The sequence below is a fragment of the Streptomyces hoynatensis genome (genome assembly GCF_003626535.1).
Lineage (GTDB): Bacteria > Actinomycetota > Actinomycetes > Streptomycetales > Streptomycetaceae > Streptomyces > Streptomyces hoynatensis.
Genome location: NZ_RBAL01000007.1, coordinates 1 through 56,886, shown reverse-complemented (window position 1 = coordinate 56,886; position 56,886 = coordinate 1). Strand labels below are relative to the sequence as shown.

The following is a 56,886-nucleotide window of genomic DNA, read 5'->3' as shown; positions in this document are numbered from 1 at the left end:
ACCGCCATCGGCACCTCGTCCGGGGCCCGGTAGGCCTGCCAGACCGGGTTGTCCCAGCGAGCGAAGGCCCAGGGCAGGGCGGGCTCCACGACCTCGGACTCGGCCGACAGCTGGGCGACGTCCCGGTCGAAGGCGGCGCGCGCCTGCTCGACCAGCGCCGCGTGCTTCTGCCGGGCCTCGGCGCGGGCCGCGTCGGCGGCGGGGCCGATGCGGGTCTGCGGATCGGACAGCACGCGGTCGAGCTCCCGCTCCTGGCGGGAGTCGGCGAAGTCGACGGCGCTGCGGTAGGCCGCCGTCGTCCTGGCCAGGTCCTCGAACATGCCCCAGACCTGGTTGTACAGCCGCTCCTCCATGGTCCAGCCGGTGGCGTCGCCCGCGACCGGCCGCCCGGACCCTGCCTCGCCGGGCGGCGGGGGAGCCGAACCTTCGGCCCCGGGCGGCGGGGGAGCCGACGGGGCGGGCGGCGGGGTGGCCCCGCCCGCGGGCATCGCCGAGGCGCCCGGCCCGGGCCGCCGCGGGTGCTGGTAGTTGATCCGCCCGCCGGATTGGCCCGGCACGGCGGAGCCCGTCACGGAGGTGGCCGGGCCGGGCCGCGCGGGGGCGGCCTCGCCGGCCGCGGCCCTGGCGCGTTCCCCCTCCGGCGTCACGGGTGCCGGGGCGACGGCGCGGGCCATCCCGGCGGCCACCGCCTCGTTGATCGTCGCCGCCAACTGCCCGGCCTGGGGCAGCCCCTGGTCGCTCAGCATGGCGGCGAGCCCGCCGGCGTAACCCTGCCCGACGGCACGCACCTTCCAGGCGCCCTGCCTGCGGTACAGCTCGAGCGCCACGACGGCGGACTCGGTGTCGAGGTCGGTGATCGTGTAGCTGACGACCTCGGTGCCGTCCAGGCCGGTGACGGCGACGAAGGGGGCGGCGACCGAGCCGAATCCGGACGGCCCGCCGGCGCCCGTGGGCAGCGCGAGCAGCACGTTCACCCGGTGCACGGCCTCGGGCATGGCGTCGAGGTCGACGGCCAGGCGGTGGTTGGCCGCGGCCTGGCGGGAGACCTCGAGCCCGGGGAGCTGCGGAGAGGCGGGGTGCGCTATCCACTCGGCGCTGCGCATGTGCCCCTGCTCGTCGTTGAGCGTCGCCCCCGCCACGATCGGCTGCCCCGCCGAGACCCGGATTTCCAGGCGGGTTTCGGGCAGTGGGTGGTTCTGCCCGCGAATCAGCTCGGCCGTCATTCTCGTGCCTCTCGTGCCTCTCGTGTTCCTCTTGCTGTTCGCCGTGCGGCGTACCCGTTCGCCGTGCGGCGTACCGTTCGCCCTGCGGCCCTCGGCGGCTGCCCGGTGTGGCCGCGCTCCCTGTCCGTCGCCGGGAGGAGGGGGCCTTGCCCGAAGCCGGGGAGCGGGCCGCCTCAGAGGTGGGGGACGAGTGCGGGGAGCAGGTCCTGGAAGGTGCGGCCGTTGGCAGGAGCGCCGAGCGCCGTCATCTGCCAGCCGTTGCCCTGCCGGTGCACCTTGGCCATGATCTGCGCCGTGTAGGGCCCGCCGCCGGTCAGCGTGTAGCGGGCGAGCTCCTGGCCGTTGGTCTCGTCGACCAGCCGGCAGAAGGCGTTCTGCACCTCGGCGAAGGTCTGCCCGGTGAAGGAGTTGACCGTGAAGAGGATCTGGTCGACGTGCACCGGCACGCGCTGGAGGTCGACGAGGATCGCCTCGTCGTCGCCGCCCTGCCCGACGCCGCCGACCAGGTTGTCCCCGGTGTGCCGGACCGAGCCGTCGTTGCTCACGAGGTGCTGGAAGAAGACCACGTCGACCGCCTGCTTGTCGGCGAACAGCACGGCGGAGGCGTCCAGGTCGATCTCCCGGGTCCTGGAGCCGAACAGCCCCCTGCGGGCCGCCGCCTGCCAGCCCAGGCCCATCCGCACCGCGGTGAGCGTCCCGCCGTCGGACTTCTGCAGGCTGATGGCCTGCCCCTTGGACATGTTGATGCTCACGAGCGGTCCCCTCTCCGATGTCCCACTGTCTCGCCGTGGTCTGGTCGCTGAACCGCAGACTACGCAGTGCCACCGACAATCCGGCTGCCGCGCCGGTGGTTTGTGTCGTTCCTGAGACACTTCCCACCCCGGCCCCACCCCGCCCCCGCCGTGGCCCTCGCGCCTCCCGCTCTGCCTGCCCGGGCCGCGCCGGGCCTGCGGGAATGCGGGGGCGCATGTGGGGGGACGTGCGCCGGCGCGCCGAGCGGAGGAGCCGGCCCACGCGGCCCCGCCGGCGAGGCCGCGGGCCGGGCCGCCGCCGCAGTCGAGCGCCACGCCGCGATCCGGGCGCCGCTCTCTGCCCTCCCGGTCCCGGGCGCGCTGCGTGACCGGCGCCCCGCCCCGCCCGTTCGCGCGGCGCCCCGGAAGGCGCGGGAGTGAACCGGGAGGCGCCGGAGGAAACCGGCCCGGGGGAACAGACACGGAAAGCAGGGAAGTTCGCGTCGGCGAAAAGGCGGCAGAATACCGTGCCCGGCCGTCCTTCCGGCCGGGCACGGCGAGGGATGAAAGACATGCGTGCACAGTGGAGCGAAGGGGGGCCGCCCGCGGCCGGGAAAGATGGCACGATCCCGGCCGCGGGCGGCCCGAACTCCCGGTGTTCTCAGGCCGTCTGGTTCGAAATGCCGGAGATCAGTCCGACGACATTGCTGTACTTCACGGTGACGGGCGTGGTGCTGCCGTCGCCCCATTCCAGGCCGAGGGTGTAGTAGATGGTGCCCGCGGCGCCGTCCGTGTCGAGAATGGTGACGTCTTCGGGTGCGTTCTGCGCGAACAGCACGCCGTCCGCGCCGTTCTCCGCCTCCCAGGCGGCGACCTCGTCGCGCGCGGTTTCGGTGAGGTTGTCGGTGAGCAACTGCTCGGCCAGCGTCTGGTCGTTCGCCCGCACGGCCTCGCTGTAGTCCTGGTAGAAGCCCAGGACGAAGGAGTTGGGCGCGGCCTGCCGCGCGGCGGCGACCTGCTCGGCCCCGGCCCCGGACGGGGCGGCCACCGCGGGGGCCGCGGCCAGCAGCGGCAGGGCGACCGCCGCGCCGCCGACGACCAGAGCTGCCTTCTTGAAAATACGGCTCTCGAACACGTGAACCTCTCCCTGGAATGCGGTTCTCCGGTATGGCGAATGTGCGCGCCATACTCAAAATATTCACATGTGCTCGGCCTCGTCCCGGGACGGGGCGCGGAACGCGCCGATTCCGCGGGAACCGGCGCGTTCCGCCCCCTTGAGGAGCACGTCGAACACGCTATCAATTTCCCGGCGCACCAGGCGAAAAGGCCCTCCCTTTCGTCCCGCCGCCGAGGTCGACCGCGTGATCGCACCCCTATAGACGGGCGATGCGGCGAAACGGTTCCGGGTCCGAAAAATGGCATGCTCACCACATTCGAAAACGCATCCGAGGCGAATGCGCCCCCACGATCGGCTTCCCCGCGGCTGCGGCGAATCCCCCGCACGAAACCGAGGACGCACCCCCACGCGCGCCGAAGAACGCCCCCGCACGAGCCGAAGAACGCGCCCCCGCGAACCCGGGAACGCGCCCCCGCCCGGAGGCGGTACGCCCCCGCAGTCCCCGGGGGCGCTCAGCTCACGGGTTGATCAGCGGCTCGAAGGCGGCGCGCACATCCGCGTCCGAGGAGGTGACGTACACATCCGAGGGCGGAATGGTGAGGTCCAGGTCGAGGTAGGTCTCGTACTCCAGCACGTCCGGGCAGCTTGCCCCACCGATCTGGATGCTGCCCTGGGACACCGGCTCCCCCGTCCGCACCTCGTAGACGCGCGCCGGTATCTCCCGCTTGTGGAAGGTCACGTCCTGATACCCGTAGACGCCCAGGTCGGACTCGTACGGGCAGGTCTCGACCGCGTCCCCCATGGTCTCCTCGCCCAGGCAGATCACCAGTACGGCCTCGGCCGCGTCGTCCGCCAGCCACGAGGAGGGAAGGGCGCCCGCCCGCTCCTCGTTGCCGAACAGCAACGCCGGATGCGGCCCGTGCCCCCGGTACGGCGCCGCGCCGTGGTAAGGCGCCGGGTCGTCGCAGTAGGCGGGTTGCTCGTCGGTGTAGTCCGTCCGCAGCAGTTCGCGCACGCGGTCCAGCTCGATCGCCAGCCCTGCCTGCTCGACGCCCTCCTCGGCCCGGCCGGCGAGCTCGTGCCCGGGGTACTCGTCCAGCAGCTGCCGGTACCGGTCCCGTGCCTCCGCCCAGTCGTCCTCCGCCATCAGATCGTCGCCGCAGCCGAGGAGCGCCGCGGGCGCGAGGCGGGGCACCGCCTCGGCCGCGCGGTCCAGCACGTTCCCGCCGGCGGGGCGCTGCCCCAGCCAATCGGTGATCGTCTTCGTCCGGCAGTCGTCCTCGACGGGCAGCTCGTCCAGGAACCCCTCCATGACCCCCTCGACTTCGTCCTCCTGCTCCGGGAACTCCCCCAGAACGGTGGTCAGCTGGTCGAAACCGGTGGCCAGGGCCTCGGTGTCGCCGGTCAGCGCGGTGTCGAGCTCCTCCGCGGCCTGGGCGAGGAAGAGGTCCGCACGCAGGTCGCGCGCGCCCTCCCACAGCGCCCCGGGCCGGGTCTCGTAGGTCTCCAGCGTCCGCGCGGCACGCAGCCGATCGGTCTCGGCCTGCCGCCGGGCCTCCAGCAGGAGTTCACAGGCCGCGACGCCGTCGTCGGCCCGCTCGGCCAGCGGCGCGTCGGCCACCCGGTGGCCGAACCACAGCCCGTCCAGCAGCGACAACGCCCGCGAACAGTCGCCCGCCCGATGGGCTTCGGCGGCATCCCCCTCGATCTGCGAGGCATCGATCCGCAGGGCCGCGAAGGCCACCAGCACCGGAGCCGCGACGCCGAGGGCGAAGAGCCGCTGCCGCCCCACGCGCCCCCCGCGTGCCGTCGGCGCGCCCGCCTCCGGCAGGGGGTCACCGGAAGCGTCGGGCGCCCCGGCGGGCGCCGCCTCGCGCCGGGTACGCCGCAGCCGCCCGCCCGCCAGGTACCAGCCGTGGAGGACGGCCGCCACCCACCACAGCAGAACGAGGCACTCGCACCACACGGCGGGCGCGACCGAGGTCAGCAGCGCGACGAGCAGAACCGTGACGCCGAGGCCGCCGAGGGCGAGCCTGCGCCGCCCGAGCATCAGGTACCCGGCGCCCAGCAGAGAGGCGTTGGCGAGGGCGACGGCGAGGGGATCGCGCGCCGGACGCCCGGCGCGGGCCTCCCCGGGCGGCCAGGGCGGAGGCGGGGGAGGCGGGGGAGGTGACGGAGGCGGGGGAGGCGTTCCGTATGCCGAATCCACTGTGCTTCCCCTCTCGGGCCGACCGCCGGACCTCCCCATCGTGGGGGCAACGGGCCGGGAGGGGTCCCGAACGCCTCGGCGCCCCGGAACCGATCCGAAGAAACGCCCGCCACCCCGCACGCCCGCCAACGCCCCCGGGACGCCCGGCAGTTCCCCTGCACGGACCCGATCGGGAGCGCACCCTAGGCCCGCACGCCCCGGCTCGCACACCGACCCGCGCCTCCCGCAAGCGCGCCCCGGCCCGCGCGCCCCCGGCACGCCCCGCTCCGGCCCCCTGCCGCGCCCCCGCCCCCGCCCCTCACCGCACGGAGAACACCGGCCCCCGAGGCGTGAAGGGCAGCCGGGCGCCCCGCGGGATGAGGTAGGCGTGCTCGCGGCGGACGCGCAGCGCGTCGCAGGCGCCGTCCGTGATGATCAGCAGCGGCGCGTCGGCCGGGAAGTCCTCGGCGCGGTGCAGCAGATCGACGGCGGGTTGCAGGACCGTGCCGCCCCCACCGTGCACCCGCGCGCGGGTGGCGATCTCCGTGACCGGCACGTACCCGGCGTCGTGCGGGGCGGCGTCGCAGAAGACCAGGCGGGCGGCCGGGACGTCCCGGGAGGCGGCATAGGAGGCGATCGCGCCGAGCGCCTTGCCGAGCAGGACGCGGCCCATGGAAGCCGAGGTGTCCAGGACCACGCCGAAGGTGCAGCGCGGGACCTCCTCGGGCGGGAAGTAACGCCCCGCGCGCGGGATGCCGGGCGTGGCGGCCTGGCGCCGCGGGGGCCGGGCGTAGCTGCGCACCGGCTCGGGCCGCGGCACGTACGCGTCGAACCACCGGGCCAGCCGCGCGTCCCACGGCAGCGGCGGGTGGGACAGCGCGCGGATCTCCTCGACCAGGCCGGCCGGGAGCAGCCCGCGCTCCCCCTGCCGCCGGTGCAGTTCCAGGCCATGGGTCAGGCCGCGCCGGTAGAAGTCGTCGAGGTCGGCAAACGCGGCGGGCCGGGGGCCAGGGGAGTGGTCGAGGAGGTCGGCCCGGCCCTTGCCTGCGAGGGTGGCCAGGCGCCGCATCCGCCGCAGGTCGGTGACGATGCGGTCGTAGACCTCCTCGGCCGACAGGCCCGCCAGCCGCGGGTCGTGCAGCGCGCCCGCGGGCATCTGCCCCACGCGCATCTGAAGCAGCCAGCCGTTGACGACGTAGTCGCAGGCCACGTTGAACAGGTACGGGTCGCGCCCGCCGCACCGGTCGCCGTGCCGGAGCGCGGCGTGCAGCATCTCGTGGGCGAGGACGAAGCGCCACTCCTCGTCGGTGTGCCGGCTCAGCGGGTTGAGGTAGATCTCACCGGCCTCGGCGCTGACGGCGGCGACGGAAATGCCGTGCGCGCGGGCGAGTTCCGCGTCCGCGACCAGCTTCATGCCGGCCGCGATGCCGCCCAGCAGCGGATAGGAGGACACGAACCAGGACAGGGCGCGCTCCCAGGGGCGCGGCGGCCCCTCCTGCCGCCGCCCGCCCGCCTCGTCCACGGCCTCGGAGACGGTGCGGGTCAGGGCGTGGGCGAACGCCAGCTGCCAGTCGGCCGGCCGGCTCCACGGCTCCCACTGCACCAGCAGCTGGTCGGGTTCGATGCCGGCCGATCCGAGACGTTCGTACCCCGCCGGGAGACCGGCGCGCCGCCACTGCGCCGCCAGCCGCTCCTCGTCGCCGCCCGGGTAGGAGACGGGCAGCTCCTCGGGGGGCTGCCCGACGGGGAAGGTCAGCAGGAAGCGGTTGACGACCGCGCAGCGCGCCGCCAGGTCGAAGCGGTCGGGCTGCGCGCGGGCCTCCTTGGCGGCCGGAACGTGCCCGAAACCGAGGTGGATCAGGGCGTGCCCCAGCGCCCACGCCCACTCGGCCGGCGTGGCCAGGCGCGTGGGGTGGGCGTGCAGGACGCCACAGGAGTCGACCCGCACCAGGCCGTCGCGGGGCGCAAGGGGACAGTCCGGCTCCCGGCAGAACCTGGCCTCCAGCGCGGCCAACGCGGGGGTGCCGCGCGCCAGCTTCACGCCCGCGGCGAACGCCTCGGCCGCCGGGTCGCGGCGCTTGCCGCCCCTGCGCCCGCCGCCGGCCCGGCTCACCGGCGCGCCTCGACCAGCCGGGGCATGTCGCGGGCCGCCTCCACCAGGAACCACGCCGGCAGCACCGGGTTGCCCTCGGTGTCGTCGGCGATGACGGTCTGGGCGACCTCGACGGAGATCTCGGCGAGCTGCACCAGCAGCGCCTTCGCGCGGTGCGCGGTCTGCCGCACGGCGGGCGAGGCGTGCTCCCGGGAGGCGGGCAGCTCCTTGACCAGGCGGCCGCGGAAGGCGTCGGCCAGGTAGTACAGCAGGTCGCGGTCCTCGACCCGGTGCGGCCAGCGGGCCTCGCCCTTGAGGATCGCGTCGAGACCGAACCGGCTCCGCACGATCTTGACGTACCCGCAGAACGCGACGGCGTGCGCCGGGGTGAGGGTGCCGTGCGCGAGGGTCTTCAGGGTGTCCTCGTCCAGGTCGGGGCCGAAGGAGTGGAGGGCGTCGGAGAGCATGTGCCAGGAGCGCGGCGTGGAGAACGGCTCCTCCGTCTTGGGCGGCGCGGCCCACAGGTGGTCGGGGCGGTCGGTGAGGTAGTCGGTGATCCACGCGTGGATGCCCTGCTCGCCCGCCCAGGTCAGCCAGTCCGCGGCGGAGGCGCGCAGGTGGACGTGCACCAGCCGGTTGACCAGCGCGGAGGAGATGGGCCTGGCCAGGGCGTTGTCGGTGGCGCGGTTGCCCGCGCCGATGACGATCGAGCCGCGCGGCAGCTCGTAGCCTCCGATGCGGCGGTCGAGGATGAGCGAGTAGAACGCCTTCTGCACGTCCGGCGTGGCCGCGTTCAGCTCGTCGAGGAACAGGCAGTACGGCTCGGGCCTGGCGATCGCCTCGGGCGGGCAGAACACGGAACGGCCCTCGCGAATCTGCGGCACCCCGATGAGGTCCTCGGGGGCGAGCTGGGTGCCGAGCAGGCTCACGCACTCCAGGCCGAGCGACTCGGCGAACGACCGCACCAGCGAGGACTTCCCGATCCCGGGCGCGCCCCAGACGAAGACGGGCCGCACGGTGGCGAGCCCGAGCAGCAACTCGGGCATGCGGCTGGGGGTGACGGAAATCGCTGCCTGCACCGCCCCAGTGTGCGGGCGCCCAACTCCCCGGCGCAGCCGCTTTTCCCGCGGGCGGTTGCCGCGGATGCGCCGGGAACCCGCGGCCTCGGCACACGTGCACCCCCTTTCCGAAGGGCGCTTTCCCCCGCCTGATCCGCCTTCCGGCGATCGCAGGTGCGCGGATCGATCGGGCGTCGCCCCTACGATGTGCCGATGCGCCGGAGCGACCTGAAGCCGTACTGGAACACCAACGTGGCCCGGCACCCGGACATCCTCCGCGCCGTCCCCGAGGGCTGCGGCGACGCGCTGGACGTGGGGTGCGGGGACGGCCTGCTGGCGCGGAAGCTGGCGGAGGGAGGTGCCAAGCGCGTCATGGGGATCGACGCGGCGCCCGGGATGGTCTCGCGCGCCCGCGAGCTGGCGGCCGGCCGGCCCGGTCTTTCCTTCGTCGAGGGCGACTTCCTCACCGCCGAACTTCCGGCCGGGGGCTTCGACTTCATCTGCTCGGTGGCCGCCGTCCACCACATGGACTTCGAGGCGGCCGTGACGCGCATGCGCGAGCTGCTGCGCCCGGGCGGAAGACTGGTGATCGTCGCCCTGGCCCGGAACGCGGGCTTCGGGGAATGGGTGTTCTGGGCCCTGGCAACCCCGCTGGTGTGGCTCGTCAAGGCGGTCCGGCGAGCCCGGCCCCCGGCGGGAATGCCCGGCGCCGCCCCCACCATGAGCCACGCCCAGGCACGGGAGGCCGCACAGCGACTCCTACCGGGCGTGCGCTACCGCCGTCACCTCCTCCGCCGATACTCACTGACCTGGGAAAACCCCGGCCACTGAGGGACCCGGCGCACCCCCGGCCCACCACGAGCGCACCCCCGGCCCACCGCGAGCGCACCCCTGGCCCGCCGGGAGCGGGCCCCGGCGCCGCCTGGCAGCACCGACCTGGGACCCACTGCGGTACGCCACCGCGCACCCGCACGCGAAAGCCCCCGCTGATCACCATCAGCGGGGGCTCTCCCTTGCCGTTCTACCTGGCCTAGCGAACGGGCTTCAGCGTGGGGTGTTCACGAGTGGGTCTGACCAGTGCGTTCTCGACCCCTCCGAGATCGTTCCCCAGCTCGACCAAGATCTTTCCCCACGCACCGTGGTCAAGCTGCGTGAGTCACGCTTGTCGAATGGCCGCGGCCTGCCGAGGGTGACGTGCCTTCGGCCCTGAGGCCGTTCGGACGGCATCGGTAAGCTCGTTGGACCGGCATCGGGGAGTGGAGGGGCACAACCGTTGGCTTATCAGATCCGTCCTCCGGCAGCGCACGTCGTCGATCGTGAGGACGAGCTGCGGCGGGCGTTGGCCGCCGTTGCCGAGTGGCGCGGCAAGGCCCGGCTCCTGACCATCGCGGTGAGCGGTCTCAGCGGCGTGGGCAAGACTGAGCTGGCGTTCATGATCGCCCGCCTGTTCAAAGACACGCTGGGGCAGGTGCTACGCGATCTCGGGGCAGCTCACCCCCACTGAACACTTGCGAGGTGGTGACCGCGTCACCACGCAGCGCGGCGAAGTGGTGAACCTACGCGTCCACGACCGGAAGGTGAGCAACATGCCGGAAGGTGAGCAACATGTTCGCGATGACCGGGAATCGAAAGAGGCTGATCTTCGAAGTCGGCGGAGAGTATTCCTCGGGGAGTTCCAGACGTCGCGTGCCCTTCGGGTCGCGCGATAACGGCCGTCAGCACCACACCCAGTGCGGACCACCCCGCGTCTCGGCGCACCGCGGTTGACCGGGTATGCGGAGCAGCGCTGGTAGTGGTGAGGGGCGCGTGACCGCCACCGATCGATGGCTTTTGCGCCAACGAGCAGTGGTTTTCGGCGACGGCCCCGCCGTTGTCGGAGCCGCCTACTAACCTCATGTAACCGTGCGGTCGTGCGACCCGCCGAGACCGTAGAAGGCCGAGGGAAAGCACAGTGACGACCATGCTCAACAACTCGACCGCGTGCCGGATCTCCGTTGTGGACGAGGACCCGCTGCGCGCGCGCAAGGACGCACGCGAACTTCTCGCCGAGATCGCCGACGCTGACCCGGGCGCGGCACTTGACATCCCCAACCACCGCACGCCTGGCGGCACGGACAAGGGAGGGCTGTCCGTCGAGGCCATCGGGGTAGTGATCAGCGCGGCATCGCTGGCTGTGGCAGGGGTGCAGCTCTGGCTGTCCCGGGTGCCGCAGCGGACGATCGTCGCGGAGCGGCCGGATGGTGCGACCCTTCGGATCACTGGGAAGGAGGCTCGTGAGGACGACACGCGGATCGAGCGGTTCCTCGCGGGCGGCACAACTGCCGGCGATGACGAAGACAGCGATGACGCTGGCGATGGCGCGGACGGCGGATCAGCGGCGGGCTGAGAGCGTATGACCAACAACGACCGGTACGCCATGCTCATCGGCGTCTCCACGTATGACAGCGGGGCCTACCACGATCTGCCGCCGGTCCGTGCCGACCTGCACTACATGCGAGCGGTGCTGGAGAACACCGAGATCGGCATGTACAACGACTGCGCGACGATCTCCGAGCCGACCCGCGCGGAGATGCTGCACGCCATCGAGACGTTCCTGGAGGAGCGACAGCCGAGCGAGACGGCCCTGCTGTACTTCAGCGGGCACGGCCAGTTCTGTGAGGACGACAACCAGCTGTACTTCCTCACTCGCGACACCGACCCCAACGACCTGCCGGGCACGGCGGTGCCGGCGGAGTTCCTTGAGCGGATGCTGACGGCCTGCCGCGCCTCCTCAAAGATCGTGCTGCTGGACTGCTGCTCCAGCGGCTCCGTCGTCCAGGGTTGGACAGCCAAAGGCGTCGCGGGCGAGGCTGACCAGCCATCCACGGGCAGCACGCTGTTGCGACCGACCGGCGTGTACTTCATCACCGCCTCCGACGCGTTGCAGTCCGCCTCCGCGATGGCGCCGCCCGGATCCACGCTCGGCACCTCGCGGTTCACCGGCGAGATCGTGGAGGGGCTGCGCAACGGGCACATCAAGGGGGGCGGGTGGATCTCCCCGGACGATCTGTTCGAGTACCTGACGGCGCAGATGGTGCGCAAGGGCGTCCCCGAGGAGCAGCGGCCCACCAAGTCCACGTTCCGGGCCACGCAGATCCTGTACTTCGCACGGTCGGTGGCACGTCCCGTACACCTGCCGGCGCTGCCGAACAGCGACGCGCGGGAGGCGGCGCGATTCACCCCCGTCCTACGGAAGGCGCGGGAGCTGGCGGCGCTGGACGCGCGAAACGGCGTGAACTGGGAGCGACTGCTGCGCTACTACGCGCACTGCCTCACGGCCGAAGCGGCGGCCGGCATGCTGCCCGACCGTGACCGTGACAGGGGGAAGGGCTACTTCCTGCTGGGCGGCGGGGAGGAGACCATCCAGTCGGGACGGGGCTCAACCTTTCCGGCCCCCGGCCAACTCCCCAGACCACAGCCCAGGTCCGGCAGGGCGGATGCCGACGGCGCGAGGCAACAGGTGTACTGGTACGGCTATCCGGCAGTCACGCTCCCCGTGTCCGAGGGAGGTGGCCAGGGACGGCGTGCGGCCGTGCGGATCGCACCCCTGCTGATCCAGCAGATGGAGCTCGCGCCCGACGAGGACGGCCAGGACGTGCTCCGGCCGACCGGGGTGCCGGTCCCGCACGCCGGCGTCGTCTCGGAATTGCTCGACGAGAAGGACGCGGCCGACATCCTCGCTGGCTGGCAGCCGACCTGGCAGGAGGGCAACGACGCCCAGATGCTTCAGGCCGTACGGCAGTTGCTGCGGGAGCTGGGGCTGTCGGAGCTTGAGCCGCTTGACCCATCCGCGCTCAGCGATCGGACCGTGACGCAGACGCTGCGGACCGGGGCCCACAACGCCGCCGTGCTGTTGACGCCGTCGGGTGCCGAAGTCAACTTCACGCAGGCCCTGGTGGACAACCTGATGCAGATGTCGACGCGGACCGGGCAGATCCCCGGCACCGCGATGGACGCGTTGCTGAGCGGCGGCGAAGCGGAGGCGGACCCCAGGGCCGTCGTGGTGGCGTCGGGTCCGTGCAACGAGAGTCAGGAACTGGTCGTCTCCTCGGCGATGTCGCGGACGGTGACGGTGGCCACGGGGCCGCCCGGGACGGGCAAGAGCGAGGTTGTCACGGCCGTGGTCACCACCTGCGTTGCCGCAGGACAGTCCGTGCTGGTCGCCTCGACGAACAACGAGGCGGTGAACGTCGTCGCCGAGCGCTGCGACGCCGTGGCGCCGGGACTGCTGATGCGGACGGGCAACATCGGCGCGCAGGAGCGGGAGGCGGCCAAGCTGGAGCGACTGCTCGCCGAGCCCGTGGAACAACCGCGGCGGAACTCCGCCACGGTGGGCGGGTCGCTGCGCAACACACGGGCACTGGCCGCCCGGCAGCGGGCCGAGGCGGAGGGCCGGGTCGGCGAGGAAGTCCGGCTGCTGGAGCTGCTTCAGGAACGTGAGGAACGGGCGGGTGCGCTTGAGCTGCCGTTGACGCTGCTGGAAGGCGCCTGGATGACCGGGAACGGAACGGCCCCGCTGCGCCGCTGGGAGGGCAGGGCCCGGAACGCGGCCAGGGCCCCCTCCTGGCGGTTGGGCCGCTGGCGCCGGGCGCGGGCGCTGGCCGCGCTGATCCGGTCCGTCCGCGCCTCGGAGAGCGACGGCTCGTCGTGGCCCGGGTGGGCGGACGAGCGGCCCGTGCCTCCCGAGGTGCTGGAGACCCTGGCGGACGCCGTGGCCGTGGAGCGCCAGCTGCGCGAGCTCGTCCATGGGCACAGCGGTTGGGACGAGGAAGAGCTCAAGCAGTCGCGGCTGGAGATGGCTGGTTCCCTGTCGGAGCTGTCCACGGAACTGTCCCGGGCGATCTCGGCAGAAACACTCACGCGGGCGCGCGGGCTGATGGGGCAGCGGCTCCAGGCACTGCGGGGACGTTCGGGGAAGCGGAAGAGCCAGCGGAACCTGATGACGCACATCAGGGGATGGGCGATCAGCACCCACTCCGTGGGGCAGCTGGAGCTCGTCCCGAAACTGTTCGACCTGGTCGTCATCGACGAGGCCAGCCAGTGCTCCATACCGTCGGTGCTGCCACTGCTGTTCCGGGCCCGGCGGGCTCTGATTATCGGTGACCCTATGCAGCTCGGCCACATCGCCACCATCGCGGCGCAGCAGGAGCGGCAGGCTCGGCTCCGGGCCGGGCTGAGCGCGGCACAACTGGAGGACCACCGGCTCACCTACCACGTCCATTCCGCGTACCACGCGGCCGCGCAGCACGGCGACACCGCGCTGCTGCTCGACGAGCACTACCGGTGCCACCCGGAGATCGCCGAAGTCGTCAACGGCTACTGCTATGCAGGGCAGTTGCGGGTGCTCACCGACGTGCGGCAGCAGGTCCCCGCGCTCGACCCGGTGGGCGCGGCCGATCCGGCGCCTGTGCTGTGCTGGGTCGACGTGCCGGGAGGCGAGTCGGCTCGGGGCAGTGGCGAGCAGTCCTGGCGCAACGACGCTGAGGCCGCTGCCACGCGGCGCGTGGTGGACCAACTGCTCGCTCGGCTGCCACAGGACGCGAAGGTGGGTGTGGTGACCCCGTTCCGGGCGCAGAAGGTGGCCCTGGCGCGGATGTGGCCTGACGACGAGCGGGTACGGGTCGGGACGGTGCACGCCTTCCAGGGCGGCCAGCGCGACGTGATGGTGTTGAGCCCGGTGGCCACGCTCAATACCCCACCCAGGACGACACACTGGGTGGCGAACCAGGTGAATTTGTGGAACGTGGCGATCACCCGGGCCAAGTCACAACTGATCACCGTGGGCAGCCACGCGTTCTGGCAGGGACAGAGCGGTCTTCCCGCGATCCTCGCGGGACGCTCGGTCCTGCTGGGGGCAGGGGCCGGGCGTGCCTTCGGCCAGGAGGCGGAAAGCGGCTTGACGGGTGGGGCGGCGGGATCGTGGGATGCCAAGAGTGCGACGGGTGCGTTCCGTGAGGAGCTTGCCGACCGGCTCCAGCAGTACCTCGGCAGGCGCGGGATCACCGATCTCGAGCGAGCGGCCGTCGTCGGCGGCCATCCGGTGGATCTGGTGTTCACCGTGGACGGGGAGAACACGGCGGTGCTGATCGACCTGGGCCCGCCACCCGGCCAGGACCCGGCCCGGCACCTGCGGCTGGCGCACGCCCGCGAGAACCTGCTGATCGGGCTGCCATCCGGCGGCCACGGGGCGAAGGCGTGCGAGGTGAGCCGGACGCTGCGGGTACCGGCCTGGCGGATCATGGCGGGCGAGGCCAGGCTGGAGGCGCTGTTCGACTGAGCCGGAGAGGGCCCTGAAGCGGGGTGCACGGTCGGGTCAGCGCTGGAGCAGAGAGCGGACGACGAACGTCATGTGCTGGATGTTCCCGGCCCGCAGCCAGTCGGCGATCTGGCCCGTGCCGTGCTTGGAGGTGAGAGGGCCCTCGGCGCAGTCCCGCAGCCACGTCTCCCCGGCGCTGGCCACCGCTCCCCGGAACTCGGGCAGTTCGCGGATCCGGCGCGCCGCCGCGCGGATGCCCGCGGCGCGGTCGGGCCCCCTGTTCCACACCTTGCACAGCACGAACCAGCTGTCGATGGTGTAGCGCAGGACTCCCCAGGGCGGGCCCCCGTCGGCCGGCTGCTGGGCGAGCGCGGTGACGGGCTGCACGCCGTAGTCGCCGTAGGCGAGCAACGGCACGTAGTCACGGCCGCTCGCTCGCGTCTCGTGCCACATCCGCCAGTCGGCGCGGGGTTCTTCGTGGAGCACCCCCAGCTCCAGCATGTCGTCCGTGACGTGGGGGAAGCCTCCGCCGAGCACGGCGGCGATCCGCCAGTTCGCCAGGGGCCATAGGGCGTCGAGGGCACGCACGGCCTCCTTGGCGGCGTCGGGTCGGCCGGGGAGGACACGGCCCAGATCGAGCAGCAGATCGACGGGCATGTCGGGGTCAGCCTGGGCGAGAAGGCGGTCGACTGCCTCGGCCGTATCACCGCTCCACTCACCCGGCACGCGCACGCGAACGCCCACCCCGCAACCGCGGCGGCGGGCCGTCTCCAGGGCGGCGGACCGCTGGGCCAGGCTCCGCTCGGGCCCGGTCACCGGGCGGAGCAGGCCGGAGAGCCCCGTGCACTCGGACAGGATCTCCGACAGCGCCGATATCTGCGCCTCCTCGGCGAACGGGGCGTCGACCCATCCGGGATGGCGGCGGTGCGCTCCTCGCACCCGATCCAGTTCCTTCTTCCAGGGGATGCTTTTCAGCCCTGCCGAGGGCACACCGGGGCACGGCGGCAGGTTCCACAGCGGAGCCATCGCGGCCTGGAGTTCCGGCCGGACACCCAGGTAGGCCAGCCGCGCGTGCTGCCGGACGGGAAGGACGGGGACGTAGAGCGGTACGGACATCGCGGCCCCCTCGGACAACCCGCGTGCTTCCCTCCTTTGTCAGGATCTTCGTCTGAGGGCACACCGGGAAAGGACGCCCTTTCGGCCGGAATGGCTGAAATATGCGCACGCGTGGTACAGCTGTAGCGCACGTTGCACTGTGCGTGATGTTCGGTGGCGGTGTGCTGCCTATGCCTCCCCGCACGTCGCCTGGGCTATCGCCTCGCCCTGGACTGCAAAATTGAAGAACGGGGACGCCAGGGAAGCTGGGAAGGAGCTTTGCTGGTCGACGGCTCCCTCATGTGTCCTCTGACGCCTGTCCCTCTGGTCGACGCCACCCAGGGCGCGGAAGACAAGGCCATCCGGGTTCGCAGCCCTGAACTCCGCGAGGCCATCGCCGGACGCGGACCGTTCCACCTCAAGCTCAAGCAAGGCGCCGACCACCGTGGCACTATCCGCCTTCAGTGCCCTGGACACGGCGACTCCCGGTCGGTCAACTGCCCCCGCCGTAATCGGCTCGTTCCCAGGCAGGCAGGGACACCCGGAGCGCCGCGTACGGTCATTGACCTCGGCAACACCAGGAAACGCGCCAGCGACCCCGCCGCCCGGCCCACCGTCATCCTCCCGGAGGAGGAGTGGACCGACCCGCCGCCGAAGAAGGAGCTGCCTGAGGTCTGCGGCGAGCACGCCATCAGGGTCCCCGCCGACGCGGACGGGAACCTGCACGTCGCCAAGTACCGGCAGGACGTCCATTACCTGAGCCCAGTCTGGGACGCCACCCACAAGCCGATCCGCTCCCACAATGAGGGGATCAACGGCCGGTTCAAGAGCGGTGAGCTGGACATCGGCAACCCCAAGATCCGCCTCGCTCGCGGCCAGGTAGCGCATACGCTCCTGGTCGCCATCATGATCACGATCGGCAACCTGGCCATCCTGGAGACCTGGCTCTACGAGCGCACCGGCGTCCACCTCACCGAGGCGGACTACGAAGCCGTCTCCGCTCCGGGGCCGCTCGATCTGCTGCCGGCGGCGGCAGTAGGCGGCGAACGATCGCCGTCGGCCGGAGAACGTTGAACCGACCGCACCACAACTGAGTGCTCCATCCAGCCCCGCCGCCGCGGGGCCCATCGGCGTGCCCGCGGACCGTGCCAGTGCCCAGCCCGCCGGCGAGCGACTCCGGCACAGCACCACAGACCACCCCGACAGGCATCGAACAAGGTCCACAAACGCCGAGATCCCGGCCGATCGGATTGATCGGCCGGGATCTCGTCAACCGCTCCCGAGCTAACTCAAGAACGGCCCAGCGTGGACCTGAGGGGATTTGAACCCCTGACCCCCTCGTTGCGAACGAGATGCGCTACCAGGCTGCGCTACAGGCCCTTGCCACGCGGAAACTCTAGCATCCTCGTGCGGGTGGGCCGAAATCCGTTCCGGCCGCTCCGGGGCTCATTCGCCGGCGGCGCGGCGGCGGTCCTCGTCGGCGTACTGGTCGAAGAGGGGGGTGCGCTGCGGGCCGGGGGCCGGGGCCTTGGGGGTCTTCGGGGTGCCGGTGCCGGCCGTGGTGGAGCGGGCCGCGCTCCAGGTGTCGGGGGCGTCGAGGTCCACGCCGCGGGTGGTGCGGGGGGCCACCGGGGCGTTCACGTAGGTGGGCAGCGGCACCGGGGCCGGCTCCCAGCTCTGCGGCTCGTCCTCGGGGGCGGGGATGCGGCGGCGCTGCTGGTCGACCCACTCGGCGTGGTCGGTCTGCTCGACGACCGCCGTGGACGGCTTCTCGGGGGCCGCGGCGGCGCCGGGGCGGGTGCGCTGGCGCAGGCGGCGGGCGGCCTCCTCGGCGCGGCGGCGGTCCACCGCCACCTCGTACCTGCGGCGCTCCTGGCGGCGTACGTGCACGACGTAGGCGGCGAGCAGCACGGCCGGGATGGCGGGCAGCCAGAGGTAGCCCCCGGAGGTGAGGGCGAAGATCCCGCCGAGGGTGAAGGCGAGCAGGAGGACGATCGTGGTTCTGCGGCGGCGGGCGAGCACCTTCGCGCGGGCCGTCGCGGCGGCCGTGGGCGCCGCCGCGGAGGGCGCGGGGGAGACCTGGCCGGCGGCCGGGGCGGCCGCGGGGGCCGGGGTGGGGGCGGCCGGGGGGGTGGGATCGACCCGCTTGACCATGCTGACGGGCTCGGCGAAGGACCGGACGTCGGCCGACGGGTCCGGCAGGTCCTGCGTTTCCTCGCCGCTGTCCTCGGCCGCCTCCGCCGACGCGCGCCTGCCCCGCGTCAGCAGCCGGATCGCGGTGCTGAAGCGCTCCGTTGGGCGGGCCTCGTTCAGCTCGTCCTGCTTACGGAGCCACATCGGCACGAGATAGGCGGCCCAGGCCCCGACGATCATTGCGAAGATGAGGCCACTGCTGCTCACGGTCACACCGTAGAGGGGTTTCCGCGCGTCCATCTGCCAAATTGGGCGGTGTGTCGCACGATCAGGCCGTCATCTCGGCTTTTTCTTCGGATAGTTCTTCGGATCGTTATCAACGGGGCTGCGGATGGGGTCCCGAATTCGAACGTCCGTGCCAATAGTTGAGGAGGCCGCCGGGGACCTCCTCCGCGGTCAGGGCGTAGACGAGGTGGTCGCGCCAGGCGCCGTCGATATGCAGATAACGCGGGCGCAGGCCCTCTTCGCGGAATCCGAGTTTCTCCGCCACCCGCCGGCTCGGCGCGTTCTCCGGGCGAATGCAGATCTCCAGACGGTGCAGCCCGAGCACGCGGAATGAGTGGTCCGTGGCCAGGGCGACCGCGGTCGGGATCACCCCGCGGCCCGCGGCGGCGCGGTCGATCCAGTAGCCGATGTGGCCGGCGCACATCGAGCCCCAGGTGATGCCGGCGACCGTCAGCTGACCGACCAGCCGCCCGTCGTAGGTGACGACGAAGGGGAGCATGCGCCCGGCGTGCGCCTCCGCGCGCAGGTGGCGCACCATCTGCCGGAACGTCGGCCGCCGCGGCGGGAGATGGCCGGGCGGCGCGGGCGGGATGGTGGCCTCCCAGGGGCGCAGCCAGTCCCGGTTGCGCTGGTTGATCTCGCGCCAGGCGCGCTGGTCTCGCTGCCGGATGGGGCGGAGGCCGACGCGTCCGTCCGCCAGTTCCACCGGCCAGGTGCGGGAGTTCACGGCCGGTGGTCGCCGCCGCGCAGCTGGTCCACGGCGTGCCGCAGCAGGGGGCGCAGCACGGTGAGGCCGTCGCGGACTCCGCCGGCGGAGCCGGGGAGGTTGACGATGAGGGTGCGGCCGGCCACTCCGGCGACCCCGCGGGAGAGGGCCGCGGTGGGGACCTTGGCGAGCCCGGTGGCCCGGATCGCCTCCGCGATGCCCGGCACCTCGTAGTCGAGGACGCCGCGGGTCATCTCCGGGGTCAGGTCGGTGGGCGAGATGCCGGTGCCGCCGCTGGTGAGCACCACGTCGAATCCGGCGGCGACGGCCTCGCGCAGGGCGGCGGCCACCGGCTCGCCGTCCGGCACGACCCGCGGGCCCTCCGTGTCGAAGCCGAGCTCCGTGAGTGCCTCGGCGAGCAGGGGGCCGGCCGTGTCGGCGTAGACCCCGGCGGAGGCCCGGTTGGACGCCGTGAGGGCGAGGGCGCGGTAGGACATCAGCCGCGGCTCCAGTCCCCGGACTTGCCGCCGGTCTTGGACTCGACCCGCACGTCGGAGATCACCGCGCCCTTGTCCACGGCCTTGACCATGTCGACGATCGTCAGCGCGGCGACGCTCACCGCGGTCAGCGCCTCCATCTCGACGCCGGTGCGGTCCGAGGTCCGCACGGTGGCCGCGATCTCGACCGCGTCCTCGGCGACCTCCAGGTCGACCGTGACGCCGGCCAGGGCCAGCGGGTGGCAGAGGGGAATCAGCTCCGGGGTGCGCTTGGCGCCCATGATTCCGGCGATCCGCGCGGTCGCGAGCGCGTCGCCCTTGGGCACGCCGGCGCCGCGCAGCAGGGCCACCACCTCGGGGGTCACCAGCACCCGGCCGGTCGCCCTGGCCGTGCGCGCGGTGACCTCCTTGCCCGAGACGTCCACCATCCTGGCGGCCCCAGAGCCGTCGAGATGGGTGAGATGAGGGGTGCTCATGAGGAGCAACGGTACCGCTCACTCAGCCGAGCAGCAGCACCGTCAGCTCGTCTCCCGGCGCGGCCTCCGTCACGTTCTCCGGGATCTCGATCAGCGCGTCGGCCTGCGCGAGGGCGGCGATCAGGTGGGAGCCCGAGCCGCCGACGGGGCGGACGCTGCCCGGCGCGGCGCCCGGCGCGGGGGGCAGGTAGGTGCCGCGCAGGAACTGGCGCCGCCCGGCGGGGGAGCGGACCGGTGCCTCGGCCGCGAGGCGGGCCGTGACGCGGGGGCGGTGCAGCGTGCCGGGGGCGTGCCCGGCCATGGCGCGCAGCGCGGGCCTGACGAACAGCTCGAAGGAGACGAAGCTGCTGACCGGGTTGCCCGGTAGGGCGAACAGCGGCACGCGCCCGCCGCCGATCAGGCCGAAGCCCTGCGGCTTGCCCGGCTGCATGGCCAGCCTGCGGAACTCGACGCCGCTCTCCAGGTCGAGGGCCTCCTTGACCACGTCGTAGGCGCCGACGCTGACGCCGCCGCTGGTGATGACGAGGTCGGCGCGGGCCAGCTGGTCCTCCAGCGCGGCCCGCAGGGTGGCCGCGTCGTCGGCGACGGCCGTGGCGCGGTAGGCGACGGCCCCGGCCGCCTGGGCGGCGGCGGTGAGCATGTAGCTGTTGGAGTCGTGGATCTGCCCCGGCGCGAGCCGCTGCCCCGGGGCGGCGAGCTCGCTGCCGGTGGACAGCACGACGGCGCGTGGCCGCGGCGTGACGGTGGCGGTGGCCCGCCCGACGGCGGCGAGGAGGCCGAGCTGGGGCGGGCCGAGGACGGTGCCCTCCCGCAGCGCGAGGGTGCCGGCGGCGGCGTCGCTGCCGCGGCTGCGGATGTGGGCTCCCGCGGTGGCCGGGCGGTGGACGCGGACCTCGGCGCCGTGCGGGGTGGAGGCCGGGGCCATGGCGTCGGCCGGGCCCCCGCCGAGGCCGCCGTCGGTCCACTCCACGGGCACGACGGCCTGGGCGCCGGGTGGGACGGGCGCGCCGGTCATGATCCTCGCGGCCTGTCCCGGGCCGACGGTGGGCAGCACGCCGGCCCCGGCGGCGACGTCGCCGATCACGGTGAGGGTGGCGGGGAACTCCTCGCTCGCCCCCTCGACGTCCGCGGTGCGCACGGCGTAGCCGTCCATGGAGCTGTTGTCGAAGGGCGGGAGCGGGGCCGGCACCGTGACGTCCTCGGCGAGGACGCAGCCCGAGGCGTCGAGGAGCGGGAGCTCCAGGGGGGCGAGGGGGCGCACCGCCCGCAGGACGTCGGCCAGGTGCTCCTCGACGGACCACATGTCAGCCAATGGTCGGCATCTCCTCGGCGACGTAGGTGCGCAGCCATTTCTGGAAGTCGGGCCCGAGGTCTGGGCGTTCGCAGGCGAGCCGGACGATGGCGCGCAGGTAGTCGCCGCGGTCGCCGGTGTCGTAGCGGCGGCCCTTGAAGACGACGCCGTAGACGGGTCCGCCGAGGGCGGAGTCGGTGCTCATGGTCTGGAGCGCGTCGGTCAGCTGGAGCTCGCCGCCGCGGCCGGGCGGGGTCTTGCCGAGCACCTCGAAGACGCCGGGGTCGAGGACGTAGCGGCCGATGATGGCCAGGTTGCTCGGGGCCTCGGCCGGGTCGGGCTTCTCCACGAGGCCGGTGACCCGCAGCACCCCGTCGGTGACCGGCTCCACGGCGGCGCAGCCGTAGAGGTGGGTGCGGTCGGGGTCGACCTCCATCAGGGCGATGACGCTGCCGCCGTGCTCGATCTGGGCGTCCATCATCGTGGTGAGCAGCGGGTCGCGCGGGTCGATGAGGTCGTCGCCGAGGAGGACGGCGAAGGGCTGGTCGCCGACGTGCGGGGCGGCGCAGAGGATGGCGTGGCCCAGGCCCTTGGGGTCGCCCTGGCGGACGTAGTGCATGGTGGCCAGGGTGGTCGAGGCCTGGACGCGGGAGAGCCGCTCGGTGTCGCCCTTGCGGCGCAGGGCGTCCTCCAGCTCGTAGTTGCGGTCGAAGTGGTCCTCGAGGGGGCGCTTGTTGCGGCCGGTGATCATGAGCACGTCGGTGAGCCCGGCGGCGGTGGCCTCTTCCACCACATACTGGATCGCGGGCTGGTCGACGACCGGCAGCATCTCCTTGGGGGTGGCCTTGGTGGCAGGCAGAAACCGTGTGCCGAGCCCGGCTGCGGGAATGACAGCCTTGCTGATCCGGGAGCGGGGTGAGGTCATGCCAGTCACTTTATCCATCTGTTGTGAGACGGACCGAGTACTTTGCCGGTGAACGTCAGGTTATGAGCAGGTTTGTTCGTATTGCGGGCGATGTGCGCGCGGACGAGCGGGACGAGCGGGAGAGAAGGGAGCGGGTCGGCGCCGTGGAGGGGAACGAGAACGATCGGGAGCGGAAGCGGGCGATCAGGCGCGACCTGCAGGCGGTCCGCGCGGCCATGGCCGGCGACGAGGTGGCCCAGGCCGCGGCGGAACTCGCCCGCCGGGTGCTGAGCCTGCCGGAGGTGGCGGCGGCGGACACGGTCGCCGCGTACGTCTCGGTGGGGCACGAGCCGGGCACGGGCCCGCTGCTCGACGCGCTGCGCGCCCGCGGCGTACGGGTGCTGCTGCCGGTGCTGCTGCCCGACGACGACCTGGACTGGGCGGCCTACGAGGGCGCGGGCCGGCTGGTGGAGGCGGAGCACGCGGGCCGGATCAGGCTGCGCCAGCCGGGCGGGCGCCGCCTGGGCAGACAGGCGGTGGCCGAGGCGGACGTCGTGCTGCTCCCCGGGCTCGCCGTGGACCGCCGCGGGGTGCGGATGGGCCGCGGGGGCGGCAGCTTCGACCGGGTGCTGGCCCGGCTCGACGCGGCGGGCGCCGAGCCGGACCTGGTGGCCCTCGTGTACGGGCACGAACTCGTCGAGGACCTGCCGTGCGAGCCGCACGACAGGCTCGTGCACACCGCGGTCACCCCCGAGGACGTGCACCGCCTCACGAACCGGCGGCCCGGGCCGGACGCAGGGTGAGGGTGTGCTCGGCGCGGTCCTCCACCGCGTCCCTGCCGTAGGCCCAGGGCAGGTACTCGCCGTCGGCCCACAGCTCCGTCTGGTCGGTGTAGTTGGCGTGGTAGGCGTGGCCCGAGGCGCCGGTGAGGTTGATCCACAGCGAGTCGTCGAAGTCGTCGAGGCTGATGATCATCCGCATCGAGGGCACCCAGGTGATGTCGTAGCCGCCGGCCGCGTTCCAGCCGCTGGCGTCCACCGCGTCGGTGCCGCCCGAGAGGTTCCACGGCCCCCGGTTGAGCAGCCACTGCACCGGGCCCGGGCCCTCGGTGCCGAGGGTCTGGTTGTTCAGCATCAGGCGGTGCAGCCGGCCCCAGCTCCAGGTGTCGATGTCCTTGCCGAGCTCGGCGGTCAGCTCCCAGCGGGCGTCCCGCATGGCCCTGGCCAGCAGCTCGTCCCGGTTGTCCGCGGCGGCCAGGGTGGCGGTGGCGGGGGCGGACCACCAGTGGTTGTCCGGGTCCTCGAGGATGTCGCGCACCACCTCGAACCAGCGGTCGCCGCCGTCGGGCTGCGCGGTCTCGGGGGAACGCTCCCCGCACTCGTTGATCAGCCTGGTGTCGCCGTCGAGGTCCTCCAGGGGCTGGGACTCGTCGGCGGGCGGCACGCGCAGGCACTGCCCCTCGACGCGCAGCTCCTTGGGCAGCTTGTTGCCGAACGCCAGCTGCAGCAGGTTGCGCCAGACCGCGTTGAAGTAGGCGGCGGCGGGCGAGTCGGCGTCCTGGGCGTAGTCCCAGCCGGTGAGCAGGTCCTGCGCCTCGCGGACGTAGGGGTCGGAGATGTCGATGGCCGTCAGGTAGGGCACGAGTTCCTTGGCCATCTCGTTCACGTTGTCCAGCTGGATCTCCTGCATGTCGCCCATGGAGATCTTGCCGCCGTCCTGGATCTTCTGCTCGATCAGGTCGGCGATGCGCTGGCTGCGGGTGCCGTAGCTCCAGTCGGTGGTCAGCGGGTGCTCGGTGTCGTCGGGGTAGGTGACGGCCTGGTTGGCGGTGACGATGTAGCCGCGCTCGGGGTTGAGCTCGCTGGGCAGGTCGTCCTGGGGGATGTAGCCGGTCCAGTCGTAGTCGGAGTCCCAGCCGGGGGAGGGGTAACGGCCGTCGCCCTCGCCGCGGATCGGGATGTTGCCCGGCGCCTGGTAGCCGATGTTGCCCTCGACGTCGGCGTAGACGAGGTTCTGCGAGGGCACCGCGAACATCCGGGCCGCGGCGCGGAACTCGTCGAAGTCGGCGGCGCGGTCGAGCGCGAAGACGGCGTCCATCGTGCGCGAGGGTTCGAGGGCGGTCCAGCTCAGCGAGACGGCGTAGCCCTCGCCGCGGTCGGGGGCGGAGGAGTCCACCGGGGCGCTGTCGCCGACGGAGGCGAGCTCGTCGTCGCGGTCGGAGATGACCGGGCGGCCCTGGACGGTGCGGACGGTGATCTCCCGGTCCTCGCCGCCGGCGACCTTGATGGTCTCGGTCCGCGTCTCGTACGGCACCTCCTCGCCGTCGAGGAGGGCGCTGCCGTTCTCCAGCTTCTCCAGGCGCAGGTCGGTCACGTCGGCGCCCAGGTTGGTCATGCCCCAGGAAATGTCCTGGTTGTGCCCGATTATCACGCCGGGCATGCCGGAGAAGGTGAACCCGGAGACGTCGTAGGGGCACTCCTCGCTCAGCTCGTTGCAGTGCAGGCCCATCTGGTACCAGATGCCGGGCAGCGAGGGCGCCAGGTGCGGGTCGTTGGCCAGCAGCGGCTTGCCGGTGGTCGTGTAGCGGCCGGAGACCACCCAGGAGTTGGAGCCGATGCCGCTGCCCTCGGGGCCGAGCAGCGAGGGCAGCTCGTCCAGGATCTCCGACAGGGAGCCGAGCTGCGTCGACGCGCCCTCCAGCGCCTCCCCGGCCCCCTCGGGCGGGATGTAGCCGGTGGCCCCGTCCTGATCGGTGACGATCGGGTCGTTGCGGTCGTAGGGGTACTCCGGGTACAGCTCCTCGATCTCCTCAGGGCTGAGCCGCTGGGCCATCAGGGCGCGGTCGATCTCGTCCTGCATGTTGCCCCTGAGGTCCCAGGCCATGGCCTTCAGCCAGGCCACCGAGTCGACCGGCGACCAGTGCTCGGGGGAGTAGTCGTTCACGAAGCCGAGGGCCGCGTACTCCACGGAGAGTTCGGCGCCGCTGTGGGAGTCGAGGTAGGCGTTGACGCCGTCGGTGTAGGCCTGGAGGTAGTCCTTGGTCTCGTCCGACAGCTGCTCGTCCCACTCCTGCTGGGCCACGTCGCGCCAGCCGAGGGTGCGCAGGAAGGCGTCGGTCTCGACCTGGTCCTCGCCGAACATCTCGGAGAGGCGTCCGGCGGTCAGGTGCCGCCTGACGTCCATCTCCCAGAACCGGTCCTGCGCCTGCACGTAGCCCTGGGCCCGGAAGAGGTCCTCGGCGGTGTCGGCGTACAGCTGCGGAATGCCGTTGGCATCGCGCAGCACGGTGACCGGGGCGGACAGGCCGTCCATCTCGAGTTCGCCGGACACCTGCGGGAACGAGGCCCGCACGGTACTGACGCTCCAGTAGGCGCCGTAGCCGAGTCCGGCCAGGAGCAGCAGAACAAACGCGATCACGATCAGACGACCGCGTCGCCTGGGCTTCTTGGCGGGGGGCATCTCTGTCCTTCACAGGGCAGCTGAGCTGTCGGAAGCAACCATAGACATACGGCCACTGAGGTGAGCCTACGGGGAGTCAGCCGCCCGGGCCGCTCCGTTCATATGATGGTAAATTCTCCGCAAAGGCGCTGAATTGCCTCGGGCGTACGGTGCACGCGGTTCGGAAGAAAGGACCCGGCCCTGACTGTCGACCGCCTCAACGAACTGCTGCTCGCCTGCTCCCTGGTCCTGCTCGTCGCGGTCGCCGCGGTCCGGCTGACGTCCCGCACCGGCCTGCCCTCGCTGCTGCTCTACCTGGCGATCGGCATCGCCCTCGGTCACGACGGGCTCGGCATCGAGTTCTCCGACGTCAAGCTCACCCAGCTGCTCGGCTACGCCGCGCTCGTGGTCATCCTCGCCGAGGGCGGGCTCAGCACCAGGTGGTCCGACATCCGCCCGGCGATCCCCGCGGCGGCGGTGCTCGCCACCGTGGGCGTGGGCATCAGCGTAGGCGTCACGGCCGCCGGCGCGCACTACCTCCTCGGCCTCAGCTGGCAGACCGCGCTGGTGCTGGGGGCGGTGGTGTCCTCCACGGACGCGGCGGCCATCTTCTCCGTGCTGCGCCGGGTCCCGCTGCCCCACTACCTCACGGGCGTCCTGGAGGCCGAGTCCGGCTTCAACGACGCGCCCGTGGTCATCCTGGTCGTCGCCTTCTCCGCCCACCACCCGCACCCGGGCGACTGGCCGGTGCTGATCGGCGAGATCGCCCTGGAACTCCTCATCGGCCTGGGCCTCGGCCTGCTCGTCGGCCGGATCGGGGCGCTGGCGCTGCGCGGGGTCGCGCTGCCGGCGTTCGGCCTCTACCCGATCGCCGTCCTCGCGCTGATCGTCGTGGCCTACGCCACGGCCGCGCTGCTGCACGGCAGCGGCTTCCTCGCCGCCTACGTGTCCGCCCTGGTGCTCGGCAACGCCGCGCTGCCGCACCGGCCTTCGGTGCGCGGCTTCGCCGACGCGGTGGCCTGGGTGGCCCAGATCGGGCTGTTCGTGCTGCTCGGCCTGCTGGTGGACCCGGCCCAGCTGTGGGACGACATCGGCCCCGCCCTGCTGGTGGGCGGCGTGCTGACGCTGCTGGCCAGGCCGCTGTCCGTGGTGATCGGCCTGTGGCCCTTCCGCCGGCCCTGGCGGGAACGCGCCCTGGTGTCCTGGGCCGGGCTGCGCGGCGCGGTGCCGATCGTGCTGGCGATCATCCCGGTCGTCGAGGGCGTCGAGGACAGCCGGCGGATCTTCGGCGTCGTCTTCGTCCTCGTCATCGTGTTCACGCTGCTCCAGGGCCCGACCCTGCCCTGGCTGGCGCGGCGGCTGCGTCTTGGCGACGGCGAGCAGGCCGTGGACGTCAACATCGAATCGGCCCCCCTGGAGCGGCTGCGCGGCTACCTGCTCTCGGTGACGATCCCCCCGGCCTCCCGCATGCACGGCGTGGAGATCGCCGAGCTGCGGCTGCCGCGGGAGGCCGCCGTCACGCTGGTGGTGCGCGAGGGGCGCAGCTTCGTGCCCGAGCCCTCCACGATGCTGCGGCGCGGCGACGAACTGCTGGTGGTGGCCACCGACGCGGTGCGGGAGGCCGTGGAGCGGCGGCTGGTCGCGGTGGGGCGCGGTGGCAAGCTCGTCGGGTGGCTCGGCGCGGACGGGGAGCCGCGGGGGCCCGGGCGGCAGCGGCGGCGGCCCGGCGGGGCACGGCACCCGGGCCGCCCCGCGCGGCGGGAGCGGGAGCCGCGGCGGGGGTGACCTCACCGGGCGGCAGTGGACTTCAGGACCCGGAATGTTGCACGATGGACCGTCGTTAGCACTCCATGACCATGAGTGCCAGGAGGAAGACGTGCCGACGTACCAGTACCAGTGCACCGCTTGCCATGAGGGCCTCGAAGTGGTGCAGAAGTTCACCGACGACGCCCTGACCGTGTGCCCCAGCTGCCAGGGCCGGCTGAAGAAGGTGTTCTCCGCGGTCGGCATCGTCTTCAAGGGCTCCGGCTTCTACCGCAACGACAGCAGGAACAGCTCCTCGTCCAGCAGCCCCGCCTCCGCGGGCAAGGCCGAGAAGAAGGCGGACGGCGGCGAGAAGGCCGGCGCGGCCGCCTCCGCCTCGGGCACTTCCGGGTCCTCGGGGTCTTCCGGCTCCTCGGGCTCGGCCGGCTCCTCCTCCGCCGGGACCGCGGCCTCAGCCGCATGAGCGCCGGACGAGCGCAGGCCGCGGGCGTGACCGACGGCGCGGCGGGCGCGGAGCGCGCCGACATAGGAGTGATCGGCGGCTCCGGGTTCTACTCCTTCCTCGACGAGGTGACCGAGGTCACCGTCGACACCCCCTACGGTGCGCCGAGCGACTCGCTCTTCCTCGGCGACCTCGGCGGCCGCCGCGTGGCCTTCCTGCCCAGGCACGGCCGCGGCCACCACCTTCCTCCCCACCGGATCAACTACCGCGCCAACCTCTGGGCGCTGCGCTCCCTCGGCGTGCGCCAGGTGCTCGCGCCCTGCGCGGTCGGCGGGCTGCAGCCCGAGTACGGGCCCGGCACGCTGCTGGTGCCGGACCAGCTGGTGGACCGCACCAAGGGCCGCCTCCAGACCTTCTACGACGGGGTGCCGCGGCCGGACGGCACGCAGAGCAACGTCGTCCACGTCACCTTCGCCGACCCCTACTGCCCCGTCGGCCGGGGGGTCGCCCTGGCCACGGCCCGCGAGCACGGCTGGGAGGCCGTGGACGGCGGCACGATGTGCGTGATCGAGGGGCCGCGGTTCTCCACCCGGGCCGAGTCGAGGTGGCACGCGGCGCAGGGCTGGTCCGTGGTCGGCATGACCGGGCACCCCGAGGCCATCCTGGCCCGCGAGCTGGAGATGTGCCTCACCTCGATCGCGCTGGTCACGGACCTGGACGCCGGGGCCGAGGTCGGCGAGGGCGTGTCCCACGCCGAGGTGCTTGCGGTCTTCGCCCAGAACATCGGGCGGCTGCGCGACGTGCTCTTCGACGTGGTGGCCCGCCTGCCCAAGGAACGCGACTGCCTGTGCGCCTCGGCACTGGCCGGGCAGGACCCGGGCATCGAACTGCCCTAGGCCGCGGCGTTCGGATCTTCGCGGGGCAGCGCGCCCCGGTGCCCGTGGCCTCCGGCCCCGTGGCGGCCTCCGTGCTCGTGGTTTTTGCCCCCGTGGCCTCCGGCCGCGGGGGCTTTGCCGTGCCGGGTCGTGACGGGGGCGGGGTCGTGGCGCGGCGGGGCCGGGCGCGTGGGGGTACTGGTCCGTGGGACGGCGGTGCCGGGGCTGTGGGGCGGCGGTGCTGGGGCCGGGCGCGTGGGGTGCCGGGGCTGTGGCGCGGCGGCCTGGTGCGGCTGGGTCTCGTGTGCTCTGTGGTGTGGCGGTGACGCGTGTGGGTGAGCGAGTTATCCACAGGTGCGGAGTTGTCCACAGGGCCGAGCGGGAAATTCGCGGAGTCGGCAGGGTGAGTGCCATGAGCTTCGCATCAGGACCCCAGGCATCCCGTTCCTCCCATTCGTTCTCCTCCAGGCTCCGTCCTCCGTCCCCGGCCGCGGCGGGCTCCCCGGCGTCCCCCGCCCCGGGCCACGGCGCCTTCCGCGGTCCGGCTTCCCTCCGCCCCGGGTGGTCCGCGCCGGGGTGGCCCAAGGACCGCGGGCGCGGGGGGTCCGGGGGCGCCGGGCCGGTGCCCGCGTTCGCGCCGGTGCGGCCGCGCGGCGGGCGGCACCGGCTGCGCCGGGCGGTGTACCGCAGGCGCCGGGCGCTGGCCGCCGCCCTCGCGGTGACCGCCGCGGTGTTCGCCGCCATGGTCGCCGCCACGGACCCGCGGGGGGCCTCCCCGCCCGTGGCGGCGGCCCGCGGCGGGCCGCCCGGCGCCGCGAGCGGGGGCGCGGGCGCCGCCGGGCCTCCCGCCCGGCTGGTGTCGGCGCCGGTCAGGATCGCGGACGCGGCGGCCGTGCGGCTGCTGCGGCCGGGGGATCGGGTCGACGTGCTGGCCGCGCCGGTCGCCTCGGGCGGCTTCGGCGCCGAGCGGCCCGACGGCCCCGCCCGGGTGGTCGCGCGGCGGGCGCGGGTCGCGGAGGTGCCCGAGAGCGCCGCCGGGCCGCCGTCCGCCGTGGCGCCGGCCGGGCCGGGCGAGGGCGCGCTGCTCGTGCTGTCCGTCCCGCCCGAGACGGCCGCGGCTCTGGCCGGGGCGGCCGCCGGGGCCGATCTTGCGGTGGCCCGGTGGTGAGGCGGCGGTGGCGACCCGACTGGACAGCCCGGCGCGTGCTGTTGCAGCGTGGCGGGCGGACCGAGTCGGACGTGGGAGAGAGGCGCGGCGGTGAGCAAGGGACGACAGGGCGTGGTGAGCGGGGCCACGACGGTCCTCGGTGGATTCCGGGACTTCCTGATGCGGGGCAACGTGGTGGAGCTCGCGGTGGCCGTCGTGGTCGGCGCGGCGTTCACCAACATCGTGAATGCGGTGGTCGAGGGCATGATCAACCCGCTGGTCGGGGCCTTCGGCACCCAGGACCTGGACGAGTACGACTCCTGCCTGCGCGGGCCGTGCACGTACAACCAGGCGGGAGAGGTCGTCCACGGCATCCCCATCCGCTGGGGATCGGTCCTCAGCGCCACGCTGACCTTCCTGATCACCGCGGCCGTCGTCTACTTCCTGATGATCCTGCCGATGACCAGGTTCCTGGCCCGGCTGAGCAGCAGGACGCCGGCTTCCCCGCCGCCGGTGACCGAGCTGGCGCTGCTCGCCGAGATCCGGGACGAGCTGATCGCCCAGCGTGCCGCCAGGACGGCCGTGGGTGCGCCGCGCACCAGCCCGGAGGAGGCCCAGGCCCAGGAGGCGGGAGCGGAGGCGGCGGTGCGGGGGGCGGCCGGCACCTCCGTCGATGCGGAGGCCGGCAAGCCCGACAGGCTGCGCAAGGAGAGGGAGGGGGACCGGGCCTAGCGGCGGGGGCCGGGCCCTGGGCCCGGCCGGGAGGGGCGGCTTCCCGGGGTGGAGCTCAGAGATGGTGGGGCGGCTTCTCCTCGAGGAAGCGCAGCAGGCCCCCGCTGCCGCCCTCCTCCGCCGGGGGCTCGCCCCAGCCGTGGTCCGAGTCGTCAGCCGACCGCCCGTCGAGGGGATCGTCGAAAACGATTCCGGCGGGCCCCGGCTCGGGCCGCCGCTCCTCGGGGCTCCGGTTCTCGTTGCTGCTCACCCGGCCAGGATACGGGCGCGGCGGCAGCGACCCGGCGGCCAGCGCCTCGTGCCACCACAGGTCCCGGCCGGGCGTCCAGGGCACCGGGCGGGCCAGCTGGGGCACGACGAGGACGGTGTGCACGTCGGGGCAGCCGGTCAGGGCGCGGTCGAGTGCGGCCTTGGCGGGGAAGATCCTGCCGTCGAGCACGCAGCAGTTCGCGGTCACCACCACGCGGGCGCCCGACTCGTTGAGCCGTGCCCGGATGGTCTCCACGGGGCCGCTGGGGGCGAGGGTGATCCGCGTGGCGCCGACCTGGATGCAGGCCATGGTGGCGACCACGGACTCCAGGCACATGGGCAGTTGCACGGCGACCGCTTCGCCGGGCCGCACGCCGAGGCGGGACAGGGCCTGCGCGGCGCGCTCCCCCTGCGTCAGCAGCTGGGTGTGGCTGAGCACGTCGGCGGGACCGGTCCAGTCGCCTCCGCCGCCATGGGAATCTCCCGACATGCGAGCAGCCTGCTGCCCGGCGATTGACGTCCGATAAACGTTCGCTGCACGGGGGTTGGCGAGGGGCGCGGCGGGGTACCGGGACTGCCCCCTCGCGCCGGGTTCGCCGGCGGGAGCCCGCGACTCGCCTCCCCGCGCGCGCGAGCGCCTGCGACCGGTGACCCCGGAGCGTCGGGCGCGTCCGGGGGCACCGGCACTCTCATGCTGCCGCCGCCGTCAGGGCGCGGGCAAGCGGCGGGAAGTGCGGTCCCGGGAATGCGCGGCCCCCCTCGGCGGTGTGCCGAGGGGGGCCGGGTGAGGGGGGCCGTGGCCCCTGGGGTCAGTGCGCCATCGCCGGGAGCGGGGTGCTCTCGTCGGAGGCGGACGTGTCGCCGTCGGCGTGACCCGCCGACCGCTCGACCTTGCTGTTGACCAGCACAGCGGCGGTCGCGGCGGCGGCGAGCAGGATGCCGAACGCCCACCAGATCGCCGAGGTGTAGCCGTGCACCATGGCCTGGAACTGGGCCAGCTGCGGGTCCGTCGCGCCCGCCGCGTGGGAGGCGAAGTACGACGTGGTTGCGCTGGCGGCCACCGTGTTCAGCGCCGCGGTGCCGATGGCGCCGCCGACCTGCTGGGACACGTTGACCATCGCCGAGGCGACGCCCGCGTCGGTGGGCCGGACGTTCGAGGTGGCCATGCTCATCGCGGGCATGAACGTGGTGCCCATCCCCAGGCCGATCAGCAGCTCGGCCGGCAGGATGATCGCCGCGTAGGAGCTGTCCACCTCCAGCTGGGTCAGCAGCAGCATGCCGAGCGAGGCGGTGAGCATGCCGGGCACCATCAGGCGGCGCGGCGAGACGCGCGTCACCAGGCGGGCGCCGATCTGCGTCGAGCCGGTGACCATGCCCGCCACCATCGGCAGGAAGGCCAGGCCGGTCTTGACCGGCGAGTAGTCGCGGACGATCTGGAGGTAGTACGTCAGGAAGAGGAACAGGCCGAACATCCCGATGACCGCCAGGCCGAGCGAGAGGTACGAGCCGCCGCGGTTGCGGTCGGTCACCACGCGCAGCGGCAGGAGCGGGGCCTTCACCCGGGACTCCACCACGACGAACGTCGCCAGCAGCACGGCGGACAGGACGAACATGGCCACGGTGACGGACTCGCCCCAGCTCTCCTGCTCGGCGCGGCTGAAGGCGTAGACCAGGGACACCAGGCCGAGGGACGCCAGGAGCACGCCGGGGATGTCCAGCGGGGAGTGGTTGCGCGCCTGCATCGGCTCGCGGATCACCAGCAGCGCGCCGAGGGCGGCCACGGCGGCGAAGGGAATGTTCACGAAGAACGTCCAGCGCCAGTCCAGGTAGTCGGTCAGCGTGCCGCCGAGCAGCAGGCCGACGGCCGCGCCGGCGCCCGCGATGGCGCCGAAGACGCCGAACGCCTTGGCGCGTTCCTTGGGGTCGGTGAACAGCACCGTCAGCAGGGACAGGGCGGCCGGGGCGAGCATGGCCCCGAAGATGCCCTGGAGGGCGCGGGAGGAGAACATCATGGCCTCGTTCTGCGCGGCGCCGCCCAGCGCGGAGGCGAGGGCGAAGCCGATGAGGCCGATGACGAAGGCCCTGCGCCGTCCCCACAGGTCGGAGACGCGGCCGCCGAAGAGCAGCAGGCCGCCGAACGCCAGGGCGTAAGCGGTGATCACCCACTGCCGGTTGGCGTCGGAGATCTCCAGGTCGGCCTGGGCCGAGGGCAGCGCGATGTTCACGATCGTGGCGTCGAGCACCACCATCAGCTGAGCGAGGGCGATGAATATCAGAGCCGTCCAGCGCCTGGGGTCCAGAGCGCTGTGAGCCGGGCTCACGGCTTGCTGGGGTGGCATAGGGGAGTTACCTCACGTTACGTATGGCGAAGAGTGACGAAGAATCGCGGAATGTCGGGCGTGCGGAAGGGACACAGGGGCAGACTCGGCGCGGTGGGAAAACTCAGCGCCGCGTCGGCTACCGGTGGTGGCTGGGGATCAGCAGAACTCTCCCTTGAGGTCTGCCAGAGTCTTGGGCTCCCCCGGGAGCGTGCTGCGTACGGGCGTGCGCAGGCCGTCCAGGAAGATCTGCAAATGCCGGCGGGTGAGCAGCGCGTCGCCGCAGCGCGTGCCCGGCAGGGGCAGCGTCAGCCGGCTGATGGCGAGGAGCAGGTCCCCCGAGTCGACATCGGGCCGCAGTTGGCCGGACTGGTGGGCCCGGTCGATGACCTGCTGGGTCACCTCCTGCATGCGCCGCATGCTGTCCCGCAGCCTGGTGTCCTCGGCGTCGAGGGCGGGGGCCAGAATCGAGCACAGTCCGCCGAGGCGCTCTTCGGCGGCGTTGAGCACGAGTCCGCGCAGCGTCTCGAAGGGGTCGTTCTGCTCCTCCATGGCCCGCTGGGCGTTGTCGATGATGCGCTGGTTCACGTACAGCAGGACGTGCGCGGTCAGCGACGCCCGGTCCGGAAAATGCCGGTACAGCGTGGCATTTCCGACGCCCGCCCGTCGAGCGATTTCATCCAGGGGGGCGTCCGGGCCGTGCAGGACGAAGGTCTCCCTGGCGGCGGCGAGGATGCGCTCGCGATTGCGCGCCGCGTCGGCCCGCAGGCGCGGCCGGGCGTCGGCAAGGGTGTCGCTCACGGTGGAACCTCGTCTCCTGGGCGTCGGAACAACCGGGGAATCAGTCCCTGGTTGAGTCGGACACCGATACAAACGGACAGGGGCTCCCCGGTTATTTCGGCGAGAGTTGTGTCCTGCGTCACATCGAGCGAAGGGGGCGTTCCGGGCGGCCCGCGCGCGGCTCCCCGCCGCGCCCGCCGGCCGGGGCCCGGCCCCGGCAAACCCGCCCCGGCGAATCCGCCCGGCAAACCCGCCCCGGCGAATCCGCCCGACAAACCTGCCCCGACAAACCTGCCCCGGCGCCTCGCCGCGGCGCCGGGGCGTGAGGCGATCGGCCGGCTCAGGCCGCCGCGTCGAAACCGGAGTCGCTCGCCATCCGCTTCAGCTCCAGGAGGGCGTGCTTCTCGATCTGCCGGATCCGCTCCCGGGTCAGGCCGTGCTGCTTGCCGACCTCGGTCAGCGTGCGCTCGCGGCCGTCCTCGATGCCGTACCTGGCCCTGATGATGGCCGCGGTGCGCGGGTCGAGGCGCCCGATGAGGTCCTCGAGCCCCTCCCGGCGCATCATCACCATCACCGACTGCTCCGGGGAGGCGGCCGAGGTGTCCTCCAGCAGGTCGCCGAACTGGGTCTCGCCCTCGTCGTCGACCGACATGTTCAGACTCACCGGGTCGCGCGCCCAGTCCAGCACGTCCTGCACTCGCTCCGGCGTGGAGCCGAGGTCGGCCGCGATCTCGGCCGGCTCGGGCTCGCGGCCGTGCTCGCGGTTGAACTCCCGCTGCACGCGCCGGATTCGGCCCAGCTCCTCGACCAGGTGGACGGGCAGCCTGATGGTGCGGGACTGGTCGGCGATCGACCGCGTGATGGCCTGGCGAATCCACCACGTCGCGTACGTGGAGAACTTGAAGCCCTTGCTGTAGTCGAACTTCTCGACCGCCCTGACCAGGCCGGCGTTGCCCTCCTGGATCAGGTCGAGCAGGGGCAGGCCGCTGCGCGGGTACCGCCGGGCGACGGCCACGACCAGCCGCAGGTTGGACCGGATGAAGACGTCCTTGGCGCGCTCGCCCGCGGCGACGAGCGCCTTGAGCTCCTCGCGCGTGGCCGAGGCGGCGGCGCTGTCCGCGGCCGGCTGCTCCTCGCCTTCGAGGATGCGCTCCGCGTACAGGCCGGCCTCGATCGCGAGGGAGAGCTCGACTTCTTGCGCCGCGTCCAGCAAAGGCGTGCGGGCTATCTCATCGAGATACATCCCGACCAGGTCCCGCTCCAGGGCGTCACCGCCCGCGCTGGATCGGACACTGCCCGTCGTCTCGACACGCTCGTCGGTGTCCGGACGCCGGGCGACGGCACGGGTTGCCATACGTGCTCCCTTGCGAAGTGATCAAAGCTCCATCGAAGAGTCCTTCTCGGACCGGACGGGGAGGCGCCCTTGCCTTCCATGTCCGTAACAATCAACGACGGGAATCCGGACAGAATTCCCAAGCAGCGCATCTTTTCTCGGCGATGCAGTACCCTGCCCGCTCACGCGCCGGCCCTGCCTGGTTCTCTCTTCCCTGAAGACGAACGGCGCCGCGCGATAGTTGCGTCCCCGTCCGGACACCCGAACGCGTCACTCGGCGGGCGATGGCCTGGCCCCCTGCCCATCGTGGACGCATGCCGCCGATACCCGGCCGCCGTGCGGTGCTCTCCGCCGGCGGCACCCTGGTCCTGGTGCTCGGCACCGCCCCCGGCCTCGGGGCGCCGCTGACGGGCACCGCGAGCGCACCCGCGCCCGACACGGCGTGCGCACCGGCCCCCGGCGCACAGGCCGCGGGCGGGCTCGGCGAGTCCCTGCCCACCGGCCCCGGCTTCTCGCCGAGCACGGGCACCGTGTCGGCCCTCACCGTCTTCATCGACTTCCCCGACGCGCCCGCCACGATCAGCACGCGGGAGCGTTTCGCCGAGTTCTTCCCGGAGACCGCCGAGCAGTTCGCCGAGAGCTCCTACGGGCGGCTGCGCTACCGGGCCGTCCCGGTGCACCGCTGGCTGCGCATGTCCCAGCCCTTCGAGGACTACGGCATAGACCGCGGCGCCGGCTGGCGCCCCGACGACGAGCAGGGCTACAACCGGCTGCTGCGCGAGATCGTCGCCGCGCTGGACGAGCCGCCCCCGGCGGCCGGCGGCGCACGGGGGGGCGCGGCCGGGGAGCGGGGCCGCGGCCGGGACGGGCCGCGGGAGGGGGCCGCCCCCGTGGACTTCTCGGACTACGACCTGGTCAACGTCCTCGCCACCCCCAACGCGGGCCCGCCCGCCACCGAGCGCGTGCTCTCCGTCTCCTTCCCCGGCCGCGACCTCGTGGCCACCGCGGAGGGGCCGCTGCGCAACGTCAGTTTCATCTGGAGCCGCCAGCCTGGACCCGCCGAGCACCGGGTCCTCGTCCACGAGAACGGCCACGTCTTCGGCCTGCCCGACCTGTACTGGACCGGCGCGGGCCGCCCCCCGCAGCTGACCGGCCACTGGGACGTGATGGAGCAGGACTGGGGTCCGCCCAACGACTTCCTCGCCTGGCACAAGTGGAAGCTGGGCTGGCTGCTCCCCGGCCAGGTCGACTGCGTGGCCGAGCCGGGCACGAGCGAGCACGTCCTCACGCCCGTCGGCGCCGCGGGCACCGGGGGCACGCGACTGCTCGCGGTGCGCACCGGCGACCACGAGGCGCTCGCGATCGAGGTGCGCACGCCGGGGGCGCTCGACGAGGTGGTCTGCCGCCCCGGCGTCCTCGTCTCCCGGATCAGCACGGTCACCCGGAGCGGCTTCGGCCCGGTCACCGTGCAGGACGCGACGCCGGGCAGCGAGGGCTGCCAGGCCGTTCCCGACCCGCAGGTGACGGCCCAGCTGACCGACGCCCCCTTCGTGCCGGGCGAGACCTTCCGCGACGCGGAGGCCGGGGTCAGCGTCGAGGTGCTCGACGCCGATTCCTCCGGGCGGCACCGGGTGCGGGTCAGCCGCTGGTGACCGCGCCTGCCCTTCCCCCCGGCCGTTCCCCTGCCCTTCCCCCGGCCGTTCCCTGGGCCGTCCTCCCGGCCGTTCCCCCGCCCGCGCCCCGGCGGTCCGCCCACGCTCCGCTCGCGCCCCGGCGCTCCGCCCGCGCCCCTGCCGTGCCCCCGCCCCACCCCTTCCGCGCCCCCCGCGGTCCGCGGCGGCCCCCTGGTGACGCGGAACCCGGCCACGGGTAGGTTGCCCGACAGTGCGCCGCCCCCCGTGCGGCGCGGGAGAGGGCAGGGGGCGGAGCGGAGATGCGCGAGGGCAGGCGCGACGGCCGGCACGAGGTCCGGCGGTGGGTGGCCCGCCGGCGCAACACCGAACTCGTCCTCGTCCTGTTCGCCGTGGCCATCGCCGGCTTCGGGCACGCGGCGGCCGGGCTGGCCATGTACGAGAAGGTCCCCTCCGCCCTGCCCTGGTACACGCTGGGCCTGGGCGCCGCCGCCCTCGCCGCACACCTCGCGGTGCGCCGCTTCGCCCGGCACGCCGACCCGCTGATCCTGCCGATCACCGTGCTGCTCACCGGCCTCGGCCTGGTCCTGATGGACCGCCTCGACTACGCCTACGCCCAGCACTACCCGGCGGAGAACTACCAGTCGGCGCCCGTCGCCTCCGACCAGGTGACCTGGACCCTGATCGGGGTCGCGCTGCTGATCGCGGTCCTGGCCGTGCTGCGCCACCACCGCGTCCTCCAGCGGTACACCTACCTGGGCATGGCGGTCGCGATGCTGCTGCTGATGGCGCCGGCGTTCTTCGGCGCCGACCAGTTCGGCGCCAAGCGCTGGATCACCCTGGGCCCGCTGTCCGTGCAGCCCGGCGAGTTCGTCAAGGTCATGATCGTGGTGTTCTTCGCCAGCTATCTGATGGCCAACCGCGACGCTCTCGCCCTGGTCGGCCGCCGCTTCCTCGGCCTCGCCCTGCCCAGGGGCCGCAACGCGGGCCCGGTGCTGCTCGTGTGGGCGGTCAGCCTGGTCGTGCTGTTCTACGAACGCGACCTGGGCACCTCGCTGATCTTCTTCGCGGTGTTCATCGTCATGCTCTACATCGCCACGGAACGCACCAGCTGGGTCGTGCTCGGCGGGCTGATGGCCGCGGCCGGCACCTTCGTGGTGGCCACCACCCAGCCCCACGTCAAGGGCCGCGTCCAGGCCTGGCTGCACCCGATGGACATCTTCCTGCCGCCCGACCAGCGCCCGCCCGGCCTGATCTCCGACCAATCCGCGCAGTCGCTGTTCAGCTTCGGCAGCGGGCACCTGATGGGCACCGGCCTCGGCCAGGGCCACTCCTACCTGGTGGGCTTCGCCGGGCGTAGCGACTTCATCCTGGCCACCGTCGGCGAGGAACTCGGCCTCGCCGGGGTCACGCTGGTGGTGCTGCTGTACGTGCTGCTCGCCCAGCGCGGGTACGCCGCGGCCCTGGCCGCCACGGACCCGTTCGGGAAGCTGCTCGCCGCCGGCCTGTCCACGGTGCTGGTGCTCCAGGTCTTCGTCGTCGCCGGCGGCGTCACCGGACTGATCCCGCTGACCGGCAAGGCGCTGCCCTTCCTCGCGCAGGGCGGCTCCTCGACGGTGGCCAACTTCCTGCTGGTGGCGCTGCTGATCCGGGTCAGCGACACCGCGGGCAAGGCGTCCACCCAGCCGGCGGGGAACGCCACCATCCTGACGCCGGTGATCCGCGATCACGACGCCCGCCGCCCCGAAGTCCTGTGATCACCCTCGCTCTTCGGCCGCCCCCGGGCGGCCGGTGCCCGACCCACCCCCCGTTCGAGAACGCGAGGCGCCATGAACCTCACCGAAGACGCCAGGGCCCTGACCGACGACCTCACGCGGCTGCGCCGCCGCCTGCACGCCGTCCCCGAGGTGGGACTCGACCTGCCGCGCACCCAGGAGACCGTCCTGGCCGCCCTCGACGGGCTCCCGCTGGAGATCTCCACCGGCGAGAGCCTCAGCTCCGTCACCGGACTGCTCCGCGGCGCCCGCCCCGGCCCCACGGTGCTGCTGCGCGGCGACATGGACGCGCTGCCCGTGGCCGAGCGCACCGGGCTGCCCTTCGCCGCCCCCGTGGAGCGGATGCACGCCTGCGGCCACGACCTGCACACCGCGATGCTGGCGGGGGCCGCGCGGCTGCTCTCGGCGCACCGGGACCGGCTGGCGGGGAACGTCGTGTTCATGTTCCAGCCGGGCGAGGAGGGCTACGACGGGGCCGGGCGGATGCTGGCCGAGGGGGTGCTCGACGCCGCCGGGGAGCGCCCGGTGGCCGCGTACGCGCTGCACGTCATGTCGCACACCTGGCCTTCCGGCCTCTTCACCGTGCGCGGCGGCCCGGCGATGGCCTCCTCGAACGTGCTGCGGGTGACCGTCCGCGGGGCGGGCGGCCACGGCTCCGTTCCCCACCTGGCGAAGGACCCGATCCCGGCGGCCTGCGAGATGGTCACCGCGCTCCAGACCTTCGTCACCCGTTCCTTCGACGTGTTCGAGCCGGTCGTGCTGACCGTCGGCACCTTCCACGCGGGCACGGCCACGAACATCATCCCCGACACCGCCACCTTCGCCGCCACCATCCGCTGCTTCTCCGCCGTGGCCCTGGAGCGGCTCCGGGAGGGGACGCTCGCCGTGTGCCGGGGCGTGGCCGCCGCGCACGGCCTGGAGGTGGACGCCGAGTTCACCCACCAGTACCCGGTGACGGTCAACGACGCGGCGGAGGCAGAGTTCGCCGCCAGGACCGTCCGTGAGGTGCACGGCGAGGAGCGCTTCGAGCCGCTGGAGAATCCGATCCTGGGCGCCGAGGACTTCTCGCGCGTCATCGACGAGGTGCCGGGCGCGATGCTCTTCCTCGGCGCCACCCCGCCGGGCGCCGACCCGGGGAGCGCACCCGTCAACCACTCGCCGCTCGCCGCCTTCGACGAGTCGGTGCTGCCCGACGGGGCCGCGCTGTACGCGGAGCTCGCCGTGCGCCGACTGGCCGCATAGCGCAGGGCACCGCCTCGCCGCCCACCGTACGGTGGAGTCCGATATCACGTGGTTCGCGTGATTCGGTGGATTCACGCACTTCGCGCGGGTCGTGCCGGATCGCGCCGACCGCGTGGGCCACCCGGGCCACCCGGCTCACCGGGCCGCACGGCTCACCTCGCGCACGCCGCTCGCGTCGCGAACGTGAGGCGCGCGGACCGGCGTGGACCGCGTGGGTCGCGCGCCGCGCGCCGTCCCGTCCCCCCACGCCACCGCATGCCGCACCCGCCGCATGCCGGGCGCGGCGGCGCGGCGGCGCGTGACCGCGGGTGGCCCGGAGGTGGCGCCGGTGCGCAGCCGCACCGGCGAGGAAGGGCGGCGAGGATGGCACCTGAGCTGGGAGTACGGGAGGCGGAGGCGCACGTCGCCGATGTCTGCTTCGCCACCGGGGCGCCCGGGCGGACGGGCGTGGAGCTGGAGTGGCTGGTCCGCGACCTGCGCGAGCCGGGGCGTCCGGTACCCGGCCGGCTCCTGGACGAGGCCCTCGCCCCCCTCTCCCGCCCGGGGGCGCTCCCCGGCGGCGGCCGCCTCACCCGCGAGCCCGGCGGGCAGGTCGAGCTGAGCAGCCGCCCGGCCTCCTCGCTCCCGGACTGCGTGGCCCAGGTCGCCGCCGACCTGGCCGCGCTGCGCCTGGCCCTCGGCGACGCCGGGCTGGCCCCGCTCGGCCTCGGGCTCGACCCCGTCCGGGTGCCGCCCCGGGTCCTGGACCATCCCCGCTACCGGGCGATGGAGGCGTACTTCGACCGCTTCGGTCCCGGCGGCCGCGTCATGATGCGCGCCACGGCCTCCGTGCAGGTCAGCGTGGACGCCGGGGACGAGTCCGCGGGCCTGTCCGGCTACCGCAGCCGCTGGACGCTCGCCCACCGACTCGGACCCGTCCTGGTGGCGGCCTTCGCCAACTCCCCCCTGTGGCGGGGCCGTCCCAGCGGCTGGCGGTCCACCAGGCAGGCGCTGTGGGCCCGGATCGACCCGGGCCGCACCCGCCCGCCCGAGGAGGCGGGCGATCCCCGCGCCGCCTGGGCCCGTTACGCGCTCGACGCCCCGCTGCTGTGCGTGCGCCGCAGCCCGCCCGCCGCGTGGACGGCGCCGCCCGGGCGGTCCTTCCGCTCCTGGCTGCGCGCCCCGCACGGGGAGCGCCGGCCGGAGCTTGCCGACCTCGACTACCACCTCGGCACCCTCTTCCCGCCCGTGCGCCCCCGCGGCTGGCTGGAGTTGCGCATGATCGACGCGCAGCCGGGCGAAGGCTGGATCGTGCCGCTCGCCGTGGTGCGCACTCTCCTCGACGTTCCGGCCGCCGCCGACGCGGCCTGGGCGGCCACCGAACCCCTCACCCGCGGGGGATCGTTGCCCCGCCCCGACCTGTGGCTGCGGGCGGCCCTGCGCGGCCCGGCCGACCCGCTGCTCGGGCCCGCGGTACGGGCCTGCCTGGCCGCCGCGGAGCGCGGGCTCGCCCGCGACCCGGCCGGGGCCGCGCTGCGCCTGGCCGTGGCCGAGTTCGCGGAGCGCTACGCCGCGCGCGGGCGCTGCCCCGCCGACGACCTCCTCGACCGCCCGCCCGCCGCGCCGCGCGCCGCGAGGCCGCCCGGCGCGCCGCGCACGGACGCGCGGCCGGGCGCGCCCCCCGGGGCCGGCCTGCCCGCCGCGCCCCCCGGCGATAGGCCACCCGCCGTGCTTCCCGGCGCGACGCGGCCCGGCGTGCCGCCCGGTGGGGAGCGGCCGGGCGTCCCGCCCGCCGCCCGGCCCCGGGCCGCCGCCCAGGGCGCCCCCGGCGCCGCGGCCCGTCCGCCCCAGGCCCGCATCGGAAGGAGCCCCGACGATGAGTGAGTCCACGCTCACCCCGGACCCCCCTGACACCCCGAACGCCGCCGCCCGGCAGACGAGCGGCACCTCCAGGACCGGGCACCCCGCCGCGGAACCGGCCGCCGCTCCCGCAACGGAACCCACCGCTGAACCGGCCACCGCGGGCCCCGCCGCGGGCGTGCGGCCGGCACCGCCCACCGCCCCCGCGGGCCAGACCACGGCCCCCGCGGGCCAGACCACGGCCCCCACCGGTCAGACCGTCGCCCCCCCGACCGCGCCCCCGACCTCCCCGCCCCCGACCTCCCCGCCCCCGGCCGGTGCCCGCCGTGGGTCCCGCCCCGCGGCCGGCAGCCGCGCCCGGGCCCTCGCCGCCAGGCTCGCCGGGCTTCCCGTCCGCGAGGCCGCCGCCCCCGGCCACCCGCAGCCGCCCCACTCGCCCGCCCAGGAACGCGCCAGGGCCGCCCTGGTCTCCGCCAGGCGCCGCACCCGTTCCCTCACCGACTGCCTCCCGGACGGCGAACTGACCGCCCAGCACTCCACGTTGATGTCCCCCCTCGTGTGGGACATGGCCCACATCGCCTGCCAGGAGGAGATCTGGCTGGTCCGCGAGGCCGGCGGCCGCCGGGCGTTGCGCCCCGAACTCGACGACCTCTACGACGCGTTCCGCCACCCCCGCGCCGAACGGCCCTCCCTGCCGCTGCTGCCGCCCGCCGAGGCCAGGAGGTACCTCGCCCAGGTGCGTGCCCAGGCCCTCGACGTCCTCGCCGACCCGGCCCACGCCGACGGCTCCCCGCTGTTCCTCTTCGGCATGATCGCCCAGCACGAGCAGCAGCACGACGAGACGATGCTCGCCACCCACCAGTTGCGCCGCGGCCCCGCCGTCCTCGACGCCCCCGCCCCCCGCCGCGCCCCGGCCGGCGCCCACCGGCTGCCGCGCGAGGTCCTCGTCCCCGGCGGGCAGTACGCCATGGGCACCGACGGCGCGAGCGAGCCCTGGGCCCTGGACAACGAGCGCCCCGCGCACCCCGTGCACGTCCGGTCGTTCTGGCTGGACACGACGCCCGTCACCAACGCCGCCTACCAGGACTTCATCGCCGACGGCGGCTACGACGACCCCCGCTGGTGGCACCCCGAGGGCTGGCTGCACCGGCAGCGCACCGGCATCGCCGCGCCCGGCTACTGGCACCGGGCCGGGGACACCTGGCTGCGGCGCAGGTTCGGCCGCACCGAGGTGGTGCCCCCCGAGGAGCCCGTGCTCCACGTCAGCTGGTACGAGGCCGACGCCTACGCCCGCTGGGCCGGGCGGCGGCTGCCGACCGAGGCGGAGTGGGAGAAGGCCGCCCGCCACGACCCGGCCACCAGCCGCACCCGCCGCTACCCCTGGGGCGACGAGCCGCCGCGGCCCGAGCACGCCAACCTCGGCCAGCGGCACCTGCAGCCCGCGCCCGCCGGGGCCTACCCGCAGGGCGCCGCCCCCTGCGGGGCGCGCCAGCTGATCGGCGACGTGTGGGAGTGGACGTCGAGCGAGTTCACCGGCTACCCGGGCTTCGTCGCCTTCCCCTACCGCGAGTACAGCGAGGTGTTCTTCGGCGCCGGCTACAAGGTGCTGCGCGGCGGCTCCTTCGGCACCGGCGAGGTCGCCTGCCGGGGCACGTTCCGCAACTGGGACCTGCCCGTGCGGCGGCAGATCTTCGCCGGCTTCCGCACCTGCCGCGACGCGGAGCCGCACTGATGTGCCGCCACCTGGCGTACCTCGGGCCGCCCCGCCCGCTCGCCGACGTCCTCACCGAGCCCGCGCACAGCCTGTACGCGCAGTCCTTCGCGCCGCGCCTGCAGGCCGACGGCCGGGTCAACGCCGACGGGTTCGGCGTCGGCTGGTACCCGCCCGAGGACGGCGCGGGCCCGGTCCGCTACCGCCGCGCGGTGCCGATCTGGGCCGACGCCAACCTCCCGGTCCTCGCCGGGCTGCTGCACAGCGGCGCCGTGCTCGCGGCGGTGCGCTCGGCGAGCCCGGGCACCAGCCTGGACGAGGCGGCCGTCGCCCCCTACGCGCTGGGGCGCTGGCTGTTCAGCCACAACGGCGAGGTCCAGGGCTGGGAGTCGCTGCCGCACGACAGCGAGGAGGAGCTGAGCGCGGCGGAACTCCTCAGCATGGAGGCCAGATCGGACTCGGCCCTGCTGTGGGTGATGATCGCCCGCCGCCTGACCGCGGGCGAGCCCGCCGCCGAGGCCCTCGCCGAGGTGGTCCGCAGGACCCGCGGCGCCCGCCCCCTCGCCCGCCTCAACCTTCTGCTCACCGACGGCCACGCCATCGCCGCCGTACGCCACGGCGACTCCCTGTGGTACCGGCAGGCCGGCGACCAGGTGACCGTCGCCTCAGAACCCGTCCCCGGCGAGCCCGACTGGCAGGAAATCCCCGACCGGTCCCTGTTGCTCACCACCCAGCGCACCGCGGAAATAGCGCCGCTGTGAACCGGCCCGGCCCCGGGCACCCGAAGTGAAAGGACCCGCCATGCCCTCCGCGACCCACGACTCGAAGAACTACACGGTCGAAAACCGCCTGCCCGCCGGCCACTTCGCCCGCGCCCTGCGCGCCGACGTCGCCGCCGGGCTGAGCGCCACCCCCAAGGCCCTGCCGCCCAAGTGGTTCTACGACGCCCACGGCAGCGTCCTCTTCGACCGCATCACGCGGCTGCCCGAGTACTACCCGACCCGGGCGGAACGCATGGTGCTGCGCGCCCACGCCACCGAGATCGCGCAGCTGACCGGGGCCCGCACCGTGGTGGAGCTGGGCGCGGGCTCCGCGGGCAAGACGCGGCTGCTCCTGGACGCGCTCAACGACGCGGGCACCCTGGAGCGTTACGCCCCCATCGACGTCAGCCCCACCACCCTGGGGCAGTCGGGGGAGGCCCTGTCGCGCGAGTACCCCAGGCTCAGGGTCACCGGGACCGTGGCCGACTTCGAGAACGAGCTGCCGCTGCCGCCGCCCGAGAGCGGGCCCAGGCTGCTCGCCTTCCTCGGCTCCACGCTGGGCAACTTCGGCGACGAGGAGCGGGCCGCTTTCCTCGCCAGGCTGCGCGCGGAACTCGTCGAGGGCGACGCGCTGCTGCTGGGCGTCGACCTGGTGAAGGACGCGGGCAGGCTGGTGCGCGCCTACGACGACGAGCAGGGCGTCACCGCCGAGTTCAACAAGAACCTGCTGGTCATCATCAACCGCGAGCTCGACGCCGACTTCGACCCCGGGGCCTTCGACCACCGCGCGGTCTGGGACCCGGCGCTTGAGCGGGTGGAGATGCGGCTGCGGGCCCGCGTGGCGCACTCGGTGAAGATCCCCGCCCTTGACCGGACCGTGGACTTCGGCCGCGGCGAGGAGCTGCGCACGGAGATCTCGGTGAAGTTCCGCCACGACCGGCTGGGCGAGGAACTCGCCGCGGCCGGCTTCACCCTGGAACGCTGGTGGACCGACCAGCCGCAGCGGCGCTTCGCCGTCCTGCTGGCCGCGCCGGCGACGACCTGAGGGCGCCGGACCGGCGACGGGCTGAGGGCCGCGCCGGCGACGGCCTGCGGGCCGGGCGTGCGGTGGCCCGGGAGCCCGGGCCCGGCCGGGTGACCGGGCCCGGCGGGCCCCCGGATCAGCCCTTGCCGCCCTCTTCCTGGATCTCGATGTGCCGCACCGAGGCGGTGTCGGCCTTCGGGATGCGGACGGTGAGCACGCCCTCCTCCAGCGTCGCGCTCACGCCCTCGACCGCCGGCTGCCCCGGCAGCACCGTCCGGTACTCGAACCGGCCGGTGCGCCGGGTGCCGCGGTGCAGCTTGCCCTCGCGCTCGGCCTCCCGGGTCTCGCCGCCGATCGTCAGCTCCCGCTCGCTGAGCTGGATGTCGATGTCCTCGCGGCGGATGCCGGGCACCTCGCACTCGATGACGAACTCGCCGTCGGTCTCGGTCAGATCGGCGAACGGCGCCCAGCCGCCCTCGGGGCCGAAGCCCGTCGCGGGGGCCACGCTGGACAGCAGCGAGCCCATCCGCTCGAAGAGGTCGTCGAACTCGGACAACGGGTCACGCCCGTATCCGCGCCGGCCGTCGACGAGGGGCCGGTGGCGTCGCAGGGGAAGAGTCATGGTGCTCCGCCTCCCTGCCGTGCGCGAGCGCGCACGGCGCGTAAAATATTCGGAAGTTTTCGTAACATTTCGCCCGTTATAGGGACGAATATCCCTTCCGATCGTAGTCACCGGCGCGCGGGGTCGCCATGCCCGAGCCGAAACGGCAGGCCGGGGGCCCGGAGGCCCGGCAGCAGCTCGCCTCCCCCGGGCAACGGCGCGGCGTACGGCCCCGCCCTTTGCCTTTGCCTTTCCCCGCCCTCGCCCGTCGCCCTTCGGCCCCGCCCGGGCCGGTCGCCCTTCGGCCCCGCCCTCGCCCGCCGCCCTTCGGCCCCGCCCGGGCCCTCCTCTCCCGCCGGCCCGGCCACCCTTCTAGGCTCCGGCTCATGCCATCCCCGTCCGGGCCCGCGCCCGACTCCGCTCCGGTGCCCGACTCCGCTCCGGTGCCCGACCCCGCGCGGGTGCCCCACCCCGCGCCGGCGGGCGACCCCGCGCCCGGCGGCGTTCCCGCGTCCCCGGGGGACGCCGCGTCCGCGCCGCGGGGGCACGCGCCCCTGCCCGGCCCGCCGCGCAGCGCCTCCTGGTTCGAGCTGTTCGGCGACCTCGTCTTCGTCGCCGCCGTCGGGCAGGTCACCCACCGCATCCGCGTCCACCCCTCCCTGGACGCGGTGGCCGACGCGGCGGCGCTCTTCGTGCCGCTGTGGTGGACCTGGGTCCTGCTCGCCGTGCGCGCCAACCGGACCGACCGCGACACCACCGCCCACCGGCTCATCGGCACGGCCGGCCTGGCCGCCGTCGCGGGCATGGCCGTCTTCACCGGGGGCGTCGGCCACGAGGAGGGCGCGGACGCCGGGTTCGTCCTCTCCTACCTGTGCGCCCGCGCGGGCGTGGCCGCCCTCTACGCCTGGGACACCAGGCACAACGCGCGCGTGCGGGGCGTGCTGGCCGCCTTCCTGCTCGGCTCCGTCTGCGCCGCCCTGCTCTGGCTCGGCGGCCTCCTCCTGCTCGCCGGCTCCGCCCGCCACCTCGCCTGGGGCCTGGCCATGGCCGTCGAACTGTCCATCCCGCTGGTCGCCGGCCGGCGCGTCGCCCAGACCGGGCACCACGCCGGGCACCTCAGGGAACGCTTCGGCCTCTTCAGCATCATCGTGCTCGGCGAGACGGTGCTCGGCTTCACCGGCGGCCTCGTCGAGGCCAGGACGGCGCCCTCGGCCGCGGTCACCGGCGCCGCCGCCTTCGCCCTGTGCGCGGGGCTGTGGTGGTCCTACTTCAGCGCCAGCGGCTCCAGGCCCGACGGCCACGCCGAACTCGCCTACGGCGGCCGCCTGTTGCACGTGTACGTCTTCGGGCACCTGCCCCTGCAACTCGGCCTGGCCCTGACCGGAGGCGCCGTCGGCGCGGCCGTGGCGGGCGCCGACCCCCACGGGCGCCGGGCCGCCGACGTCTGCGTCGTCGCCGGCGTCGCGCTCTTCCTCGTCTCCACCGCCCTGGTGCGGGGAGCGTTCACCGGGGCGCGCGAGCGGGTGGTCGTGATCCGCGTCGCGGCGGCCGGCTGCGCGCTCGGCCTCCTGCCGCTCGCCGGGCACGGCCCCGCGGCCACCGTCCCGGCGGCCCTGGCCGCCCTGCTGGCCGCCTCGGTCGCCGCCGAGGCCCCCGCCCACCGCCGCCGCCTGCGCACCCGCCCCACCCTGCCTCCCGCCCGGCACCCCACCTCGCCCGCCTGAGGCCACGGCCCGGCCGCCCGCGGCTCCGTTCGACCGCGCTGATCCGCGGGCGGCCGGGCACACCCCTGCCGCGGGCCGCCGCACGGCGGTCGCGGGCGGCCCCACGGCGGTCGCGGGCGGCCCCACGGGGGTTGCTCGGCCCCGCGGGGGTGCGGGCGGTCCCACGGGGTGCGGGCGGTGCCACGGAAGGCCGCGGGGCCGCCCGCCGGCGCGGGCCGGCTCAGCCGCGCCAGGTGTCGGCGAGCCGTACCCGCCCCGAACTCGGCACGACGGCCACCCGGTTGGCCCCGGACTCCCAGGTCACCCCGGACTGGCCCTCCCACCTGCGCACGTACGTGTACGCGAACCGCGTGCCCGCAGGCAGCGCGACCTCGGCCCGCCACACCGGGTAGGTCCCGGAGCCGAGCGGCACCGCCGCCCCGGGGTCCCACCCGCCGAGCTCGGGCCGGTCGCCCACGACGAACACGCTCTCGCCCCACTGGGTTTCCGCCGTCACGGCGAACGAGGCCCCCGCCGCCTCCGGCGTGCCCGTGCCCGAGCAGTCGCGGGCCCCGACGTGCAGGGCGAGCGCCGTGTCGGGCGCGAGCGTCGCCGTGAACCGCCCGGAGCCGTCCACCGTCACGGCCGTGCCGCTCTGCACGTCGCAGTAGCCGCCGGCGGGCAGCGAGGTCTGGAAGGTCCTGGTCAGCGCGGAGCTCTCGTGGTTGATCGCCACGAACCCCCGGTCGCCGCGGCCGAAGGCGATCGCGTCCGCGCCGTCGTCCCACCAGTCGCCCACCGGCTGCCCGCCGGTGGCGTTGCGGAAGGCCACCATGCTCTCGATCTCGGGCCAGGCGTGCTGGCACTTCCAGCCGTCCTGCCAGCAGGCGGCGACCCGCCCGTTGTTCGGCGGGCCGGCGTCGTTGTCGGAGAACTCGTAGCCCGAGTGCACGTCGGGGGAGCCGTAGGGCCAGGCCAGCATGAAGACGTTGGCCAGGGTGTAGGCCGCGCCGCTCTTGTAGGTGAGCGTCGAGCCGTTGCGTTCGGTGTCGTGGTTGTCGACGAACACGGCCGTGCCCTCGCTGGGCAGGTAGCCCCAGCCCTCGCCGAAGTTGGCGAGGTAGGCGAGGTTCTCGCTCTCGAAGACCCGCTTCAGGTCCCGGCCGTAGCGGAACTCCTGCACGTCGCCGGTGGCCCGGTACTCCTCGGGCGAGACGGCCTCGCCCGCGCCGTAGATGACCTCCTGCTTCCAGTAGGCGTCCGGGTCGGTCAGCCGCGACCTGATGGCGGCCAGGTCGGCCGCGGCGATGTGCTTCGCAGCGTCGATCCGGAAGCCGGCCACGCCGAGGGAGAGCAGGTCGTTCAGGTAGTCCGCGAGGCGCTGACGGACGTGGTCGCTGCCGGTGTCGAGGTCGGCCAGGCCCACGAGTTCGCAGTTCTGCACGTTGAAGCGGTCCTGGTAGTTGCCGATGTTCGTGCGGCAGGTGTGGAAGTCGGCATCGCCCCAGGAGGCGGCCGGATAGTGGTACTTGGTGTAGGCGGAGCCGCCTGTGCCGGTGCCGCTGCCCGAGGTCATGTGGTTGATGACGGTGTCCACGACGACCCCGACCCCGGCGGCGGCGCAGGTGTCGACCATGTTCGCGAACTGCGCCCGGTCCCCGAGCCGGCTCGCGATCCGGTAGCTGACCGGCTGGTATGCGGTCCACCACTGGCTGCCCTGAATCTGCTCCTGGGGCGGCGAGACCTGCACGTACCCGTACCCGGCGGGCCCGAGGCGCTCGGTGCACTCGCGGGCGACGGAGTCGAAATTCCAGTTGAACAGAACGGCGGTGACGTCCCGGCCGCCGGGCGGTGCGGCGGGAGCCGGGGCGGCGGTGGCGGTGAGAGCGACCACGGACCCGACGGCGGCCACCAGGCCCGCGAGGGCCGCGCTGCCGAGCCTTCTCCATGGACTACTGCGCATGACGCCTCCTGCTACGGAAGGTGGGGGGTTGCACAGGGGGAACAGCCACAGAGAGGCAACGCGCCGTGCCTCTTGCTGCAATCTCTTGCAGTCCGAGACCGTAGAACCGCCTCGCCGACCGGTCAAGGACTCGCGCAAGGCCCGAAAGCATTGGCGTAGCGGGCCCGCAACCCGTTACGCAATCTCTTGCAGAGTGCTAGCTTGCCCGTACCCCGGTCGACCGGAGGGCCGCAACGCCCCACGCGCCCGGCCGACCGGGACCCCACCCCCACCGCTCCCCGTTTCCCACCCCCACCGCTCCCGTTTCCCCACTCCCACCGCCCCGCTCCCCACTCCCACCGCCCCGTTGCCCCGGCCCCACCCAGCCCGTCCCCGCCTCCGCGCCCCGCGCCCCGACTTGCCACCCGCCCGACTTGCCTTCCGCCCGCTCGCCCCTCCCGCCCGCCGGCCTGCCCGCTTCCGCCAGGCGACCCCGGGCTCCCACCCGCTACACTGTCCGGGGCGGCAGGGCCACCCGGCCCGGTCGTCGCATATCCCGCCTTCGTAGCTCAGGGGATAGAGCACCGCTCTCCTAAAGCGGGTGTCGCAGGTTCGAATCCTGCCGGGGGCACCGGATAGATAGCTGGTCAGAACGCTGGAGAGCCCCCTTGTTAATTCGAACAGGGGGGCTCTTTCGGGTCCGGAGTCCACATAGAGTCCACATCCCCACGAGGTCGCAGGGGCGCGGTTGCGAATCGCGTGAACTCGTGGCCTATACACGCCTACAGTGCTGCCTGGGCGGATGCCGACTCCCCACGCGACATCCCTGATCCACGCCCAGCACGCCCGCGCGTGAGCCGGTGGGGAGACCGGCCGCCGCGGGGATGCCCCCTGCCGCGTCAGTCGGCGGGGGGCATCTGCATGAAACGTAGAACTCCCCGCCCCCGGAAGGGGCGGGGAGGAGGCGCCTTGACCGAGTCTTGGCGCCGAACGGCGCGATCTGAGCTGATCCACTACGCCAGTCGCGCCGAACCTCACGTGAGGTGGCGGAGCGGCCCGGTCTCAGGCGCCGCGGCTGGCGAGCTGCGGCGTGGCGCGCGCGAACGGTGCGCTCTGCGGCGGCGATCTGCTGCTGGGAGTAGATCCGACGGCCGTGTTCGTCGTGCCTGGGGTTGGTCAGGATGTGGCGGCGTTCCCAGCTGTAGATCGTCTGTACGGCGCGCCCGGTGAAGGCTGCGGCCTGGGCGATGGTGAACCACACGCGGCCCTGGGCGTCGTTGCGGTACGCGACTTCGTGCATGGCTGCCACCTCCCGGGAATGCCGAAGCCCCCGCGGCGGCGGGGGCTTGGGTGATTGTGGGCACACGTGTGGCGCTGTTCGGGATTGTGCGCTTTGAAGATCAGCAGGTCAAGCGGGGGTGTCTGCCCCGTCGGCGGAGTACGCGGCCAGCTGCTTCTTTGTGCCTAACTACCTCCCGTGCGGACGGGCTTGCCTCTACGGTGTGGGCACCGATGTGTGGGGGTTGTGATGGTGAGGGATCGTGGATCGGACGCCGCCGCCGGGGTGTTCGCCGTGGGGTTTGCTGGGCTGTTCTTCGCGGTGCTCTCCGGCCGGTGGTGGCCGCTGTGGATCGGCGGCCCGTTGATGCTGGGCAGTCTGGTGGCGACGGCGCGGCGTCGGCGGACGGGGCCGGACCCGGATGTGGTGTTGGGGCCGTCGGGTCCGGACCGGAGTCAGCGGCCGTGGCGTAGGCGGCGGTGAGGGTGTGCCGCCCGGGGCCCTCACCCGGGGCGGCTCCTCACCCATCGCATCCACCTGCCGCGATGGTCAGTGTTGGCAGGCCGTCCGGCGGCCAGTAGGTCAACCCGCGGCAGCGGTTGACCTGGTCGAGGATCGTTTGGGCCTGCGCGCGCTCGGCGGCAGAGAAGCAGCCTGGTTCTGCTGAACGATGTTGGAGGCGATGCTGACGCTGGTTAGCCCTCGCTCGCGGCTCTCGGCTGCGTAGGGGCCGCCGCGTGCAGCAGCGGTCATGTGCTGGTTGGCTTCGTCCATGTAGTCGTTGAAAGAGGCTTGGGCGTCGCTGCAGTCGGCGCTCGCGGGTCCGCCCGACTGGTCCGGTGCGGTCGCGCGTCCGACGGTGAACGCTGCGGCGGCGATGGCCACGACAGCCGTCGCGATGACGGAGCGGGTGAGCGTCTTGCGTGGCCGTGCCGTCGCGGTGGCTGGCTGGGGAGCCGGTTCCGGTTCGGGCTGCGAGCTGTCGTCGGTCATGGCTTCTTCCTGTGATTGGGCCGGACCGTTATTACGACAGTTCCCAGGAGCAGCCTGTGGTTTCGAAGTACTCGCCCTCGTTGACGGTCACCCTCGACGGCCCGGTCGGGGTGCCGTTGGCGATGATCGACTCGAACTCGCCGCTGCTGTCGGAGTTGCGGGACCAGTAGCAGATGTCGAAGTCGCCGTCGCCGGGCCCATCGGTCACGTACTCGCCGGCCTGGATGTCCTCGCCGACGAGGTAGGTGCCGTCGCTGAACGAGGTAGCGGGACCGGCCGGTTCCTCGGGCTCTTCCTCGGTGGTCGCGTCTTCCTCGTCGGCCGGGGGCGCTTCGTCGTCGGCCGGCTCGGCTGCGGGTTGCTCCTCCTCGTCCGGGGTCTCCTCGGCGGGCGCGCTGGCTGACGGGGAGGAGTTGGCGGAGGTGTCGTCGCCGCTGCCGCTGCCGCTGCCGCTGGCGCCAATGCCGACGCCGAGGAACAGGCAGACGGCGCCGGTCACCACGTGGGTGACGATGTGGCGGCCGCGCTTCGGCTTGGAGGGCGGGGTAGGCGCGGCGGGCAGGGTGGCCGGGGCCGGGTAGGTGGGCGGCATGTCGGCTGGGCGCTGCAAGGTGGGCCAGCCGGAGCGGTCGTCGGGCGGCGTGGTCATGGGTGCCCCCTGTGGGTTTATGCGTGCGGGTATGGGTGTGTGGGGGGTGGTGCGATGGTGGCGGTAATCGCGGGTTCGTGTACGGCAGTTGTGCATAGCGTGATCAGGTTGTGACCGGTCTGGTCGGTGGTCTTTCACGATGCAGACCCAGCCGCGGTGAAGCGGAAGAAACGCCCCGCCATGACCGGCGGGGCGTTCGCGTGTCCGAGGCGCGCTGCGGTCAGCCGCGGCGCCGCCGGACCGGCAGGACGGCCGGCAGGGCGACAAGGGCGCTCAGGAGCGGGAAGCCGAGGAATGCGGCGAACGTGCCGAGTTCGGCGGCGGCGACGAGCCGCCTGAGAGACGGCCGGGCGAATTCGAAGCGGGCGTGCGGCCAACGCGGTTTGCTCATGTTGAGTTCCCTCCCCGGCGGGGACAATTCCCCCGCGGCATGCGGCAGCCGCCTCGATGCGCGGCGGCTCTTACTTACTAGGGCTCGGGCCCTTCCCAAGCGCGGGGCCGCCTTGATTCACCTAAGGCGCCGCCGATCGGGTGAACCGAGAAGACGCGCGACGGCCGTCTGTGCCATGCCGGTTACCGCGGGTCTGTGTGGGCTCGCGCTCTACGAGTCTTCGTAGGGTTGCGGCCCGCGAGCGGAGGGCGACCGAGGGCACCAAGATGTGACTGACAGCACATCGACGATTGAAATCTGGACATATGTGTTGATAGCGCCGCAGTGAAGCGTATAGAGCTTCTTCCTGGCCCACCCGCCCGATTGTCTATAGACGTTTTGAACAGGGCGACACGCCGCGGACCCCGGTTGAGGCATGGCGATCGCGCAGGTCACTGCCATTTCGACCGCGCAGGGACGCTCGGCGAACCCGTTTTTCTATCCAAAACGCTTCAATCCTTACCCGGTTTTGCTCGGCAACTTCGGTGAGTTTCTAGTCGTCTCTACCGGTCGGTTTCAGAAGGCCGAGCTATCGGATTTTTTTGCTCTCTGACCTGCGGAGATGCCGCTCGCCACGGGACGCGGGCGTGTGTCACGGTGTCTGTGTGCCGGCCGGCGCAGCACTCAGGCAGTCGATTTTTTTGGGAGGCGGTCGTCGTGACGATGATCGAAATTTTTGGAGTGGTGCTGCTGGCTGCCATGGTGGCCGACACCACAGACACCTGCATGAGCAGCGGATCGCCCGATCCGGCCTGGCCGGCGGATGGGCCCGTGCTGGCGGACATGGGCGCGGCGCTCCAGCACCTGGTGGTGGCGGCGGCGCTTGTGGCCCGCAGGCTACGGACCTGGCTGCGCTGAACCTGCGCCCCGCCGTGATCCTCCGCGGTGGGGCCCCGGCCCGTGGCTGTTCCCATGCCCGCGCACTGACAAGTCGATTCAAGCCGCGGCGCTATGGTCAAACTGCCCCGTGGTCGCGCGAGCCAGCTCGGCCGCGCTGAACTCGTCGCCGCAGAGGGTGCATTCGTAGCCGCCGGGCAGTGCGGTGACGAGCGTCAGGGTGTCGCACTGGGGGCATGGCCGGTTGGCCGGGCGCCGCTCAACGGCCAGGCCGGTGAGGCGCCGGAGCTTGCCGATGAAAAGCGAACTTTTTCCGGAGGTTGATCGGTGGATATCTCTCAGGTATTGGGTGCAGGTCGGTCCTCTTCCTCGGGTGCGTCGGCGGAGTGGGGTGATGTTGAAGAGTGGGTGGGTGATCCTCTTCCCGCAGACTACAAGGAGCTTGCTGAGAAATATGGCGAAGGCGTCATCGCGGGGCATCTCTATATTCCGCATCCGCATGGTTCTCGCCCTATTTTGGAGTTTATGAAGGAATTGCGGGAAGGTTTTCATGTCCTCTGTGAGGGGCTTGATGAGATTCCGTCGCGCGTCGCTGCGGTGCGGGACCGCGTCGTGCCGTGGGCATACCATGATTGGGACGGTGACATATGTCTGCTTCTTCCGCCGGATGCGGACGAAGCGGATAGCGGTTGGCGTGTGGCGATTGCCTTCTGGCAGTGTCCCCAAGTGGTCGTTTTCGAGGGGGGTGTGAGCGATTTTCTCGCGACCATGCTTGTTGATGGCAGATGGCCGCGCGGGTGGCCCACTGATCGACCGGTGTGGACTTCAGCCGATGAGGACGAGTAGTCGCGCGTTCCACACGGCGCGCAGGGCGTGGGGCTTCTTGTCGTCGGTGGTGGACGGGTGGGGCAGGCGCTTGCCGTGGTTGCGGGACATGGGGGACCTCACCGTTCCTGTGCTGGACGTTGACAGTCCCCTGCCGGGGTTGCCCGGGCGGGCCGCGTGCGCATCGCGAAGGGTGCCCGCTGGGCGTCACGACCATGGACGCTCGGGACCCGGGATGAAGTCAAGCGGATGCCCACGAGCGGGTGGCGGGGCATGTGCCGAGGTCAGAGCTCTTTCGCCGGGGCCGTGGCGGGGTGGCGTGCTTGGAGCCCGTGGTGGATGCGGCGGGCGGGCACGCTCGGGGCCGATGTGGAGTTCGGACCATGGGCAAGGATGCCGGCGTCCGGGACGCTGCCGGGCGGCCGGCCTGGGCATTGCCCGTCCGTTCGTGGACCTCGGGTGCGGTGAGGGGCAGTTGGGGCCGCATCGCCTCATCGGCGGTGCGGGCCGTGGCATCGCTCGTGTCCGAGCTCAGCACCACTCGGCGGCGAACGCTGTGGGTGCGCTTGTCGTAGTGGGCCGTGAGCCGGTGCGCCTCGAACATGCGGCGGCGGATGGCGGGCCGGGAAACCGCAGGCCATGCGCCGGATGGCCGAGGGGAGCGTGCCGCGTCGCCGTGAACCCCCCGTGTCGTACCCGCTGACCCGCGGAAACGCTGGGGGAAAGGTGGCGCCCCCTGCCACACACGTTGATGTGGTGGCGCACGAACGGCGAGAGCCGGGCGACGTCCTCGCCTCGGACATCGACGCCGTCGGTGCGCAGCTGGGTGACGCGGCGTCGATGTAGCGGGCGTTGAACAGCACGAGTTCGTCGGCGGTGCGGTCGATGCGCCACATCTTCTGGTCGGGGAGGTCGGCGAGTTGGGGGGCGTAGGAGAAGCCCGCGAGGGTGAGCAGGCGGAAGACGATGTCGCTGTGGCCCGTCGCAGGTCGCGATGATCACGACTGTGGCTCTGCCCCAATAAGGCCGGCATTCACTGCCGGCAGTGCGGCGGGACCGATGATCTTTCCGCGCCGTGCTGGTCTGTACGCCGAATACCGACTCACGGGAGGCTCACGCCATGCGGAACCTGACCTTTGCCATGAACATGAGCCTGGACGGCTACATCGCCGCGCCCGGCGACGATCTCGGCTGGAGCGAGCCGAGCGACGAGCTGTTCCAGTGGTGGTCCGACCGGGTGGACGCGACGGGCCTGGCGCTGTACGGGCGCAAGCTGTGGGAGACGATGAGTTCCCACTGGCCGACCGCCGACAAGCAGCCGGGTGCCACACCGGCGACGATCGAGTACGCCGACCGCTGGCGGGACATGCCGAAGGTGGTGTTCTCCTCTACGACTTGCACGGTCGACTGGAACACCCGCCTGGTCACCGGCGACGCGGTCACCGAGATCACCAGGCTCAAGGCCGACGACGGCGGCCCCATGGACATCGGCGGTGCCACACTCGCCGCGGCGGCCATGCGGGCCGGGCTGATCGACGAGTACGCGATCGTCACGCATCCGGTCCTGGTCGGCGGCGGCACGCCCTTCTTCACAGCCCTGGACAACTGGGTGCACCTGACCCTGGTGGAGACCCGGACGTTTCCCGATGGCGTGGTGCTGACCAGGTACGAAACCAAGCGCTGAGCGCTCGACATCGGATCGGCGCGGGCTTCGGGCGCCCAGGCCCCTGCAGACTCGCATCGCCACCGTTACTGCGCGGGCTGTCGCCACGAAGGCAAGCGCCATGGCGAGCCCACCGCCCCAGGGAGTGTCTGGTGGATCAGGTGTTTGGCCGGATGAGGATGCTGGCGAGGTGGAGTCCGGCGAGGCAGGGGAGGGAGAGTTTGCCCGTGCGCGTGGCCAGGCCGCGCCATTGCTTCAAGTGGTTGATGCAGCTCGACGCGGTTGCGGTCGCGGTGGGTCTGGCGGTTGAACGCCGGTGGCCGGCCGACGCGGCTGCCTCTGCGTCTGCGGTGGGCGGCCTGGTCCTCGGGGACAGGGGGATGCTTGGCGAGGTGTTCGTTGGCGAACTTCCAGTTCACGATGTTCCGGATCGCGTCGAGGCATCTGGCGCGCTCGTTGCGGGAGTCGATGTAGTGGGCGTGCTCCCACACGTCGACCGCCGGGAGCGGGGCCGCAGTGGATGCGGCGAGCGGCGTCTGGGCGTCGTGGGTGGTGACGATTTCCGGCTCGTGGGTCTCCAGGTTCAGGACCAGCCAGGCCCACCCGGAGCCGAAGTGGCCGGTGGCGGCCTTGCTGAACTCCTTACGGCAAGGGTGGCGTGTTGATTGGCTCGGGTCGTGGGCGTGGTGGGATGCGGGTGTGGGCGGGTGGTGCTGCGGGGTGTCGTGGCTGGGCGCTACGGTGGTGGTGAGGGTCACTGTTTGTGTGGGGGAGGGGATGTCTGGGTGATTGAGGGGGAGTTGGTGGCGTTG

Annotated in this window: 48 protein-coding genes, 2 tRNA genes and 1 pseudogene (1 of these 51 only partly in view); 24 read left to right on the top strand and 27 right to left on the bottom strand. The window is 73.1% G+C overall.

Translation table 11 applies throughout. The annotated features are described in order from the left end of the window. The 6 genes from D7294_RS14150 to D7294_RS14125 all read right to left on the bottom strand — a co-directional run. Positions 1 to 1,223 carry the 5' portion of a TerD family protein gene (locus D7294_RS14150; RefSeq protein ID WP_120679466.1) on the bottom strand. The gene continues 742 nt to the left of window position 1, outside the view, so only the first 1,223 of its 1,965 coding nucleotides appear in the window; the start codon lies at positions 1,221 to 1,223; its stop codon lies off the left edge, out of view. Between the two features lie 173 nt (positions 1,224 to 1,396). Next, positions 1,397 to 1,975 (bottom strand): TerD family protein, encoded by a 579-nt coding sequence (locus tag D7294_RS14145; protein ID WP_120679464.1) that lies wholly within the window; start codon positions 1,973 to 1,975, stop codon positions 1,397 to 1,399. 640 nt (positions 1,976 to 2,615) lie between these two features. Then, positions 2,616 to 3,089 carry a hypothetical protein gene (locus tag D7294_RS14140; protein ID WP_120679462.1) on the bottom strand — a complete coding sequence of 158 codons (474 nt, stop codon included), beginning with the start codon at positions 3,087 to 3,089 and terminating at the stop codon, positions 2,616 to 2,618. A 499-nt stretch (positions 3,090 to 3,588) separates the two neighbouring features. Then, entirely contained in the window at positions 3,589 to 5,121 is a 1,533-nt protein-coding gene (locus D7294_RS14135) for a tetratricopeptide repeat protein (protein WP_120679460.1), read from the bottom strand. Positions 5,122 to 5,578: 457 nt separating this feature from the next. Continuing rightward, complete coding sequence (locus D7294_RS14130; RefSeq protein WP_120679458.1) at positions 5,579 to 7,372, bottom strand: vWA domain-containing protein; 1,794 nt, start codon at positions 7,370 to 7,372, stop codon at positions 5,579 to 5,581. Further along, positions 7,369 to 8,430 carry an ATP-binding protein gene (locus tag D7294_RS14125; RefSeq protein WP_120679456.1) on the bottom strand — a complete coding sequence of 354 codons (1,062 nt, stop codon included), beginning with the start codon at positions 8,428 to 8,430 and terminating at the stop codon, positions 7,369 to 7,371. Before D7294_RS14125 ends, D7294_RS14130 begins: the two co-directional genes overlap by 4 nt. 192 nt (positions 8,431 to 8,622) lie before the next feature. Between D7294_RS14125 and D7294_RS14120 the strand changes: the two genes are divergently transcribed. The 4 genes from D7294_RS14120 to D7294_RS14105 all read left to right on the top strand — a co-directional run bounded on the left by D7294_RS14120 (position 8,623) and on the right by D7294_RS14105 (position 14,725). Then, on the top strand, positions 8,623 to 9,240 hold the full coding sequence (locus tag D7294_RS14120; protein WP_120679454.1) for a class I SAM-dependent methyltransferase: 618 nt from the start codon (positions 8,623 to 8,625) through the stop codon (positions 9,238 to 9,240). A 442-nt stretch (positions 9,241 to 9,682) separates the two neighbouring features. Next, positions 9,683 to 9,913, top strand: a complete 231-nt coding sequence (locus tag D7294_RS14115) for a hypothetical protein (RefSeq protein WP_120679452.1) — start codon at positions 9,683 to 9,685, stop codon at positions 9,911 to 9,913. A gap of 456 nt (positions 9,914 to 10,369) precedes the next feature. Then, the gene (locus D7294_RS14110) at positions 10,370 to 10,795 is read left to right on the top strand and encodes a hypothetical protein (protein ID WP_241562382.1); all 426 of its coding nucleotides are present in this window, start codon (positions 10,370 to 10,372) and stop codon (positions 10,793 to 10,795) included. Positions 10,796 to 10,801: 6 nt separating this feature from the next. Continuing rightward, on the top strand, positions 10,802 to 14,725 hold the full coding sequence (locus D7294_RS14105; protein WP_120679450.1) for a caspase, EACC1-associated type: 3,924 nt from the start codon (positions 10,802 to 10,804) through the stop codon (positions 14,723 to 14,725). Positions 14,726 to 14,761: 36 nt separating this feature from the next. On the opposite strand, the gene D7294_RS14100 is transcribed toward D7294_RS14105, so the two are convergent. Beyond that, the gene (locus D7294_RS14100) at positions 14,762 to 15,820 is read right to left on the bottom strand and encodes a beta family protein (protein ID WP_120679941.1); all 1,059 of its coding nucleotides are present in this window, start codon (positions 15,818 to 15,820) and stop codon (positions 14,762 to 14,764) included. Positions 15,821 to 16,078: 258 nt separating this feature from the next. Between D7294_RS14100 and D7294_RS14095 the strand changes: the two genes are divergently transcribed. After that, positions 16,079 to 16,873, top strand: a complete 795-nt coding sequence (locus tag D7294_RS14095) for a hypothetical protein (RefSeq protein WP_120679447.1) — start codon at positions 16,079 to 16,081, stop codon at positions 16,871 to 16,873. Between the two features lie 232 nt (positions 16,874 to 17,105). On the opposite strand, the gene D7294_RS14090 is transcribed toward D7294_RS14095, so the two are convergent. From D7294_RS14090 to galU, 7 genes are all read right to left on the bottom strand, one after another. Beyond that, a tRNA-Ala gene (locus tag D7294_RS14090) sits at positions 17,106 to 17,179 on the bottom strand. A 66-nt stretch (positions 17,180 to 17,245) separates the two neighbouring features. Then, positions 17,246 to 18,199: a divisome protein SepX/GlpR gene (gene sepX / locus D7294_RS14085; protein ID WP_479681727.1), complete on the bottom strand. Its 954-nt coding sequence runs from the start codon at positions 18,197 to 18,199 to the stop codon at positions 17,246 to 17,248. Positions 18,200 to 18,308: 109 nt separating this feature from the next. After that, the gene (locus D7294_RS14080) at positions 18,309 to 18,944 is read right to left on the bottom strand and encodes a GNAT family N-acetyltransferase (RefSeq protein WP_241562351.1); all 636 of its coding nucleotides are present in this window, start codon (positions 18,942 to 18,944) and stop codon (positions 18,309 to 18,311) included. Then, positions 18,941 to 19,420, bottom strand: a complete 480-nt coding sequence (locus tag D7294_RS14075; protein ID WP_120679444.1) for a MogA/MoaB family molybdenum cofactor biosynthesis protein — start codon at positions 19,418 to 19,420, stop codon at positions 18,941 to 18,943. The genes D7294_RS14080 and D7294_RS14075 overlap by 4 nt, the downstream gene beginning before the upstream one ends. Then, positions 19,420 to 19,896: a cyclic pyranopterin monophosphate synthase MoaC gene (gene moaC / locus D7294_RS14070; RefSeq protein ID WP_120679442.1), complete on the bottom strand. Its 477-nt coding sequence runs from the start codon at positions 19,894 to 19,896 to the stop codon at positions 19,420 to 19,422. The genes D7294_RS14075 and moaC overlap by 1 nt, the downstream gene beginning before the upstream one ends. Positions 19,897 to 19,918: 22 nt before the next feature. Further along, complete coding sequence (glp, locus tag D7294_RS14065) at positions 19,919 to 21,199, bottom strand: molybdotransferase-like divisome protein Glp (RefSeq protein ID WP_120679441.1); 1,281 nt, start codon at positions 21,197 to 21,199, stop codon at positions 19,919 to 19,921. Position 21,200: 1 nt separating this feature from the next. Further along, positions 21,201 to 22,112 (bottom strand): UTP--glucose-1-phosphate uridylyltransferase GalU, encoded by a 912-nt coding sequence (gene galU / locus D7294_RS14060; RefSeq protein WP_120679439.1) that lies wholly within the window; start codon positions 22,110 to 22,112, stop codon positions 21,201 to 21,203. A gap of 62 nt (positions 22,113 to 22,174) precedes the next feature. Between galU and D7294_RS14055 the strand changes: the two genes are divergently transcribed. Continuing rightward, complete coding sequence (locus D7294_RS14055) at positions 22,175 to 22,894, top strand: 5-formyltetrahydrofolate cyclo-ligase (protein ID WP_120679437.1); 720 nt, start codon at positions 22,175 to 22,177, stop codon at positions 22,892 to 22,894. On the opposite strand, the gene D7294_RS14050 is transcribed toward D7294_RS14055, so the two are convergent. Then, entirely contained in the window at positions 22,860 to 25,550 is a 2,691-nt protein-coding gene (locus tag D7294_RS14050; protein WP_120679435.1) for a penicillin acylase family protein, read from the bottom strand. The genes D7294_RS14055 and D7294_RS14050 overlap by 35 nt on opposite strands. Positions 25,551 to 25,730: 180 nt before the next feature. Here D7294_RS14050 and D7294_RS14045 point away from each other — a divergent pair, with 180 nt between their 5' ends. From D7294_RS14045 to D7294_RS14025, 5 genes are all read left to right on the top strand, one after another. After that, positions 25,731 to 27,314, top strand: a complete 1,584-nt coding sequence (locus tag D7294_RS14045) for a potassium/proton antiporter (RefSeq protein ID WP_120679434.1) — start codon at positions 25,731 to 25,733, stop codon at positions 27,312 to 27,314. 91 nt (positions 27,315 to 27,405) lie between these two features. Further along, the gene (locus D7294_RS14040) at positions 27,406 to 27,756 is read left to right on the top strand and encodes an FmdB family zinc ribbon protein (protein WP_120679432.1); all 351 of its coding nucleotides are present in this window, start codon (positions 27,406 to 27,408) and stop codon (positions 27,754 to 27,756) included. Then, positions 27,753 to 28,631 carry an S-methyl-5'-thioadenosine phosphorylase gene (locus D7294_RS14035; RefSeq protein ID WP_120679430.1) on the top strand — a complete coding sequence of 293 codons (879 nt, stop codon included), beginning with the start codon at positions 27,753 to 27,755 and terminating at the stop codon, positions 28,629 to 28,631. The genes D7294_RS14040 and D7294_RS14035 overlap by 4 nt, the downstream gene beginning before the upstream one ends. A 601-nt stretch (positions 28,632 to 29,232) precedes the next feature. Next, positions 29,233 to 29,778, top strand: coding sequence for an RcpC/CpaB family pilus assembly protein (locus D7294_RS14030; RefSeq protein WP_241562350.1), 546 nt, complete (start codon positions 29,233 to 29,235; stop codon positions 29,776 to 29,778). A 90-nt stretch (positions 29,779 to 29,868) separates the two neighbouring features. After that, positions 29,869 to 30,489, top strand: a complete 621-nt coding sequence (locus tag D7294_RS14025) for a large conductance mechanosensitive channel protein MscL (RefSeq protein WP_422070695.1) — start codon at positions 29,869 to 29,871, stop codon at positions 30,487 to 30,489. Between the two features lie 55 nt (positions 30,490 to 30,544). On the opposite strand, the gene D7294_RS14020 is transcribed toward D7294_RS14025, so the two are convergent. From D7294_RS14020 to D7294_RS14005, 4 genes are all read right to left on the bottom strand, one after another. Then, positions 30,545 to 31,228, bottom strand: coding sequence for an AMP-binding protein (locus D7294_RS14020; RefSeq protein ID WP_120679426.1), 684 nt, complete (start codon positions 31,226 to 31,228; stop codon positions 30,545 to 30,547). A 319-nt stretch (positions 31,229 to 31,547) separates the two neighbouring features. Beyond that, positions 31,548 to 33,077 carry an MFS transporter gene (locus D7294_RS14015; protein WP_120679424.1) on the bottom strand — a complete coding sequence of 510 codons (1,530 nt, stop codon included), beginning with the start codon at positions 33,075 to 33,077 and terminating at the stop codon, positions 31,548 to 31,550. Positions 33,078 to 33,215: 138 nt separating this feature from the next. After that, positions 33,216 to 33,857 (bottom strand): TetR/AcrR family transcriptional regulator, encoded by a 642-nt coding sequence (locus D7294_RS14010; RefSeq protein WP_120679421.1) that lies wholly within the window; start codon positions 33,855 to 33,857, stop codon positions 33,216 to 33,218. Positions 33,858 to 34,176: 319 nt separating this feature from the next. Further along, on the bottom strand, positions 34,177 to 35,190 hold the full coding sequence (locus D7294_RS14005; protein ID WP_120679420.1) for a sigma-70 family RNA polymerase sigma factor: 1,014 nt from the start codon (positions 35,188 to 35,190) through the stop codon (positions 34,177 to 34,179). Positions 35,191 to 35,483: 293 nt separating this feature from the next. On the opposite strand from D7294_RS14005, the gene D7294_RS14000 reads away from it, so the two are divergent. The 7 genes from D7294_RS14000 (at position 35,484) to egtD (ending at position 45,173) form a co-directional block, all read left to right on the top strand. Then, complete coding sequence (locus D7294_RS14000; RefSeq protein WP_120679418.1) at positions 35,484 to 36,821, top strand: M6 family metalloprotease domain-containing protein; 1,338 nt, start codon at positions 35,484 to 35,486, stop codon at positions 36,819 to 36,821. Positions 36,822 to 37,102: 281 nt separating this feature from the next. Then, positions 37,103 to 38,557, top strand: a complete 1,455-nt coding sequence (locus D7294_RS13995; RefSeq protein ID WP_120679416.1) for an FtsW/RodA/SpoVE family cell cycle protein — start codon at positions 37,103 to 37,105, stop codon at positions 38,555 to 38,557. 72 nt (positions 38,558 to 38,629) lie between these two features. Next, positions 38,630 to 39,817 (top strand): M20 metallopeptidase family protein, encoded by a 1,188-nt coding sequence (locus tag D7294_RS13990; protein WP_120679414.1) that lies wholly within the window; start codon positions 38,630 to 38,632, stop codon positions 39,815 to 39,817. A gap of 363 nt (positions 39,818 to 40,180) precedes the next feature. Further along, the gene (egtA, locus tag D7294_RS13985; protein WP_174248350.1) at positions 40,181 to 41,680 is read left to right on the top strand and encodes an ergothioneine biosynthesis glutamate--cysteine ligase EgtA; all 1,500 of its coding nucleotides are present in this window, start codon (positions 40,181 to 40,183) and stop codon (positions 41,678 to 41,680) included. Between the two features lie 439 nt (positions 41,681 to 42,119). Next, positions 42,120 to 43,388, top strand: coding sequence for an ergothioneine biosynthesis protein EgtB (gene egtB / locus D7294_RS13980; RefSeq protein WP_241562379.1), 1,269 nt, complete (start codon positions 42,120 to 42,122; stop codon positions 43,386 to 43,388). Then, positions 43,388 to 44,128 (top strand): ergothioneine biosynthesis protein EgtC, encoded by a 741-nt coding sequence (egtC, locus tag D7294_RS13975; protein WP_120679410.1) that lies wholly within the window; start codon positions 43,388 to 43,390, stop codon positions 44,126 to 44,128. Before egtB ends, egtC begins: the two co-directional genes overlap by 1 nt. 40 nt (positions 44,129 to 44,168) lie before the next feature. Continuing rightward, complete coding sequence (gene egtD / locus D7294_RS13970; RefSeq protein WP_120679408.1) at positions 44,169 to 45,173, top strand: L-histidine N(alpha)-methyltransferase; 1,005 nt, start codon at positions 44,169 to 44,171, stop codon at positions 45,171 to 45,173. Positions 45,174 to 45,288: 115 nt separating this feature from the next. Here egtD and D7294_RS13965 read toward each other — a convergent pair whose 3' ends face one another. Further along, on the bottom strand, positions 45,289 to 45,774 hold the full coding sequence (locus tag D7294_RS13965; protein WP_120679406.1) for an Hsp20/alpha crystallin family protein: 486 nt from the start codon (positions 45,772 to 45,774) through the stop codon (positions 45,289 to 45,291). 365 nt (positions 45,775 to 46,139) lie between these two features. Here D7294_RS13965 and D7294_RS13960 point away from each other — a divergent pair, with 365 nt between their 5' ends. Beyond that, on the top strand, positions 46,140 to 47,477 hold the full coding sequence (locus tag D7294_RS13960) for a low temperature requirement protein A (RefSeq protein ID WP_120679404.1): 1,338 nt from the start codon (positions 46,140 to 46,142) through the stop codon (positions 47,475 to 47,477). Between the two features lie 220 nt (positions 47,478 to 47,697). Here the strand turns inward: D7294_RS13960 and D7294_RS13955 are convergent, their stop codons facing one another. Next, positions 47,698 to 49,419, bottom strand: a complete 1,722-nt coding sequence (locus tag D7294_RS13955) for a carbohydrate-binding module family 20 domain-containing protein (protein WP_120679402.1) — start codon at positions 49,417 to 49,419, stop codon at positions 47,698 to 47,700. Between the two features lie 537 nt (positions 49,420 to 49,956). Between D7294_RS13955 and D7294_RS13950 the strand changes: the two genes are divergently transcribed. Continuing rightward, a tRNA-Arg gene (locus tag D7294_RS13950) sits at positions 49,957 to 50,029 on the top strand. 141 nt (positions 50,030 to 50,170) lie between these two features. Here the strand turns inward: D7294_RS13950 and D7294_RS33950 are convergent. The 4 genes from D7294_RS33950 to D7294_RS31910 all read right to left on the bottom strand — a co-directional run bounded on the left by D7294_RS33950 (position 50,171) and on the right by D7294_RS31910 (position 52,710). Beyond that, positions 50,171 to 50,698: a MerR family transcriptional regulator gene (locus D7294_RS33950; RefSeq protein ID WP_120679400.1), complete on the bottom strand. Its 528-nt coding sequence runs from the start codon at positions 50,696 to 50,698 to the stop codon at positions 50,171 to 50,173. 561 nt (positions 50,699 to 51,259) lie between these two features. Then, positions 51,260 to 51,670, bottom strand: a complete 411-nt coding sequence (locus D7294_RS13935; RefSeq protein WP_120679394.1) for a hypothetical protein — start codon at positions 51,668 to 51,670, stop codon at positions 51,260 to 51,262. 31 nt (positions 51,671 to 51,701) lie between these two features. Further along, the gene (locus tag D7294_RS13930) at positions 51,702 to 52,319 is read right to left on the bottom strand and encodes a hypothetical protein (protein WP_120679393.1); all 618 of its coding nucleotides are present in this window, start codon (positions 52,317 to 52,319) and stop codon (positions 51,702 to 51,704) included. A 220-nt stretch (positions 52,320 to 52,539) separates the two neighbouring features. After that, complete coding sequence (locus D7294_RS31910) at positions 52,540 to 52,710, bottom strand: hypothetical protein (RefSeq protein ID WP_158674622.1); 171 nt, start codon at positions 52,708 to 52,710, stop codon at positions 52,540 to 52,542. Positions 52,711 to 53,125: 415 nt separating this feature from the next. On the opposite strand from D7294_RS31910, the gene D7294_RS31905 reads away from it, so the two are divergent. The 3 genes from D7294_RS31905 to D7294_RS31575 all read left to right on the top strand — a co-directional run bounded on the left by D7294_RS31905 (position 53,126) and on the right by D7294_RS31575 (position 54,432). Next, the gene (locus tag D7294_RS31905) at positions 53,126 to 53,302 is read left to right on the top strand and encodes a hypothetical protein (protein ID WP_158674621.1); all 177 of its coding nucleotides are present in this window, start codon (positions 53,126 to 53,128) and stop codon (positions 53,300 to 53,302) included. Positions 53,303 to 53,406: 104 nt separating this feature from the next. Continuing rightward, a complete protein-coding gene (locus D7294_RS13925) occupies positions 53,407 to 53,607 on the top strand; it encodes a hypothetical protein (protein WP_120679391.1) in 201 nt (66 codons plus the stop codon). Between the two features lie 306 nt (positions 53,608 to 53,913). Beyond that, positions 53,914 to 54,432 carry a hypothetical protein gene (locus D7294_RS31575; protein WP_147450827.1) on the top strand — a complete coding sequence of 173 codons (519 nt, stop codon included), beginning with the start codon at positions 53,914 to 53,916 and terminating at the stop codon, positions 54,430 to 54,432. A 675-nt stretch (positions 54,433 to 55,107) separates the two neighbouring features. Here the strand turns inward: D7294_RS31575 and D7294_RS33945 are convergent. Next, positions 55,108 to 55,388 (bottom strand): annotated as a pseudogene (locus tag D7294_RS33945) (Tn3 family transposase); the annotation flags it as partial. Positions 55,389 to 55,531: 143 nt separating this feature from the next. On the opposite strand from D7294_RS33945, the gene D7294_RS13915 reads away from it, so the two are divergent. Continuing rightward, a complete protein-coding gene (locus D7294_RS13915; RefSeq protein ID WP_120679390.1) occupies positions 55,532 to 56,095 on the top strand; it encodes a dihydrofolate reductase family protein in 564 nt (187 codons plus the stop codon). 65 nt (positions 56,096 to 56,160) lie between these two features. Here D7294_RS13915 and D7294_RS13910 read toward each other — a convergent pair. Next, on the bottom strand, positions 56,161 to 56,886 hold a 726-nt coding region (locus tag D7294_RS13910), incomplete at its 5' end, for a Fe-Mn family superoxide dismutase (RefSeq protein WP_206619504.1).

Bases quoted from the DNA above. Each gene is read 5' to 3' on its own strand.
- D7294_RS14135 (WP_120679460.1), bottom strand. From the start codon at position 5,121: ATGCTCGGGCGGCGCAGGCTCGCCCTCGGCGGCCTCGGCGTCACGGTT.
- D7294_RS14120 (WP_120679454.1), top strand. From the start codon at position 8,623: ATGCGCCGGAGCGACCTGAAGCCGTACTGGAACACCAACGTGGCCCGG.
- D7294_RS14110 (WP_241562382.1), top strand. From the start codon at position 10,370: ATGCTCAACAACTCGACCGCGTGCCGGATCTCCGTTGTGGACGAGGAC.
- D7294_RS14105 (WP_120679450.1), top strand. From the start codon at position 10,802: ATGACCAACAACGACCGGTACGCCATGCTCATCGGCGTCTCCACGTAT.
- D7294_RS14100 (WP_120679941.1), bottom strand. From the start codon at position 15,820: ATGTCCGTACCGCTCTACGTCCCCGTCCTTCCCGTCCGGCAGCACGCG.
- D7294_RS14075 (WP_120679444.1), bottom strand. From the start codon at position 19,420: ATGTCCTACCGCGCCCTCGCCCTCACGGCGTCCAACCGGGCCTCCGCC.
- moaC (WP_120679442.1), bottom strand. From the start codon at position 19,896: ATGAGCACCCCTCATCTCACCCATCTCGACGGCTCTGGGGCCGCCAGG.
- glp (WP_120679441.1), bottom strand. From the start codon at position 21,199: ATGTGGTCCGTCGAGGAGCACCTGGCCGACGTCCTGCGGGCGGTGCGC.
- galU (WP_120679439.1), bottom strand. From the start codon at position 22,112: ATGACCTCACCCCGCTCCCGGATCAGCAAGGCTGTCATTCCCGCAGCC.
- D7294_RS14055 (WP_120679437.1), top strand. From the start codon at position 22,175: ATGAGCAGGTTTGTTCGTATTGCGGGCGATGTGCGCGCGGACGAGCGG.
- D7294_RS14050 (WP_120679435.1), bottom strand. From the start codon at position 25,550: ATGCCCCCCGCCAAGAAGCCCAGGCGACGCGGTCGTCTGATCGTGATC.
- D7294_RS14035 (WP_120679430.1), top strand. From the start codon at position 27,753: ATGAGCGCCGGACGAGCGCAGGCCGCGGGCGTGACCGACGGCGCGGCG.
- D7294_RS14020 (WP_120679426.1), bottom strand. From the start codon at position 31,228: ATGTCGGGAGATTCCCATGGCGGCGGAGGCGACTGGACCGGTCCCGCC.
- D7294_RS14015 (WP_120679424.1), bottom strand. From the start codon at position 33,077: ATGCCACCCCAGCAAGCCGTGAGCCCGGCTCACAGCGCTCTGGACCCC.
- D7294_RS14005 (WP_120679420.1), bottom strand. From the start codon at position 35,190: ATGGCAACCCGTGCCGTCGCCCGGCGTCCGGACACCGACGAGCGTGTC.
- D7294_RS14000 (WP_120679418.1), top strand. From the start codon at position 35,484: ATGCCGCCGATACCCGGCCGCCGTGCGGTGCTCTCCGCCGGCGGCACC.
- D7294_RS13995 (WP_120679416.1), top strand. From the start codon at position 37,103: ATGCGCGAGGGCAGGCGCGACGGCCGGCACGAGGTCCGGCGGTGGGTG.
- D7294_RS13990 (WP_120679414.1), top strand. From the start codon at position 38,630: ATGAACCTCACCGAAGACGCCAGGGCCCTGACCGACGACCTCACGCGG.
- egtA (WP_174248350.1), top strand. From the start codon at position 40,181: ATGGCACCTGAGCTGGGAGTACGGGAGGCGGAGGCGCACGTCGCCGAT.
- egtC (WP_120679410.1), top strand. From the start codon at position 43,388: ATGTGCCGCCACCTGGCGTACCTCGGGCCGCCCCGCCCGCTCGCCGAC.
- egtD (WP_120679408.1), top strand. From the start codon at position 44,169: ATGCCCTCCGCGACCCACGACTCGAAGAACTACACGGTCGAAAACCGC.
- D7294_RS13965 (WP_120679406.1), bottom strand. From the start codon at position 45,774: ATGACTCTTCCCCTGCGACGCCACCGGCCCCTCGTCGACGGCCGGCGC.
- D7294_RS13960 (WP_120679404.1), top strand. From the start codon at position 46,140: ATGCCATCCCCGTCCGGGCCCGCGCCCGACTCCGCTCCGGTGCCCGAC.
- D7294_RS13955 (WP_120679402.1), bottom strand. From the start codon at position 49,419: ATGCGCAGTAGTCCATGGAGAAGGCTCGGCAGCGCGGCCCTCGCGGGC.
- D7294_RS33950 (WP_120679400.1), bottom strand. From the start codon at position 50,698: ATGCACGAAGTCGCGTACCGCAACGACGCCCAGGGCCGCGTGTGGTTC.
- D7294_RS13935 (WP_120679394.1), bottom strand. From the start codon at position 51,670: ATGACCGACGACAGCTCGCAGCCCGAACCGGAACCGGCTCCCCAGCCA.
- D7294_RS13930 (WP_120679393.1), bottom strand. From the start codon at position 52,319: ATGACCACGCCGCCCGACGACCGCTCCGGCTGGCCCACCTTGCAGCGC.
- D7294_RS31910 (WP_158674622.1), bottom strand. From the start codon at position 52,710: ATGAGCAAACCGCGTTGGCCGCACGCCCGCTTCGAATTCGCCCGGCCG.
- D7294_RS31905 (WP_158674621.1), top strand. From the start codon at position 53,126: ATGGCGATCGCGCAGGTCACTGCCATTTCGACCGCGCAGGGACGCTCG.
- D7294_RS13915 (WP_120679390.1), top strand. From the start codon at position 55,532: ATGCGGAACCTGACCTTTGCCATGAACATGAGCCTGGACGGCTACATC.